At 72.9% G+C, this 55742-nt stretch carries 51 protein-coding genes, 1 tRNA gene and 3 pseudogenes (2 of these 55 cut by a window edge); 28 read left to right on the top strand and 27 right to left on the bottom strand.

Going from position 1 to position 55742, the window contains the following annotated elements:
* Positions 1–594 carry the 5' portion of an SDR family oxidoreductase gene (locus ACFWU6_RS10125; protein WP_383980140.1) on the bottom strand. 99 nt of this gene lie to the left of the window's left edge, so 594 of the gene's 693 nt are visible here — the first part of the coding sequence; it begins with the start codon at positions 592–594; the stop codon falls past the left edge of the window.
* 117 nt (positions 595–711) lie between these two features.
* Here ACFWU6_RS10125 and ACFWU6_RS10120 point away from each other — a divergent pair.
* Positions 712–1286: pseudogene (locus ACFWU6_RS10120) on the top strand (TetR/AcrR family transcriptional regulator).
* 679 nt (positions 1287–1965) lie between these two features.
* On the opposite strand, the gene ACFWU6_RS10115 reads toward ACFWU6_RS10120, so the two are convergent.
* The 3 genes from ACFWU6_RS10115 to ACFWU6_RS10105 form a co-directional block, all read right to left on the bottom strand.
* Entirely contained in the window at positions 1966–2238 is a 273-nt protein-coding gene (locus tag ACFWU6_RS10115) for a recombinase family protein (RefSeq protein ID WP_383798678.1), read from the bottom strand.
* Between the two features lie 566 nt (positions 2239–2804).
* Positions 2805–3122 (bottom strand): NAD(P)H-dependent oxidoreductase, encoded by a 318-nt coding sequence (locus ACFWU6_RS10110; protein WP_383980198.1) that lies wholly within the window; start codon positions 3120–3122, stop codon positions 2805–2807.
* 334 nt (positions 3123–3456) lie between these two features.
* Positions 3457–3999, bottom strand: a complete 543-nt coding sequence (locus ACFWU6_RS10105) for a GNAT family N-acetyltransferase (RefSeq protein ID WP_383980136.1) — start codon at positions 3997–3999, stop codon at positions 3457–3459.
* Positions 4000–4077: 78 nt separating this feature from the next.
* Here ACFWU6_RS10105 and ACFWU6_RS10100 point away from each other — a divergent pair.
* Positions 4078–5011 (top strand): annotated as a pseudogene (locus ACFWU6_RS10100) (IS5 family transposase).
* A gap of 15 nt (positions 5012–5026) precedes the next feature.
* Here ACFWU6_RS10100 and ACFWU6_RS10095 read toward each other — a convergent pair.
* The 9 genes from ACFWU6_RS10095 to ACFWU6_RS10055 form a co-directional block, all read right to left on the bottom strand.
* Positions 5027–6454 (bottom strand): DUF6177 family protein, encoded by a 1428-nt coding sequence (locus ACFWU6_RS10095; RefSeq protein WP_383980133.1) that lies wholly within the window; start codon positions 6452–6454, stop codon positions 5027–5029.
* A gap of 150 nt (positions 6455–6604) precedes the next feature.
* Positions 6605–7546, bottom strand: a complete 942-nt coding sequence (locus ACFWU6_RS10090; RefSeq protein ID WP_383980130.1) for a hypothetical protein — start codon at positions 7544–7546, stop codon at positions 6605–6607.
* A 238-nt stretch (positions 7547–7784) separates the two neighbouring features.
* On the bottom strand, positions 7785–8138 hold the full coding sequence (locus ACFWU6_RS10085) for a hypothetical protein (RefSeq protein WP_383980126.1): 354 nt from the start codon (positions 8136–8138) through the stop codon (positions 7785–7787).
* A gap of 243 nt (positions 8139–8381) precedes the next feature.
* Positions 8382–8669: a hypothetical protein gene (locus ACFWU6_RS10080; protein WP_383798665.1), complete on the bottom strand. Its 288-nt coding sequence runs from the start codon at positions 8667–8669 to the stop codon at positions 8382–8384.
* A 13-nt stretch (positions 8670–8682) separates the two neighbouring features.
* Positions 8683–11028 (bottom strand): hypothetical protein, encoded by a 2346-nt coding sequence (locus tag ACFWU6_RS10075; RefSeq protein WP_383980123.1) that lies wholly within the window; start codon positions 11026–11028, stop codon positions 8683–8685.
* Complete coding sequence (locus tag ACFWU6_RS10070; protein WP_383798659.1) at positions 11025–11567, bottom strand: DUF6507 family protein; 543 nt, start codon at positions 11565–11567, stop codon at positions 11025–11027. Before ACFWU6_RS10070 ends, ACFWU6_RS10075 begins: the two co-directional genes overlap by 4 nt.
* Positions 11568–11700: 133 nt before the next feature.
* Positions 11701–13791 (bottom strand): discoidin domain-containing protein, encoded by a 2091-nt coding sequence (locus ACFWU6_RS10065; protein ID WP_383980120.1) that lies wholly within the window; start codon positions 13789–13791, stop codon positions 11701–11703.
* 108 nt (positions 13792–13899) lie between these two features.
* Positions 13900–15558, bottom strand: a complete 1659-nt coding sequence (gene dacB, locus ACFWU6_RS10060) for a D-alanyl-D-alanine carboxypeptidase/D-alanyl-D-alanine-endopeptidase (RefSeq protein WP_383798653.1) — start codon at positions 15556–15558, stop codon at positions 13900–13902.
* 231 nt (positions 15559–15789) lie between these two features.
* Entirely contained in the window at positions 15790–16413 is a 624-nt protein-coding gene (locus ACFWU6_RS10055; protein ID WP_383798650.1) for a LysE/ArgO family amino acid transporter, read from the bottom strand.
* A gap of 69 nt (positions 16414–16482) precedes the next feature.
* Here ACFWU6_RS10055 and ACFWU6_RS10050 point away from each other — a divergent pair, with 69 nt between their 5' ends.
* Both ACFWU6_RS10050 and corA read left to right on the top strand, forming a co-directional pair.
* On the top strand, positions 16483–17400 hold the full coding sequence (locus tag ACFWU6_RS10050; RefSeq protein WP_383798647.1) for a LysR family transcriptional regulator ArgP: 918 nt from the start codon (positions 16483–16485) through the stop codon (positions 17398–17400).
* Positions 17401–17586: 186 nt separating this feature from the next.
* Positions 17587–18669: a magnesium/cobalt transporter CorA gene (gene corA / locus ACFWU6_RS10045; protein ID WP_383980116.1), complete on the top strand. Its 1083-nt coding sequence runs from the start codon at positions 17587–17589 to the stop codon at positions 18667–18669.
* An 18-nt stretch (positions 18670–18687) separates the two neighbouring features.
* On the opposite strand, the gene ACFWU6_RS10040 is transcribed toward corA, so the two are convergent.
* On the bottom strand, positions 18688–19404 hold the full coding sequence (locus tag ACFWU6_RS10040) for an anti-sigma factor domain-containing protein (protein WP_383980111.1): 717 nt from the start codon (positions 19402–19404) through the stop codon (positions 18688–18690).
* The gene (gene sigK / locus ACFWU6_RS10035; protein ID WP_383798864.1) at positions 19401–19925 is read right to left on the bottom strand and encodes an ECF RNA polymerase sigma factor SigK; all 525 of its coding nucleotides are present in this window, start codon (positions 19923–19925) and stop codon (positions 19401–19403) included. Before sigK (ACFWU6_RS10035) ends, ACFWU6_RS10040 begins: the two co-directional genes overlap by 4 nt.
* A gap of 516 nt (positions 19926–20441) precedes the next feature.
* Here sigK (ACFWU6_RS10035) and ACFWU6_RS10030 point away from each other — a divergent pair.
* Together ACFWU6_RS10030 and ACFWU6_RS10025 are read left to right on the top strand one after the other, a co-directional pair.
* Complete coding sequence (locus tag ACFWU6_RS10030; protein WP_383980104.1) at positions 20442–22661, top strand: NADP-dependent isocitrate dehydrogenase; 2220 nt, start codon at positions 20442–20444, stop codon at positions 22659–22661.
* Positions 22662–22878: 217 nt separating this feature from the next.
* Entirely contained in the window at positions 22879–23661 is a 783-nt protein-coding gene (locus tag ACFWU6_RS10025; RefSeq protein WP_383798635.1) for a hypothetical protein, read from the top strand.
* On the opposite strand, the pseudogene ACFWU6_RS10020 reads toward ACFWU6_RS10025, so the two are convergent.
* The 3 genes and pseudogenes from ACFWU6_RS10020 to ACFWU6_RS10010 form a co-directional block, all read right to left on the bottom strand.
* Positions 23642–23752: pseudogene (locus ACFWU6_RS10020) on the bottom strand (formylglycine-generating enzyme family protein); the annotation flags it as partial. The gene ACFWU6_RS10025 and the pseudogene ACFWU6_RS10020 sit on opposite strands and share 20 nt — an antisense overlap.
* 228 nt (positions 23753–23980) lie before the next feature.
* The gene (locus ACFWU6_RS10015) at positions 23981–24460 is read right to left on the bottom strand and encodes a hypothetical protein (protein WP_383980099.1); all 480 of its coding nucleotides are present in this window, start codon (positions 24458–24460) and stop codon (positions 23981–23983) included.
* Between the two features lie 135 nt (positions 24461–24595).
* Entirely contained in the window at positions 24596–24856 is a 261-nt protein-coding gene (locus ACFWU6_RS10010; protein ID WP_383980095.1) for a hypothetical protein, read from the bottom strand.
* A gap of 226 nt (positions 24857–25082) precedes the next feature.
* Between ACFWU6_RS10010 and ACFWU6_RS10005 the strand changes: the two genes are divergently transcribed.
* Both ACFWU6_RS10005 and ACFWU6_RS10000 read left to right on the top strand, forming a co-directional pair.
* Positions 25083–26828 (top strand): glycoside hydrolase family 71 protein, encoded by a 1746-nt coding sequence (locus tag ACFWU6_RS10005; RefSeq protein ID WP_383798629.1) that lies wholly within the window; start codon positions 25083–25085, stop codon positions 26826–26828.
* A gap of 103 nt (positions 26829–26931) precedes the next feature.
* Entirely contained in the window at positions 26932–28146 is a 1215-nt protein-coding gene (locus ACFWU6_RS10000) for an aminotransferase class V-fold PLP-dependent enzyme (RefSeq protein ID WP_383980089.1), read from the top strand.
* Between the two features lie 68 nt (positions 28147–28214).
* Here the strand turns inward: ACFWU6_RS10000 and cobF are convergent, their stop codons facing one another.
* On the bottom strand, positions 28215–28967 hold the full coding sequence (gene cobF, locus ACFWU6_RS09995; protein ID WP_383798623.1) for a precorrin-6A synthase (deacetylating): 753 nt from the start codon (positions 28965–28967) through the stop codon (positions 28215–28217).
* An 18-nt stretch (positions 28968–28985) separates the two neighbouring features.
* On the opposite strand from cobF, the gene ACFWU6_RS09990 reads away from it, so the two are divergent.
* The 5 genes from ACFWU6_RS09990 to ACFWU6_RS09970 all read left to right on the top strand — a co-directional run bounded on the left by ACFWU6_RS09990 (position 28986) and on the right by ACFWU6_RS09970 (position 32616).
* On the top strand, positions 28986–29741 hold the full coding sequence (locus ACFWU6_RS09990) for a (Fe-S)-binding protein (RefSeq protein ID WP_383980085.1): 756 nt from the start codon (positions 28986–28988) through the stop codon (positions 29739–29741).
* Positions 29738–31216: a lactate utilization protein B gene (locus ACFWU6_RS09985; protein WP_383980081.1), complete on the top strand. Its 1479-nt coding sequence runs from the start codon at positions 29738–29740 to the stop codon at positions 31214–31216. The genes ACFWU6_RS09990 and ACFWU6_RS09985 overlap by 4 nt, the downstream gene beginning before the upstream one ends.
* The gene (locus tag ACFWU6_RS09980; RefSeq protein WP_383980078.1) at positions 31213–31851 is read left to right on the top strand and encodes a lactate utilization protein C; all 639 of its coding nucleotides are present in this window, start codon (positions 31213–31215) and stop codon (positions 31849–31851) included. The genes ACFWU6_RS09985 and ACFWU6_RS09980 overlap by 4 nt, the downstream gene beginning before the upstream one ends.
* 4 nt (positions 31852–31855) lie before the next feature.
* Positions 31856–32245: a VOC family protein gene (locus ACFWU6_RS09975; protein ID WP_383798612.1), complete on the top strand. Its 390-nt coding sequence runs from the start codon at positions 31856–31858 to the stop codon at positions 32243–32245.
* 83 nt (positions 32246–32328) lie between these two features.
* Entirely contained in the window at positions 32329–32616 is a 288-nt protein-coding gene (locus ACFWU6_RS09970) for a hypothetical protein (protein ID WP_383798609.1), read from the top strand.
* 102 nt (positions 32617–32718) lie between these two features.
* Here ACFWU6_RS09970 and ACFWU6_RS09965 read toward each other — a convergent pair whose 3' ends face one another.
* On the bottom strand, positions 32719–33207 hold the full coding sequence (locus tag ACFWU6_RS09965) for a DUF309 domain-containing protein (protein ID WP_383980075.1): 489 nt from the start codon (positions 33205–33207) through the stop codon (positions 32719–32721).
* A 108-nt stretch (positions 33208–33315) separates the two neighbouring features.
* Between ACFWU6_RS09965 and ACFWU6_RS09960 the strand changes: the two genes are divergently transcribed.
* From ACFWU6_RS09960 to ACFWU6_RS09920, 9 genes are all read left to right on the top strand, one after another.
* A tRNA-Pro gene (locus ACFWU6_RS09960) sits at positions 33316–33389 on the top strand.
* Positions 33390–33603: 214 nt separating this feature from the next.
* The gene (locus tag ACFWU6_RS09955) at positions 33604–35418 is read left to right on the top strand and encodes an ABC transporter ATP-binding protein (protein ID WP_383798603.1); all 1815 of its coding nucleotides are present in this window, start codon (positions 33604–33606) and stop codon (positions 35416–35418) included.
* An 88-nt stretch (positions 35419–35506) separates the two neighbouring features.
* The gene (locus ACFWU6_RS09950; RefSeq protein ID WP_383798600.1) at positions 35507–36235 is read left to right on the top strand and encodes a TetR-like C-terminal domain-containing protein; all 729 of its coding nucleotides are present in this window, start codon (positions 35507–35509) and stop codon (positions 36233–36235) included.
* A gap of 39 nt (positions 36236–36274) precedes the next feature.
* On the top strand, positions 36275–37540 hold the full coding sequence (locus ACFWU6_RS09945) for an MAB_1171c family putative transporter (protein ID WP_383798596.1): 1266 nt from the start codon (positions 36275–36277) through the stop codon (positions 37538–37540).
* Positions 37541–37663: 123 nt separating this feature from the next.
* Positions 37664–38110, top strand: a complete 447-nt coding sequence (locus tag ACFWU6_RS09940) for a helix-turn-helix domain-containing protein (protein ID WP_383798593.1) — start codon at positions 37664–37666, stop codon at positions 38108–38110.
* Complete coding sequence (locus ACFWU6_RS09935; protein WP_383798590.1) at positions 38107–38697, top strand: ImmA/IrrE family metallo-endopeptidase; 591 nt, start codon at positions 38107–38109, stop codon at positions 38695–38697. Before ACFWU6_RS09940 ends, ACFWU6_RS09935 begins: the two co-directional genes overlap by 4 nt.
* Positions 38698–38913: 216 nt before the next feature.
* Entirely contained in the window at positions 38914–39288 is a 375-nt protein-coding gene (locus ACFWU6_RS09930) for an STAS domain-containing protein (RefSeq protein ID WP_383798587.1), read from the top strand.
* A gap of 104 nt (positions 39289–39392) precedes the next feature.
* A complete protein-coding gene (locus tag ACFWU6_RS09925; RefSeq protein ID WP_383798584.1) occupies positions 39393–39851 on the top strand; it encodes an ATP-binding protein in 459 nt (152 codons plus the stop codon).
* Between the two features lie 113 nt (positions 39852–39964).
* Entirely contained in the window at positions 39965–41014 is a 1050-nt protein-coding gene (locus ACFWU6_RS09920) for an enoyl-CoA hydratase/isomerase family protein (protein WP_383798861.1), read from the top strand.
* A gap of 159 nt (positions 41015–41173) precedes the next feature.
* Here the strand turns inward: ACFWU6_RS09920 and ACFWU6_RS09915 are convergent, their stop codons facing one another.
* The gene (locus tag ACFWU6_RS09915; protein ID WP_383798581.1) at positions 41174–42115 is read right to left on the bottom strand and encodes an SDR family oxidoreductase; all 942 of its coding nucleotides are present in this window, start codon (positions 42113–42115) and stop codon (positions 41174–41176) included.
* 267 nt (positions 42116–42382) lie between these two features.
* On the opposite strand from ACFWU6_RS09915, the gene ACFWU6_RS09910 reads away from it, so the two are divergent.
* The gene (locus tag ACFWU6_RS09910; RefSeq protein WP_383980196.1) at positions 42383–43636 is read left to right on the top strand and encodes a cytochrome P450; all 1254 of its coding nucleotides are present in this window, start codon (positions 42383–42385) and stop codon (positions 43634–43636) included.
* Positions 43637–43714: 78 nt separating this feature from the next.
* Here ACFWU6_RS09910 and ACFWU6_RS09905 read toward each other — a convergent pair whose 3' ends face one another.
* From ACFWU6_RS09905 to ACFWU6_RS09885, 5 genes are all read right to left on the bottom strand, one after another.
* On the bottom strand, positions 43715–44593 hold the full coding sequence (locus ACFWU6_RS09905; protein WP_383980069.1) for an anti-sigma factor domain-containing protein: 879 nt from the start codon (positions 44591–44593) through the stop codon (positions 43715–43717).
* Positions 44590–45168 (bottom strand): ECF RNA polymerase sigma factor SigK, encoded by a 579-nt coding sequence (gene sigK / locus ACFWU6_RS09900; protein WP_383980063.1) that lies wholly within the window; start codon positions 45166–45168, stop codon positions 44590–44592. Before sigK (ACFWU6_RS09900) ends, ACFWU6_RS09905 begins: the two co-directional genes overlap by 4 nt.
* A gap of 68 nt (positions 45169–45236) precedes the next feature.
* Positions 45237–45536 (bottom strand): hypothetical protein, encoded by a 300-nt coding sequence (locus tag ACFWU6_RS09895; protein WP_383980061.1) that lies wholly within the window; start codon positions 45534–45536, stop codon positions 45237–45239.
* A gap of 232 nt (positions 45537–45768) precedes the next feature.
* Positions 45769–48168: an alpha-N-acetylglucosaminidase gene (locus ACFWU6_RS09890; RefSeq protein WP_383980058.1), complete on the bottom strand. Its 2400-nt coding sequence runs from the start codon at positions 48166–48168 to the stop codon at positions 45769–45771.
* Positions 48169–48202: 34 nt separating this feature from the next.
* Positions 48203–49891, bottom strand: a complete 1689-nt coding sequence (locus ACFWU6_RS09885; RefSeq protein WP_383980056.1) for a ricin-type beta-trefoil lectin domain protein — start codon at positions 49889–49891, stop codon at positions 48203–48205.
* A gap of 191 nt (positions 49892–50082) precedes the next feature.
* Here ACFWU6_RS09885 and ACFWU6_RS09880 point away from each other — a divergent pair, with 191 nt between their 5' ends.
* Positions 50083–50724 (top strand): TetR/AcrR family transcriptional regulator, encoded by a 642-nt coding sequence (locus tag ACFWU6_RS09880; RefSeq protein WP_383804238.1) that lies wholly within the window; start codon positions 50083–50085, stop codon positions 50722–50724.
* 25 nt (positions 50725–50749) lie between these two features.
* On the top strand, positions 50750–51691 hold the full coding sequence (locus tag ACFWU6_RS09875) for a serine/threonine dehydratase (RefSeq protein ID WP_383804236.1): 942 nt from the start codon (positions 50750–50752) through the stop codon (positions 51689–51691).
* 186 nt (positions 51692–51877) lie between these two features.
* Here the strand turns inward: ACFWU6_RS09875 and ACFWU6_RS09870 are convergent, their stop codons facing one another.
* Positions 51878–52450 carry a snapalysin family zinc-dependent metalloprotease gene (locus tag ACFWU6_RS09870; protein ID WP_383980055.1) on the bottom strand — a complete coding sequence of 191 codons (573 nt, stop codon included), beginning with the start codon at positions 52448–52450 and terminating at the stop codon, positions 51878–51880.
* 537 nt (positions 52451–52987) lie between these two features.
* Between ACFWU6_RS09870 and ACFWU6_RS09865 the strand changes: the two genes are divergently transcribed.
* From ACFWU6_RS09865 to ACFWU6_RS09855, 3 genes are all read left to right on the top strand, one after another.
* Positions 52988–53353, top strand: a complete 366-nt coding sequence (locus tag ACFWU6_RS09865; protein ID WP_383804232.1) for a hypothetical protein — start codon at positions 52988–52990, stop codon at positions 53351–53353.
* A 347-nt stretch (positions 53354–53700) separates the two neighbouring features.
* A complete protein-coding gene (locus tag ACFWU6_RS09860) occupies positions 53701–55035 on the top strand; it encodes an ABC transporter substrate-binding protein (protein ID WP_383804230.1) in 1335 nt (444 codons plus the stop codon).
* 167 nt (positions 55036–55202) lie between these two features.
* Positions 55203–55742: the 5' portion of a carbohydrate ABC transporter permease gene (locus ACFWU6_RS09855; protein ID WP_383980193.1), read on the top strand. 282 nt of this gene lie beyond the right edge of the window; only the first 540 of its 822 coding nucleotides appear in the window; its start codon is at positions 55203–55205; the stop codon falls past the right edge of the window.

Here is a 55742-nt window from a genome sequence, read left to right as displayed (position 1 = left end):
CAGGGCCTGGGCCGCGACGTCGGCGGCGGCGGCCTTCTGGTCGGCGGGCACGCCGGCGGCCATGTCGGTGTCCATGTAGCCGACGTGCAGCGCCGAGACGGCGATGCCCCGGGGCGCCAGCTCCTCACGGGTCGCGTCACTCAGCGCCCAGGCGGCGGCCTTGGAGGCCGCGTAGGAGCCGAGGCCGGCCGGGTGGAACCAGGACAGGGCGGACAGGACGTTGAGTACGGCGCCGCCGCCGTTGCCCTCGATGACGGGGGCGAAGGCGCGGGTCGCGGCGAGGGGGCCGAAGAAGTTGGTCTCCATCTCCCGGCGCACCTCATCGGTGTCGCCTCCGATCAGCGTCGCGCCGGTGGAGATGCCCGCGTTGTTGATCAGCAGGGTCGCATCCGACGCGATGCGGGCGCTCTCCCGTATCGACGCCTCGTCCGTCACGTCGAGGCGCAGCGGGACGGTGCCCGGCACGTCGACCGTCTCGGGGCGGCGGGCCGCCGCGTACACCTTCGCGCCGCGCTCCACGAGCTGGGCGGCCAGGTGCCGTCCGAGGCCTCGGTTGGCGCCGGTGACGACCGCAACCGCGTTCTTCAGTTCCATGCCTGCTCCCGGTCTTCGGCGGGCGCCGTCGAGTCGCACGCCCATGTTTAGATTACGAACCCAATCTAAGCATGGGGATATGATAGATGCCAGTCGACATCCAAATGGGAGGTGGCCATGGGCCGCGTATCGCAGGCGCAGGCGCAGGAGAACCGCAGGCGGGTGGTGGACACCGCCTCCCGGCTGTTCCGGGAGCAGGGCACCCAGGTGAGCGTCGCCGACCTCATGAAGGCGCCGGCTTGACCCACGGCGGCTTCTACAAGCGGTTCGCCTCCAAGGAGGCGCTCGTCGACGAGGCGACCGCCCACGCCTTCGCTGAGCTCGCCCGGCGCCATACGGCCGGGCTTGAGCAGTACGACGGGCAGCGGGATACCGCTCAGCGGGCCCTGATCGACGCCTACCTCTCCGTCGAGCACCGTGACGATCCGGCGGGCGGCTGCCCGGTCGCGGCCCTCGCCGTCGACGTCGCACGCGGGGATGAGGACTGCGAGGCCCGTCGCACCTACACCGAGGGGGTGGCCGACTTCGCCGCGTTCCTCGCCCCGGTCGCTGCCGCCGGGGAGGGCGAGGACGGCATCGCCCGGCTGTGCACCTTGTTCGGTGCGCTGGTGCTGTCCCGGGCCACCGCGGGTTCCCCATTCTCCGAGGAGATCCTCACCGCCGCGCACGCGGCCCTGACGGAAGCCGGCTGACCGGGGCCAAAGCCCCTGGCACCGCGCACGTGTGCGTGCCGGTCGCACCCACCGTCGAACACCGCGGGCACCCGCGAGGGGCTGTGATCACCCCCGGTTCGGCGGTAGCGCTGCCGGCCGGAGCGGCACCGGCGTCAGCGCGGCAGTACGACCGCCGGCTGGTCTCGGATGTCACGCAGGATCTCGTCCTGAAGGGCGGCGAAGTAGGCGTGGCCTGGCCGACGGCTTCGGGGTATGCCTCGCGCTTGGCGTGTTCGGCGAGCGCCCGGTAGATGCTGGCGGCAGAGGGGTCGTGTCCCTTGCGCTTGCCGGTGGGGATGATCAGGTCGGGCTGGATCTGCTCGACGGACTCGCCGCCCGCGCGGCGCCTCAGTACGGTGTGGAGCATGTCGTCGGTGATGACCGGCGGCCGGACACCGTGCTTGCCCTTGTGGGCCGCGGTGTCGAGCCCCTCCAGCGTCGACTCCCGGATGTTCCCTCGCTGCGCGCCGGCCGGCAGAACAGCAGTTTCCCCGGCCCCGTCGGGTCGTACATGCCGGGCAGGGGGCCGGCGGGCATCTCCAGGACCAGGCCGTGCGCGGTGAGATGGTCGGCGAGTGCGGTGAGTTCGGCGGCGTCGCGGCCGAGCCGCTTCATCTCGTACACGGTGAAGATGACGCGGCAGTGCCGGGCGTGCGCCTTACCTCCCGAGCCGTGCGGAGCGCTCCTCGAACCGGGGGCGGACCCGGACGCGGGTGCTGATCTTTTCGCTGGAGATCTTGTCCCTCGGGATGCCGTGCTTGCTGAGCGCGTCGAGCTGGGAGTCGAGTTCCTGCCCGACGGTCGAGCAGCGGACGTAGCCGATGCGGATGTCCGCGCTCGGCAGCTCCGGGTCGATCGGGGCCGGAGGCAGGGTGCCCGGCCGCCACGGCCGCCACGGCCGGCCCGGTCCGCAGTCGGCCGGGGTCGGCACGCGCAGTGCCCTTCTTCAGCCGGTGCACCTGGGTGAAGCGGTGGGTGTGGTAAGCGGAGGCGACCGCGCCGCCGCGCGAGCGGCACGGCGAGCCGAGCTGAGCATCACACGTCGGGCAGGCGTGCTGTTCGACGTCGTCCGCGTCCGACCGGTCGGACGGGGAGGGCTGCCGAGGGGCCGCCGTTGGCCCGGATGTTCGCACAGTGCAAGTCTCAGAAGGGGGTCCGTCCCGCTTTTGAGTGAGAACGGGTTCTGAGAACGAATCCGGGAACGACAGCGATCCGGCGGCCCAGTATTGATCTTGCTCGCACAAAGGACCGTTTATGAGAGGGCTTGCTCTTCGCTAAGCAGGGCCTCGATGCTGCTTTCGCTTGAAGCACGACTTCGGGATCCTTCGCGAGCGGCCGACCAGCGGGCCGCAGGTTCCTCGTAGATCTTCGCTGCGCGGGTGGTCCTGCCAGCCTCCAGTCGCTCGGCACTGATCCGGCGAAGAGTGACCGGAGACTGGCAGGGCTGTCACCGCTGCGTTGCGATCGGCGAGGGCGGCTGTCGTTGTGAGAGTGCGGTCAGGCAGCGAAGGAGGCGAGCAGTTCGTTGTACTGCTTGGCGGCGGTGTTCAGGTCTTCGTCGGACAGCCCGAAGGAGGTGCCGTACAGCTCGACCATCGGCTGGACGCCGAACTGGCATAGCCGCAGGGTCGCGTGCCAGTTGCTGAAGAGCGTCTCCAGGGTGGCCTTGTTCGTGCCTTCGGGGGTGTAGTGCTCGGCGGGGACTCCGGCGGTGACGGCGACGACGGCCTTCTTGCCGGCCAGCTTGGAGGGCGAGCCGTCCAGGGTGAAGGCCCAGCCATACGTGAAGACCTTGTCCTGCCACTGCTTGAACAGGGGTGGTGTTGTACCAGAACACCGGGTGCTGGAAGACGATCACGTCGTGGTCGGCCAGCAGTGCCTGCTCGGCGTCGACGTCTACCCGGAAGTCGGGGTTAGGTGGCGTAGAGGTCGTGCACGGTGACATGGGCCAGCTCGCGGACGGCGCCCACCAGAGCCTTGTTGGCCTTCGACCGGGACAGGTCGGGGTGGCCTATGACAAGGAGAACCTCGGTCGTTTCGGAGCAATCCGAAACGACCCCTTCATCGTTTCCGGGGGCTGGTTCGGGGCTGGCGCGCTCGACCGGCCCAGTGCGTTACAGGCCCACGCACCTAGGACTTGTCCGGGCGATCACGAAGTTGTCGGCGGCAGGTTCTTCATGAGGACGATGCTGTCGTAGTTGGTGACGTCCCACCGCCAAGTGCCGATCGGCGCGTAGCCTCGCCGGAGATACCAGTCGACGAGGTCTGTTGCCTGCGAGGAGGTGTCGATGACGGCCAGTGTCGATCCGAGGGCAGTAATGCGTGACTCCGCCAAAACCAGCAGCTGTTGTCCGAGACCGGTGCCTCTTTGCGATGGCTCGACAGCCAGTTGCCAGAACGAGCCCCCACCCGCTGGCGCTGGATAACCGGCCGGAGTGGTGTGCGGCGCTGACACGGTGACTGTGCCGACCAGTACGTTTCCGTTCATTGCGACCCAGCACTCGCCCTTGCTCAGGCGGTGGTGTGTGTCCTGCGGAGATTGGTAGGAGGCGAAGAAGACCCGCCCGGCAGCAGCGTGGTCTGCGTAGGCGCGGTGGAGCAGAGACGTGAGCTGCTCCACCGAATCGCCGTTGCCAAAACGCCTGACCTGCACGGTCGCAGACGGGCTTGCTTCCGTCGAGTTGATGTCCATCCTGGCAGTCAAGCGCACTTCTGGGATCTGTCGAGCTCAGTCACGTGACTCGCCTTTGCTCAGGACGTTGTTCTGGGCATGGGGCGGGGTGATCTGACTGATGCCGAGTGGGAACGGCTTCGGCCGTTCCTGCCAGTCAGCAACAGGCGTTGTGGGAGGTGGCGGAATCACCGGCAGGTGATCGACGGGATCCTGCACCGGGTGCGGACCGGCGTTCAGTGGCGTGACCTGCCCGAACGGTTCGGCCCGTGGAAGACCCTCTACGAACGGCACCGGCTGTGGTCGGGCGACGGGACATGGGAACGTCTCCTTCAGCAGGTCCAGGCCGCGGAGGATGCGGTGGGTGAGATCGACTGGGACATGTCGGTCGACTCCACGATCGTCCGCGCGCATCAGCATGCGGCCGGCGCCCGCACCGAACCGCCGCCAGCACCCGCCTCAAAGGGGGCCGCAAGGATGGAACACCAGGCCGAGACGCCGTGGCAGAGCCTCGTCGCCTGCCTGGTGGAGGTGGCGCGGGAGGCGAGGGCCTGGGCCGCTCGCGCGGCGGTTTCACCACCAAGCTCCACCTGAGCGCGGAAACGCCCGCTGCCGCCCGCTGTCCCGGATCGTCGCACCAGGTCAGCGGGCAGACTGCACCCAGCTCAAGCCGGTCCTGGAGAAGATCCGAGTGCCCAGACTCGACCTGGGCAGACCGCGCACGAAGCCAGACAGCCTGGCGGCCGGCAGGGCCTACAGCAACCGCCCCATCCGCAAGTACCTGCGGCGCCGGGGCATCCGTCACACCATCCCGGAGAAGACCGACAGCCAGGCCACCCGCCTGCGCAAACACTCACGGGGCGGACGGCCGCCCGGCTTCGACGAAGAGCGATACAAGAAGCGCAACACCGTCGAGCGGGCCATCAACCGACTGAAGCAGCACCGGGCGGTGGCCACTCGCAATGACAAGCGCCGCTACGTCTACCGCGGCACCGCCACCGCCGAAGCTCTCACCATCTGGCTCCGAATATGATCGACCGGACAAGTCCTAGACGGGCGGCGCCCCGCGCAGGTGGCGCAGGAGCTGCTCGAGGGCGGTCCAGCTGTCGGTGGTATCGCCGTCGCCGAGCGGGTAGTAGAAGCCCGGCCGGGCGCTGGGGCCCAGCTGTACGGGGCGTTCCTTCAGGGGTGTCCTGCTCGCGGTGTCGCGCCCTGCCTCCTGGACCTCTGCAGAGCCCAGGACGAAGGCGTACGGCAGTGGCGGGCGTTCGAAGTGGGGCGGGGCGCTCAGGTCCCGGCGCGCCTCGCGCAGCTGGCAGATCATGGTCTTCAGTCCGTGCCGGGTGACCAGCTCGCCGGCCAGCTCCGGCAGTGCGTCGAGGGGGAGCTTGTCATCGGGGCCGTAGCCCAGGGTGAGGGTGATGTCCTCCTCCACGCCCTCCGGGGTGCGGATGACGCGCAGGGTGGCTATGGCGGGCCGGTCCGGGGTCCCGACGACCACGGTCCAGGTGGGGCGGGGGGCGCGCTCGTAGGCCAGCTCGGTCAGCTGCCGTCGCGACCAGGTCGCACCGGCGGGCTCCGATGTCCCCCAGCCGGCCGGCGGTCCGCCGGTCAGTGCCTGCCAGGCGGCTTCCAGCGCGCCGCCGAGGACGAGGTCCGCCGCGGGACGGTGCAGGGTGCGGAAGGAGACGATGAGCTGACGCTCGCCTGTGGGTGCGACCTGCGTGAAGGCGTCCGCCACCGGGGTCTGGCCGCTCTCGTCCCGGGCCGGGGAGAAGGCGTCGTCCTGCCAGGTCAGTACCGCGCCGGTCAGCCCGTCGTAGTAGCCGCACCGTTCGTCCTGCACCACCCACCGCGAGGGCAGGGACTGGAGCAGCGTGCGGGTGGGCAGGGAGAGGCGGCAGTGCGGCGGGGTGACGATCTGCAGGGACCGGTCGCTTTCCACGGTGGCGCGCAGGGCTTCGGAGAGCCAGCTGGTCATGGGGACGACCGGGCGGTCCTGGAGGACGACCGCGGCCGCGTCGGTGAGCATGTCGACGGCCGGCTGGGCGGCGGCGGGGGCCGGTACGGCAGTGATGCCCGAGACGTCGACCGGGCGGGCCGCGCCGACGGTGCCGGGGGCGTCCGGCGGCCAGACCCGGCCGCCGAGCAGCATGGTCAGACGGGCCGCGAAGGCTCCCGCGAGCTGCTCGGCCCGGGGAACCCCCGCCGCGGCGCGGGCCTCGACCCACCACGCCGGGCCGTCGCCGAACGGCTCGGCGCCGGGTCCCAGCAGCCGGGCCGCCTCGCCCGGTACCTGGATCAGCAGCGGTACCTCGATCGAGACGAGCGGCCGGCCCTCTGGGTCGCACAGCTGGACCACGGCGCCCTCGCCGGCGGTCTCGACCCGCAGGTCCGGGCCGCCCGCGAGCAGACCCGCCACCACGCTCAGCGCGTCCGGCATGCGCTCGGTGAGCGCGATCACGTCCTTGGTCATGCGGTGTTCCCTCTGGTCATGTGGGGTTGGCTGTCGTCTCGATGTCGCCGTCCGCGGCGGCGAGCGCCGTCCGGATTAGCCGCTGCGGCGGAATCACCCATGAGCTCGCCGATGATCCGGGGACGGCCGTGGGCGGCGACGGGAAAGAGGTCATGGGCATCCGTGGCCCTGGTCGTCGTCGTCCCCGAGCAGCACCTTGGCGCGGACGAGGAGGTCGTCGTCCACCAGTTCCACGGAACCTGTTTTGACATCGGTCACGATTCGCCACAGGACCTCGGACCATCCCCTGACGAACTCCTCTGCCCCCACCGTCGCGTCGCCCCGCTCGGTGAGGGACGACTCGTGGTTTCCGAGCGTGCTGTACCAACGCGCCCGGATTCTCAGGTCGCCGCCCTCGCGGGTCAACTTCCATTCGGCGGAGAAGGTGTCCGACCCCCAGAAGACCTCGGTCTCGGAGAATTCCGGGCGCCGGATCTCTTCCAGCAGCGGCACCAGATCGTCGAGCATCACTGCGATGTCGTAGCGGTACGTCAGCCGGATCGGCACCTGGTTCCACACCAGGACGGCGTCCTCGGCTTGGGAGGAGTACATCTCACCGACGGCGTCGGCCAGATCGTCAGCGACACCGACCAGACGCGGTCCGATGGCGGTGCGGCCCGCCCGGATCTCGAATGCCGTGTTCTGGATGTCGCGGATTCCGGCCAAGGGGTCGCGCCCGTGCTCGTCGGCGTACTCACGGCGGCGCGCGTCGCTCTTTTCGGGATGCGCCAGACAGCAGTAGTCCCAGAAGTCGACCAGCACGCGGAACGCATCGTCAAGGGAGTAGTCACCCTGAACGTGCTCGACGAAGTAGTTCTCCACCCTGACGCCCTGCGGGCTGATGGTGACGGTGTGCGCATTTCCGTCCAGATCCTCCGGCGCGAAGCCCAGGTTGACCTTGGCCTCGGTCACCAGGTCGATCGCCTCCAGGACGGACAGCGGCGAGAGCTGGATGTCGGCCGTCACCCACTGCCCCAGGAAGCTCAGCTCGTCCGGCCCGGAGAACGCCGGCACCCCGCACGCGCTCTGAACGTAGTACTGAGTGCGGATCACCGCTCTGTTCTCCTTCTTGTCTACTCTGGCATGAGCGGGTAAATGGTCTTCGCGTTACCGTGACCGGGTCGAAATAGCGCTGGGCCCACTGGGCTCCGTAGAGCAGGGCGTCCCACATGCCTAGACGCGCCGTTTCTAGTAGTACGCGCCAAGCTGCCGGCCCTCCGGGCTCTGAGCACGGGAGAGATGGGGACGGCACGGTTCAGCGTGCGGGAAGAGGAGCTGACGTTCAGGATGCTCATGGCCAGCTCCACGGCCAGCTCCCCGTCGACTGTGGACACCCCGCTCGCCAATCGACCAGCTGCGTAGCCAGGTCGACCAAGAAATTTTCACCTGCCGCCAGGGATCGCACGCCCCGACCGATGACGTCCCTGATGTCGTCGACGAGGCCGGGGACGCGGGTCCGGTGATGGGGACTTTCGGACGCGCCGTAGATCACGTCGTCGATGTCGTCCGTCGGCCGGCTGTCGAAGTCCGTGCCGAGCAAATCACGGTAGCCCTGCATGGACTGGCTCTTGATTTCGCTGAGTTCGCTGCCCGCCGATCCGGTCGTCGTCGAAAGGAGAACGAGCGGCCCAGCAAGCCCGGTCACGCCTGCGGAAGTCGAGGATTCCGGCCACCGGGCCGTGCCAGGCCCTACTGCGGTGGGCGGCGCGGAGGGATCGCTTGTACGGGCCCACCTCGCGCACCGATCCACACCTCAGTTCTGCGTCGGCCAGCTCTCAGGACGATTCGCTACTGGAGACTGTGATCAGACCGGCCAGCCGTTCCTGCATTTTCCGCCTGGCTTCCGGATCGGCCGGCAGCACGGTCGGATTCCAGTCCCTACACACCGTTAAACCGGCGGCATCGGCTGCTCCGACGCACCATTGAACAGATAGTCATACATGGCCTGAAGGTAGGCATGGAGAGTAGCCCTGTCGGGGAATTCGATATCGGTCAGCCGCTCATATTCGGCCGGCCCGAAGGAGTCGTCTGAGATAATTTGCTCGAATCCTACGCGGATCAATTCCACATAGGAATCGCTGAAGCTCAACAAGGTGGGCCTCAGATCACCACTCGTTTCATACCCCCGCTCAAGATCCAGGTTCACTTTGAGGAAATTCTTGAAACGCGCGTCCATTTGAGATCTTTCTTTATGGATGACGGCCGGGCGCCGGGTTGGCAAACATGGTGTGGAGACGGTACTGCCCGTCGGGGAGCAGTCGGTAAACAGGCACGATGGTTCCGCCCTCAAAGTCCACAGGCTTGAATTCGTTCAGGTTGGCCGGGTCACGATAGTAACCGGTAAACCTTTCCTGAGCTCCGGGCCCGAGTATGTCCTCGATCGACGCCTCCATCGCCTCACTTCCGGTACGCGCCATCTCGTCGCGGAAGTAGGCATCGGCTCGCACCATGTCTTCTGCGTTGTCGAAACGCGTCGCGAACGCGCCGACTCGGTGCACACCGCCGCTCACACCGTCCACCGTAGTACCGGTCAACGGGTCAATGTTGTTTTCGGACTTGACCAGCCCCGGATAGTTCGAGTTCGGCCCGTACATCCTTGGCGCCCCGTTGCTGTCGCGGAGTACCGTGCCGAGCCGGTCGGTCAGGGCTTGGTCATCAGGGTGGAGGTGGCGGCCTGGTGCATGCCCCTGGCCGCCCTGCCGGTCGTCCAAATCCCTAATGCGTTCGTCGACCACCTTAGGGTCCATCGGCTGGTCTCCCGCACCACCTGGCGAAGCATCGGGTGCGTCGCCCTGGCTGCCTGCACCGGAGCTGCCCGGGGTGTTGTGGCCGCCGCCGTCACCCTGGTGGGGAACGCCGGAGCCGCCGCCGTGGTCGTCGCCGCCTGTCGCGGTGGCGTTGCCATGGGTGGCGGTGCCGCCGCCCGTCGCGGTGGTGCCGGTGCCGCTGTGTGTCCCGGAGCCACCGCCACCTGGTGTGGCGTGGTTGTTGTGGGCCGTGTTGTCGGCCGTGCTGCCCGGGGCGTGGGTGGTACCGCCGACACCCGTCGGGTGGGATCCGCCGCCCGGGTACGCCGAGCCGGCCGGGTAGCCCGCCCCGTTCTCCACGCGGCTGGGGCCGCCCGCGCCTTCGAGGACCCTCTCCTCGACCGGAGCGGTCTCTCGCGTGTTGGGCAGGTCGTCCTTGTGCGGCTCCCTGTGGGGCGTTGTATCGGGGACAACGTTGCCGTGCTCGTCCCGGATGTGGCCGTCATGGCCGATGACGCGCTTGTTGCCTGCCGAGTCGACGTATTCGCGGCCAGGGGGCGTCCCGTCACCGGCACCGGCAGGGGGTGCGGTCGGGTCGCCCGGGTGGGGCGAGGTGCCGGCGGGCATGGTGCGGGCCATGTCGTCCACGCCCCCCTGCGCGGCCTTGAGGCCCTCCATGAGGTCGCCGACCTTGAGCTTGGTGACGACTGCGGCCTTGCCGAGGTAGCTCATCGGGTCGACGAGCACGCCTGCCTTGCCCAGCGCGGTCAGTGCCTCCGCGCCCGCGCTCAGCTTTCCGCCCTGGCCGGCCTTACCGAGCTTCAGGGCGGTACCCGCGCCGAGGGTCAGGCCGTTGAACACCACCGTCCCGAATGCCCGCGACGGCTCCTTGCCCCACTCGTCCCACGCGACCAGCGACTTGCCGAAATTGCGCAGGGCCGCCTTCTGGCGTTCACGGTCACTGTGGTCGACCGGACCGAACATCTTGTCCATTGCCCAGTCGTACGGCGTGATGATGTACCCGCTGACACCGCCGAAGACGTCGCCGACGCCCGACCACGTCTTCTTGAAGTTGTCCCAGTCGAACACGTTGAGCATGCTGCCCAGGCCCTTGAGCGTGCCCCAGACGCCGTCGACGAAGAAGCCCTTCAGTGCACCGCCGACGTTGTCCTTCGTCCACTCCCATGCAGCTCGCAGGCCCGTGTACTCGCGTTCGTCGGCCGTCCCCCAGGGGGTTTCCCCGGCGCCCTTGACGTCACTTTCCTTGAAGCCGTACATACCGGCCTGGTGTGAACCGTCGTCGACGACGAAACGGGTCCCACCCACGAGGGCGGTGATCTTGTTGGCCGCCTCACGCTCGACGCCCTGGAACGCCACCCACGTCGCACCGACCTCACGGACGAGACGCCCGTTCTCGTCGATCTTGGCCTGGTCCTGCTGCCAGTCGTCGTCGTCCTCGTTGTCCGCGGCGAACTTCTCGGCATCCGCGCGGAGTTGGTTCATCTTGTTCACGAGTGGACGGGCCGTTGTCGCGAAGCTCGTCAGCGCGCCACTGACGGACTCCAGCTTCGTCGCGAACTCATCCGCCTTGTCGCGCACCGGAATCGTGGAATTGAGCAACTCCTCCTGCTCGGGAGCGTCATAGACCGGATCCAACGCCTGAAAGGCGTTGTGAACATCCCTGCCCGTACTGCGAATGCTGGAGGCGGTCGTCTTCAGTGAAGCCGCGTGCGTCTCCAAAGTCTCCAGATTGCCGGTGAAGGTCGGTATCTTCCCCGCATCAATCACTTCTTGGGGACCTTCATCTCTTCCGGAGTGGGAGCCTTGGAGTACTCCTCCTGCTTGTTCTTCGCCATCTCCAGGTCGCCCTTGACGTACTCCTCAGTGGCCAGGCGCGCACCGGTGATGGATTTCCCCGTCCGGACGGGGAGGAACTTCACGTCGTTTTCCGTTCGCTGCTGAAACTCCAGCAGCGCCTGAGCGACGGGGCCGAACGCACCCCCCGTGGGGACCTGGGTCCCGCCCAGCACCATCGTGCCCGCCCACGTCGCAGCGCCCGCCACTCCCTCGCCGTACGATGTGAACGCTTCCTCGAACTTGCCGCCGGCCTCGGCGGTCTTGCTCAGGACTCCACGAACGCCATCCGGCTTGATGTCCCATGTGGACACGTTGCCCCCGCTCTGTTGAAGGCTTCTTTCCAGCGCCTCGGCTCCACCCGACGGCGTCGACGACAGCCGTGGCCCTGGCTGGCGTTCCCGTGCGCCGCGCCGTCGTTCTGTCGTGCGCGGCAGCACGATGCGTCGAGGATCGCCGCTGCCAACCCGCACGAATGTGTCATTCCTATCAACCGGGCGCTGGTGTCCGCAAAGTGAGTGGCACTCATGCTCGGGTGCGGCGCGTCTCGGAAGCCGTCTGGGGTGCGGGGTCCGGCCGTTGCGGCGGCCGGACCCCGCACGGGGGTCAGGAGACGGTGATGAAGCGGGCGGTGCTCGGCACGCCCTGGGCGTCGATGGCGAAGAGCATGTAGGTGCCCGGCAGGACGACACCCGGGTCGGCGGGCAGGGACACCGCGTACGTGCCGGTGCCGGTGGCCGTGGACACCAGGGGGACCCGGCGCTGGTCGTTGTCGGTGGAGTGGGTCGCGGCCGAGGCCCGCATCAGGACGAACGAGGCCACCGGCGCCTGGGTGGCGACCGTCAGGGAGGCGCCGGGAGCCGCCCTGGCGGGTACGCCGCCGGTGATGACCGGCCGCGGCTTCGGCGAGCCGTCCGCGTTGAGCAGGTACGGGGGCGTGAAGACGGCGCCGTCCGGGTGGTTCGTCGCGCAGTCACCGCACAGGCCCCCGCCGCCGGAGAAGATCCGCCCGTCCGGCAGCAGGTTCGCGACGCTGTGGTAGTTGCGCGGAACGGCCATGGTGGCGAGCGGGCTGAAGGTCCCGGTCGACGGGTCCCACAGCTCGGGGGTCAGGACGGAGGTCGCGTCGCTGAACGGGACCGGGTACGACTGCCCGCCGAAGACCGCCACCTTGCCGTCGGGCAGGACGACGCTGTTGCTGAACCCGCGGGCGTGCTCCATGTCCCCCGTACGCGCTGACCGCACCTCGCCGCCCGTGACGCCCACGGTGTACGCGCGCCGGGTGGCGGGAGTCTTCTCGTAGGCGGGTGATCCGCCCAGGGTGAGCAGCTTGCCGATGTCGTAGGCGACGGCGTTGCCCGTCATGGCGTCCGGGCTGTCGGCCCGGAGCCCGGCGGTGGCGATGCCGCCCGCACCACTGGTGGAGATCCAGTTCATCTGCCTGCTCGGACCGAGCTGGAGCACCTTGCCGCCCGAAGTGGCGTGCAGCCACATGTGGTTGTCGGAGCGGTACGGTCCGGCCGGGTCGGCCGTCTGCGCCGGTGCGGCGGGGACGCCCGGGAGGGTCCGCCAGGTGCGCGTGTCCGGCGACCAGACCTCGCCCGCCTTGTCCCCGGCGGCTCCGCTCCATGATCCGCCCAGGACGAAGGCCTCACCGGTGGAGAGGAGCGTCATGGCCTGGTAGCCGCGGGCGGTGTTCATGCTAGCGGTCGCGGACCAGCTGTCCGTGGCCGGGTCGTAGACGCTCGCCTTCTCCGCGTTGCTGCCCCCGGTGACCAGGACACGGCCGTCGGCCAGCATCGCGATGCCCGGACAGAACATGTCGTGGCCGGTGTTGTCGATCCGGCGCTGGGTGACCTTGCCCGTCTTCAGGTCCAGGATCGCGGTCTGGGTGTAGCCGCTGCTCCCGCCGAAGCGGTCGACCGCGTAGGCGGACCAGGCCAGCAGCTTGTCGCCCGGCAGGGCCGCGGTGGCGACGGGCACCAGGGGGAAGCCGGTGATCCGGTCCCAGGCCCCGTGGACGGCCGGGCTCGCCGGTCCGCTCAGGCGTATCTCGGCGGCGGAGGTCCACGGGCCGCGGCCACCCGCCTCGGACGTCACCGTCAGGCGTATGAAACGCGCGCTCGCGGCGCGGGTGAAGGTGGCGGTCTTGACCGTGTCGTCGTCCCGCCAGGTGCCCGTCGCGACCGGTGTGCCGAAGGTGGCGCCGTCGGTGCTCGCCGTGACGGCGTAGGTGCCCGCCCGGCCGTTGGGGCCGTCCTTCCGGGGTTGGTAGACGAGTGCGGAGACGACGGCGGTGCGGTGCATGTCGATGGTGATGCTGTGCGGCAGCGGGGCGGGCGTGCCGGTCCACTTGCTGTGCCAGAGGGTGTCGGCGCTGCCGTCGAGGACGTTGCCCGCGCGGCCGCTCTCGCCGGCGGCCTCCTCGTCGCTCGCCGCGGCCGTCCATCCGGTCCGGTCGAGTACGGGCGCGGCCGGTTCCATGGCGTTCGCCGGGGCGATTGCGTGGTGCGGTGACTGGACCGCCGGCTGCCGGTCGGAGGGCGCGGGCCGGGGCGCCGGGGCCCGCCCGGCCGCCTGGCTCACGACGCCGAGCCACGGGGTCAGCCCGATCAGCAGCGAGCCGAGGCCGAAGGCGACGAGCAGATGGGAACGCCGTAAGGAGCGGATGAAGGCGAGGGAGCGCCTGGACTGCAATCTGACCTCCTGGGCCGGGCCGGTGTGGCCCGTAGAACATAGGTCAGAGGGTCGGAACACGCCCGGAGCAAAGGATAGTTGGCGGGAAACACCGACGACGGAGACGTCCTACCGGTCGAGTCCGGGTCCGGGGCCGGGTCCGGGTCCGGGGCGGGTGCCAGTGCCGGCGCCGGTGCCGGGCGGTGCGGGCGTCGACTGTTGCAGGTAGGCGGAGATCATGGCCAGGTCATCGGCGATGGCCAGGATGCCCGCCGGATCGGTCGTGGGGGTCGCGGCGCCGTTGACGCCCGCGTAGAAGGGGTCGAAGCGGCCGTCGCCCCGGTCCAGATAGCCGGCGATGGTGATCGCGCCCACGCCCAGGCGGTCGTTGAGCGCGTCCAGCCCGACGACGGCGCCCGTCTTGGCGAACACCTTGCCGCGGGCGGGGCAGGAGCGGCAGTTGTCGGCCAGCAGCCCGTCCACGCCCAGGATCGGCAGCGCCTCGCGGAAGCGCTTCGCCTCCGGGGTGCGCTGCCAGTACGTCAGCATCTGGACCTCGGCCGCGGGTGTGGCCCGGTCGACCGGGTTGCTTCCGCGGCCGTCCAGGAGTTGCACCTGCGTGCGGTCGACGTCCGCGCGGTCCAGGAAGCGGGCCAGCACCGGGAATCCGTCCATGCACTGCTTGCTGCCGGCGGTGACCGCCATCAGGCACACGGCGAGGTTGGCGCCCAGGTTGTGGCTGACCTTGAGGATCAGCTCGGCGTACTCGGCGTACGGCGGGGAGGTGTACGCGGCCACGCGGTCGCGGCCCCCGTACGAAGCGGGCAGCCGGCCGGCCGGGTTCGGGCCCGCGGGGACCGCCGCCACCTCCACCCCGGCCCGGCCGAGGGCCTCGATGAGGGCGGTGCGGCCGAAGGCCGCCGGGTCGGCGATGGGCGACACGCGCAGCAGCGGATCGGCGTCCGCCGCGATCGTTCCGGTCAGCCGGATCCGGGTGCCGTCGGCGGAGGCCGCCACCGCGAGGGCGGTCGGCTCGCCCGCCGCCACGGTCCGTACCGCCGAAGTGACCTGGTACGGGGCGACCTTGGGGCGCCAGTCCAGGCGCGCCGGCGCACCGGGGCGGTCGCCCGGGGTGGTCGTCAGGTCGATGAGGTTGTCGTTGACGATCATCGGGAGCGGTGTGGGGTCCAGGACCGGCTCGGGGAGGAAGAGCCGGTCGTCGACGATCACGTCCCCCTCGACGCGGGTGATGCCGGAGCGCCGCACCTGTCGGGCGATCTCGTCGATCCCGGCCAGCGGATTCTCCGGGGTGAGGGTGGCCCCCGGGAAGTCGTTCGCGTAGGTGTGGTCGAGGTCGGTGAAGGCGACCGTGCCGTCCGGGCGGGTCCTGCCGCCCATCGTGAGGTCGCCCTGCGCGACCAGGTCGAGATCGCCGTCCAGGGTGCTCCCGCGCCGCTCACCGACCGCGTACACCGGGGTCACGGACCGGTGGTCACCGCCGAGGGCGTCCCACGCCCCCGAGACGCTGAACAGCTTCGCCGTCGAACCGGGGACGAAGAACTGCTCGGCGAGCAGACTGTGCACGGGCTGGCCGCCGTCCGGACCGGTCTGGAGCAGCCCCCAGCGGGCGTTGCGGTACTCCGGCTTGCGCATGATGTCCGTGATCCGCGGGTCGAGCCCGGCGGAGCCGGTGTCGCCGGGGGGCGGGGGAGTGGGAGCGGCCGCCGCGGCCGGTGCCAGGACCACGAGCAGCAGGGCGCACAGTCCGCCCGCCACGCGGCGTCGCAACGATCCGGAACTCTTCGCTCGCACCACGGCGCGCCCCGTTCGTCTCGGGCCGTGCGGCCGGCAGCCCGACCGCCGGGCGGCCCGGCCGCCCGCACCGCCGCCGAGGGGGCCGGGCGCTGGGTCCGGGACCGGTCCGCCTCCTGCCGACGCGCCGCGCCGAGCCGTGCCGCCCCGACCAGCGTGGCACGGGCGGACGGGCCGCGCACCCCGCCCGGGGGTGGCGGCCGGTGCTCAGGCGCGGGCCAGCAGCAGGCCGCCCATGGTCACCATGGTCGCCGCGACGAAGCCGTCCAGCACCCGCCAGGCGGAGGGACGGGCGAGCAGCCCGCTGAGGAGGCGGGCGCCGTATCCCAGGCTCGCGAACCAGGTCAGGCTGGCCAGGCAGGCCCCGATGCCGAAGGCCCAGCGCAGGTCCCCGCGGTCGGCGGCCAGGGAACCCACGAGCAGGACGGTGTCCAGGTAGACGTGCGGGTTGAGCCAGGTCATGGCCAGACAGGTCAGCACGGCGCGGCGGCCGGAGCCCGGGACCGCCCCCTCGGTGGTGAGCGCCGCGCCCGGGTCGGGTCGCAGCACGCGGCGGGCGGCGAGGACTCCGTAGCAGACCAGGAAGGCGCCGCCGGCGAGACCGACGACGGTCAGGGCGGCGGGCCAGGCGGTCACGAACGCGCCGACCCCGGCGACGCCGAGGGCGATCAGCAGGGCGTCGGACAGGGCGCAGATGGCGACCACCGCGAGGACCGCGTGGCGGCGGGCCCCCTGGCGGAGGACGAAGGCGTTCTGCGCGCCGATGGCGACGATGAGGGAGAGGCCGGTGCCGAAGCCGGCGAGGGCCGCCGTGGTGATGCCGTGTGTCATGACACCGACCGTAGGCAGCGCCGCCCTTTCAGTACAGCTAAAGATTTTTACGTACCATTAGCGCCTGTGATGGATGAACTTCCCCTGGACCAGGTCCGGACCCTGCTGGCCGTGGTCGACGAGGGCACCTTCGACGCGGCCGCCGCCGCCCTGCACGTGACGCCTTCCGCCGTGAGCCAGCGCGTCAAGGCGCTGGAGCAGCGGACCGGGAGGGTGCTGCTGTTGCGGACGAAGCCGGTGCGGGCGACCGAATCCGGGGAGGTGGTGGTCCGCTTCGCGCGCCAGCTGTACCGGCTGGAGCGGGACGCGCGGGCCGAGCTGGGGCTGGCCGACGGGGCGGGCCCGGTGCGGCTGCCGATCGCGGTGAACGCCGACTCGCTCGCCACCTGGTTCCTGCCCGCGCTGACCCGTGTCCCGCAGGAGCCGGTGGTCTGCTTCGAACTGCACCGGGAGGACGAGTCGCACACCACGGCGCTGCTGCGGGAGGGCCAGGTGATGGCGGCGGTGACCTCCTCGCCGGACCCGGTGGCGGGGTGCACGGTGCGGATGCTGGGGCTGGCCCGGTACCTGCCGGTGGCGAGCCCCGGATTCAAGGCCCGGTACCTGACGGGGGAGCCGGCACGCGACCTGAGGGAGGCGCCGACGATCGTGTTCGACCGGAAGGACGTGCTCCAGGACGCGTTCGTACGGGCGCTCACCGGGGACGCGGAGGCCGCGTCCGGACCGCTGCGGCACTACGTGCCGACGTCGGAGGGGTTCCGCGACGCGGTGGCCGCGGGGCTGGGGTGGGGGCTGGTGCCGGAGTCGCAGGCGCGGCCCCTGGTACGGGCGGGGCAGCTGGTGTTGCTGGCGCCGCGGCGGCCGTTGGACGTGCCGCTGTACTGGCAGCAGTGGAAGCTGGACTCCCCGGTGCTGTCGACGGTGGCCGCGGTGATCGCACAGGAGGCCTCGAAGGCGCTGCGCCGGCCCGCCCGGGACACGCCCTGAGCGGCCGCGAGCCGTCCGGCCCGGGCCGGGCGGAGCAGGGCGGCGCGGGACGGGCGGAGCAGGACGGCGCGGGCCCGGGCGAAGCAGGCGGTGGGGGTCGGGGCGGGCAGGCCCGGTCGGGGGGCGCCGCCCGGCGGCAATGGCACACTTGCCGGTGATCCGCCGAAGGGGAGAAGCCCGTTGTCCATGTTCAGCACCCTGCGCCGGGCCGTGCGCCGCGGCTACCGGCGGGCCGTCGACCTCAGCCACCCCGCCCGCTCCCCGCTCGGCAGTGCGGTCGTCAACTGCGTGGTCTACCAGGACGGCGTGCGCCAGGACGGCTGCGCCGAGGTCGAGGAGGCGCTCCGCCGGGTCCGCAAGACGGGCCGCGGCTTCGTCTGGATCGGCCTGCACGAACCGGCGCAGGAGGAGCTCACCGGGCTGGCCGGGCTGTTCGGCCTGCACCCCCTGGCCGTGGAGGACGCCGTCCACGCCCACCAGCGCCCCAAGGTGGAGCGGTACGACGACACGCTGTTCTCCGTCTTCAAGACCGTGCGCTACGTGGAGCACGAGGAGCTGACCGCGACCAGCGAGGTGGTGGAGACCGGGGAGCTGATGGCCTTCACCGGCGACGACTTCGTCATCACCATCCGGCACGGCGGACGCGGCACCTTCGGCCCCATCCGCGAGGAACTCGAAGCGGCCCCGGAGCAGCTCGCCCAGGGCCCGGCGGTGGTGCTGCACGCCATCGCCGACCACGTGGTCGACGACTACCTGGCCGCCACCGACGCGGTGCAGAACGACATCGACGCCGTCGAGACCGCCGTGTTCAGCGACTACGGGGGCCGGGGCGACGCCGGGCGGATCTACCAGCTCAAGCGCGAACTGCTGGAACTGCGCCGGGCGGTCGCGCCGCTCGGCCGCCCGCTCCAGCAGCTGGCCACGCAGCCGATACCGGTCATCCCGCCCGAGGTGCGCACGTACTTCCGGGACGTGGCCGACCACCTGACCCGGGCCACGGAGCAGATCGGCGCCTACGACAACCTGCTCGACTCCATCCTCCAGGCCCACCTCGCCCAGGTGACCGTCGCCCAGAACGAGGACATGCGCAAGATCACGGCCTGGGCGGCCATCGTGGCCGTGCCGACCATGGTGTGCGGGGTGTACGGCATGAACTTCGACCACATGCCCGAGCTGCACTGGACCTATGGGTACCCCCTCGTCCTCGCCGTCATGGCGGCCGCCTGCTTCGTCATCCACCGCGGCTTCCGGCGCAACGGCTGGCTCTGACCGCGTGAGCGCGTGCGGTCACAGGGTGAGCAGCATCATCGGGGCCGTGGTCGGCCGGTCCGAGCCGCCCGCGGGCTCCAGGGTCACACCGACCGCCGTGGCCCCGCCGGGCGAGCCGGTCATCAGGACGCCTCCGTCCCCGGACAGCAGCCCGGCGGGCCGCATCGCCGACCCGTCGGCGAACCACAGCTGGTACGTCTTCCCCGCGGGCGCGGCCGGCAGCCCCGAACCGAGGAAGACCGCCCTGCCCTGCCGTGCGGACACCACCACCGACCCCGCGGCGCCGTCCGCCGACCGGCCGCTCACCGTCCGGGCGTCGGGGGCCGTGATCACCGCCGCCAGGTCCTGGAGGGCCTGCGCGGAGCGCCCCGACTCCGCGCGCGGCCACAGCTCGGCGCCGCCCAGGGCCACGCCGCCCGCCAGCCCCGCGGCCAGGCACGCGGCGAGGGCCAGCGGGAGCGCCCGCCGCCGCAGGGTGACCATGCCGCGCCGGGCCGGCGGGAGCTGGCGTACGGTCTCGATGCGGGACAGCACCGCCGTCCGCATGTCCGGCGGCGGGGCCAGCGCGACCGCCGAGCCCAGGCGGGCCGCCGTCGCCGTGAACTCCCGTACGTCCTGCGCGCACCCCGCGCACCGGGTCAGGTGGTGGGCGAACGCGTCGCGTTCGCCGGGCTCCAGCGCGTCGACGGCGTAGGCACCGGACAGTGCGTGCAGGTGGTCGGAAGCGTTGGTCATGCGGTCACCCCCATGCAGTCGCGCAGACGGATGAGTCCGTCGCGCAGGCGTGTCTTGATCGTGGGCAGCGGGGTGTCCAGCGTCTCGGCGACCTCGCGGTAGGTGAGGCCGCCGTAGTAGGCGAGGGTGACGGCCTGGCGCTGGAGCTCGGTCAGACCGCGCACACAGCGGCGCACCTGCTCGCTCTCCAGCCGGACCTCCACCTGCTCGCTCACCTCGTCGTACGGGCGCCGGTGCTCGCGGGCGGCGGAGTCCTGGTCGCGGGCCGCGGCGGCCTGCGCCGAGCGGACCCGGTCCACCGCCCGGCGGTGGGCGATGGTCATCACCCAGGTCATGACGGACCCCTTGTCCGGGCGGTAGCGCGGTGCCTGCCGCCACACCTCGATCATGACCTCCTGCGCCACCTCCTCGGACTGGGCCCGGTCCCGCAGGACCTTCACCGCGATGCCGAAGACGGGCCCGGCGACCACGTCGTAGAGGGCGCCGAAGGAGTCCTCGTCGCCGCGTGCGACGCGCTCCATCAGCCCGGGGAGGTCGGGGGCCCCGGAGCGGTCCGGTGCGCCGAAGGCGGCCTGCTGCCTCACGCCGCCGCCCCCGGGCCGACCGGGCGGATACGCGTACACGTCATGGCTGTTCCTTCACTACGGGCGGGCGCCTCGGGCCGGCGCGCCGCGGGCGGGCACCACGGTCCGGCGCGGCGGTCCGGCGCGGCCGAGGGCGCGGGCGGCGGACACCTTGGCTTCGGAGCGGGCGGGCGTGCGGATTGGTCGCCCGCGGAAAGGATCGGAAGGCGTACGGGGACCCCTTCCCCATCGGCTGGGCGAATCGCGTACGCCCGGTGCCCGCGCCTGAGCGGCATACCCCGCAGTGCACCGAGCGCCGTCCCCGGCGCGATCACGCCGGGGACGGCGCTCCGCCGTGACGCGCGTCTCCCCGCGCTTGCGGCAGGGGGCTGTCCAGACCGGCCCGATCACGAGATATCTTGATGTCGAGCAATGTTGCAGACGAGAGACGCAGACTGTGGAGCGGAGCATCCGGTGACTGACTCGACCATCATCTATACGCACACTGACGAGGCCCCGGCCCTCGCGACGTATTCCTTCCTGCCTGTGATCCAGGCGTACGCGTCGACGGCCGGTGTGAATGTCGAGACCCGTGACATCTCCCTGGCAGGTCGGATCATCGCCAGCTTCCCCGAGTACCTCGAGGAGGGCCAGCGGATCGCCGACGCCCTCGCCGAGCTCGGCGAGCTGGCGAAGACCCCCGAAGCGAACATCATCAAGCTTCCCAACATCTCGGCTTCGATCCCGCAGCTCAAGGCCGCGGTCGCCGAGCTGCAGGGCCAGGGCTACGCGCTGCCGGACTACCCGGACGACCCGAAGACCGACGAGGAGCGCGAGGTCCGCGCCCGCTACGACAAGGTCAAGGGCAGCGCCGTCAACCCGGTCCTGCGCGAGGGCAACTCCGACCGCCGCGCCCCCGCCTCGGTCAAGAACTACGCCAAGGCCCACCCGCACCGCATGGGCGCCTGGACCTCCGAGTCGAAGACGAACGTCGCCACCATGGGCGCGAACGACTTCCGCTCCACCGAGAAGTCCACCGTGATCGCCGAGGCCGGCACGCTGCGCATCGAGCACGTCGCCGCCGACGGCGCCACCACCGTCCTGCGCGAGTCCGTACCGGTCCTCGCCGGCGAGGTCGTGGACGCCTCCGTCCTGCACGTGGACGCGCTCCGCACCTTCCTGAACGACCAGATCGAGCGCGCCAAGGCCGAGGACGTGCTGTTCTCCGTGCACCTCAAGGCCACGATGATGAAGGTCTCCGACCCGATCGTCTTCGGCCACGTGGTCCGCGCCTTCTTCCCGAAGACCTTCGCCCGCTACGGCGAGACCCTGGCCGCGGCCGGCCTGTCGCCGAACGACGGTCTCGGCACCATCCTGAACGGCCTGGGCGCGCTGCCCGACGCCGCCGCGATCAAGGCGTCCTTCGACGCCGAGATCGCCGAGGGCCCGGCGCTCGCGATGGTCGACTCGGACAAGGGCATCACCAACCTGCACGTCCCGTCCGACGTCATCGTCGACGCCTCCATGCCGGCGATGATCCGCACCTCCGGCCACATGTGGGGCCCGGACGGCGCCGAGGCCGACACCCTGGCCGTGCTGCCGGACAGCAGCTACGCCGGTGTCTACCAGGTCGTCATCGACGACTGCCGCGCGCACGGCGCGTTCGACCCGTCCACGATGGGCTCGGTGCCGAACGTCGGCCTCATGGCCCAGAAGGCCGAGGAGTACGGCAGCCACGACAAGACCTTCGAGGTCGCCTCCGCGGGCACCGTCCGCCTCGTCGACGCCGCGGGCAACACCGTCCTGGAGCAGGAGGTCGCCGCCGGCGACATCTTCCGCGCCTGCCAGACCAAGGACGCCCCGATCCAGGACTGGGTCAAGCTCGCCGTCACCCGCGCCCGCGCCACCGGCGACCCGGCCGTCTTCTGGCTGGACGAGGAGCGCGCGCACGACGCGCAGCTGATCACCAAGGTGAAGACGTACCTCGCCGACCACGACACCGACGGTCTCACCATCAAGATCCTCTCCCCGGTCGAGGCCACCGCCTTCTCCCTGGAGCGCATCCGCCGCGGCGAGGACACCATCTCGGTGACCGGCAACGTCCTGCGCGACTACCTCACCGACCTCTTCCCGATCCTGGAGCTGGGCACCAGCGCCAAGATGCTGTCGGTGGTCCCGCTGATGAACGGCGGCGGCCTCTTCGAGACCGGCGCCGGCGGCTCCGCCCCCAAGCACGTCCAGCAGCTGGTCAAGGAGGACTACCTGCGCTGGGACTCGCTCGGCGAGTTCCTCGCGCTGGCCGTCTCCTTCGAGCACCTCGCGACCACCACCGGCAACGCCCGCGCCCAGGTGCTGGCCGACACCCTGGACCGCGCGACCGGCACCTTCCTCAACGAGGACAAGTCGCCGAGCCGCAAGCTGGGCGGCATCGACAACCGCGGCAGCCACTTCTACCTCGCCCTGTACTGGGCGCAGGAGCTGTCCCGCCAGATCGACGACCCGAAGCTGGCCGCCGCCTTCGACCCGCTGGCCAAGACGCTGGCCGAGTCGGAGCAGGCCATCGTCGCCGAGCTCGCCGCGGTGCAGGGCTCCCCGGCCGACATCGGCGGCTACTACCAGCCCGACGCCACCAAGGCCGCGGCGATCATGCGCCCGTCCGCGACCTTCAACCAGGCCATCGCCACCCTCGGCTGAGCCGACGGCCGCGCCCGCGCGCGGTGAGACGAGGTGTTCCGCCCCGGCCGGCCCCGTGCCCGGCCGGGGCGGACCCGTGTCCGGGTCCGGCCGGTGCGGTGGACGTCCGTGCGGTGGACGGCACGGCGCGCGGGTCGGCCCGGGTGTGGTGCCGGACCCGCGGGCGAGTGGCCGGATCGTGCGCTAGCCTTCACCGACGCTGATCCAGGGGGGTTTGGTGGCACGTCGCTCCGACACGTCCCGCGCGGGAACCGGTTGTGCGGGATTCCTGCTGCTGTTGCTGTTCGTGCTGCCCACGGTCGGCTACCTGCTGTCGCTGCCGGTGGGCCTGCCCGACCTGTTGGCCGAGCAGGACCCGCCGCGGCAGCCGCGCGGCTTCGGCCAGCACCTGGTCCTCTACGCCCTCCCCGTGGTCACGGCCCTGGCCGTGGCCCTGTTCGCGAGTCGGCGCCGCCGCTTCCTGTGGTGGCTTGTCCTGGCCAGGGCCGCGGCCCTGCTGGCCCTCGTCTCCGCCGCGCTGTGGTGGACGGAGAGCCAGATCGGCGACCACCCGGTGTGGAACGTGCGGGCGGTGGCCGAGAGCATGGCCGCGGGGCTGGTGGCCCTGGTCTTCGTGGGGGCGGTCCGCCGGTGGGACGGCTCCCGGGGCGGCCCGCCCGCCACCGCGACGCGGACCCGCAGGCCCGCCGCGGGGGAGATCTGGCTGGCCATGGTCCCGCTGCGCGAGGACCCCGGCCGGCAGCTGCGCCACTACTGCGTGGTGCTGGCCGCGCACTCCGACCACGCGGAGGTCGCCCAGATCACCAGCCAGGACAAGGACGGGCGCTCCGACCACATCCGGCTGTCGAACGACGGCTGGGACAAGGTCTCCGGCCGCGACCACTGGGTCGAGATCGGCCGGGCCCCGCGCCGGGTGGAGTACGGGCTGTTCCTCAAGTCCCGGCCCCAGGGACGCTGTCCGGCGCCCGCCTGGCGGCAGCTCAGCCGTCAGTCGCGGTGACGTCGGCGGCCACCCGGAAGCCGATGTTCCCGGCCGAGCTGTCCGGGGTGTTGCTGGTGCGGGCCGAGACCCGGTAGCGGGTGCAGTACGTCCCGACGGGTCGCCGAAGCCGCAGGTCAGACCCTACGGGCGGGCTGTGGCAGCCCTGTGGTGGCGCCGTGGCGACACCATGGCGGCGGTGTGCCGCGCACGTAACGCGGAGCGGCGGAGCCTGCGCGGCCGGCCTCCGGGACCGTCCGCTCCGGCATCGGGACCCGTGTCGGCCAGTCCGTCGGCCACCCCGTCGGCTCCGGTGCCCGACAGGGCGTCGGAGGCGGCGTCAGATGCGGTGGACCCGCTCCTGCCCGAAGCCGAGCGCCGCCCGCCCGGTGGCGAGGATCCGCAGCCCCGGGGCCACGGCGAGCAGGTCCCGCAGCCAGGCCCGTGCCGCCGGTCCGAGCAGTTCGGCGCCGTCCAGGACGAGCAGCATGTCCCGCTCGGCCAGCCAGGAGGCGGCATCGGCCGTACCGCAGGGCAGGAAGGGCATGCCCGGTACGCAGCCCAGTGCGGCCGTCAGCTCGCGGACGCCGTGCATCCCCAGCAGAGGGTCGGTGGCGACGACGGCCACCCCGTCGTAGAAGTTGGACGTCAGGCGCCGCGCGACCTCGCGCACCAGCAGGCTCCGCGGCTCGCGTGACCCCCCGGTGACGGTCACCACCTGCCCGCGCCGGACGGCCGTCAGCAGTCGGGACAGCTCCGCGGACGTGGCCGGGAGCAGCCCCGTGGACGCGCCGGCCGGTCGCATTTCCCCCATCGGCACGATGCCCCCCATTGCATGCGTGACCAGGCGCGGCAGAAGGGATGATTCGAGCCGCTTGTCGCTGATTATCCGCCAGTTGAGCCGGAAGGCCAGGGGAATGTCGCATTCCGGAGAAACGCCCGCGACGCCCGGCGATCACGGGACGTGTACGGACGGCGCGCCCTTGTCCACCGGGGCGCCGGGGAGCGCGACGCGGTACCCGCCCGCCGGGTCCACGGCCTGCGCGGCCCCGTTCGACCGGATGGCGGACGGCGCGTAGACGGCGGTCGGTGGACGGCGCCCGGCGTCGGGAACGCGCGATCCGCCGCCGGGCAAGTGCCCAGGTGGTGCGAGGCGCCGGGGCGGCCCGGCGGCGGCGCGGTGGCCGGTGCCCCCGCGCTGCGGTGCGGAAGGCATTGCGGATGCGTCGCCGCGGCGTCGGAGGGCGGCCCGCGCCCGCACCGCACCCCGGCCGCCGCCGTGCCGTTCGCATGAGCCCCGGCAAAGCGGCCGGCGTAGTTCCCGTGGGCCCCGTGACGTACGTGTCCGCCCCCGCGCCCCTGGGAACGGTTGTCCGCACGCCGGTAATGGGCTCTACTGCTGTGCAGCCCCGACGCGGGGCACATTCCGGGGAGGGACCAGCATGACAGCGGACCGGCGAGCGGACCGGAGAGCCGGCGGCCGACGCTCCCGGCGCGCCGCCAAGGCTGCCGCGCAGCCCGTGCGGCACCGGCGCAGACCGGGCTTCAGGGGCCGCAGAACCGCGCTGGCCGTGCTCGCGGGCTTCCTCCTCGTCGGAGTCTGCGCCGCCACCGGCGTCGCCTGGGACCCCTTCACCGCCGCCCCCGCGCGCGGCGGTTCGGCCCCCGTCATCGGCGTCCCGTGGTCCTCCGTGCCGACCGCCGGCTCGGAGCCCCCGCCCTCCGCGAGCGCCACGGGACCGGCCCCCGCCCCCGCCGTCCCGCCGACCGGCAGCGGCGCCCCCACCGAGGACCCGGGCACCGGCGGCGGGGCCCCGCCCCCCACCGGCGCCCTGCCCTTCGACCTGCCCGAGCCGGCCGTCCTGCGCTCCGGCGAAGCGGGCAGGAAGCTGGTGTTCGCCCACTACTTCACCCCGTACCCGCTCTCCCTCGACAACGCGAGTGCGGACGCCGACTACTACACCCGCAACTACCTGAACCCGGAAGGCGAGAGCGGAAAGCACGAGCGGTACGGCGGCCTGCTGCGCGACCGGCCCCTGCCCGTCGCCCCCAAGGGCGGCGACTGGGAGGACGCCAACCTCCGGCAGGAGGTGCGCACGGCCCGCGCTGCGGGCATCGACGGATTCACCCTCGATCTGCTCTCCCTCTCCGGAAAGAACTGGGACCGCTCCAACCGGCTGATGGCGGCGGCCCGTTCGGTGGATCCGGCCTTCAAGATCATGCTGATGCCGGACATGACCTCGCTGAAGACGGACGACCCGGGCGTCCTCGCCGACGCGATCGCCTCGCTCGGCGCCGCCCCCGCGGCCCACCGCCTCCCCGACGGCAGGCTCGTCGTCTCCCCGTTCAAGGCCGAGGCGAAGAGCGCGGCCTGGTGGACGGAGGTCATCGGAATCCTCAAGGCCAGGCACGGCGTGCGCACCGCCCTCGTGCCGCTCTTCCTCGACTTCGGCGCGCACAGCGCTGCGTTCGCACCCATCAGCCACGGCTTCTCCGAGTGGGGCAGCCGCAGTTACGTCGGCCAGGAGAGCAGCACCCGCGACGTCCGGCGGGCGCACGACATGGGCAAGATCTGGATGCAGCCGGTGTCCGTCCAGGACGCCCGCCCCAACCAGGGCATCTACGACGAGGCCGGCAACACCGCGACCCTGCGCTCCACCTGGACGCACGCCATCGAGGACGGCGCCGACTGGGTGCAGCTCACCACCTGGAACGACTACTCCGAGGGCAGCCAGTTCGCGCCCTCCCTGCACAACGGGCACGCCTACCTGGACCTGAGCTCCTACTACCTGACCCGCTTCAAGACGGGCAGCTGGCCCAGGATCGTCCGGGACACGCTCTACCTCACAGCCCGCACCCAGTTCGCCCAAGCCGATCCGACGGGCGACCAGTCGCTGCTGATGTCCCTGCGCAAGGGCAGCGCCGCTCCCCGGGACACGGTGGAGGTGCTCAGCTTCCTCTCCGCCCCCGGCACCGTCCGTACGGCCGTCGGATCGGCGAAGGGCTCCCACGACGCCCCCGCGGGCGTCCACGCGGAGCTGCTGCCGCTGAAGACGGGCACGAGCTCCGCCGCGGTGGTCCGGGACGGCGCGACCCGGGCCGAGGTCGAGCTGGCCCACCCCGTGGACCGCACGGTGGAGGTCCAGGACCTCCAGTACCAGGCGGCGACCAGCGGCCGCAAGCCCTGAACGGTCTCCGGCCGGGGCGCCCCACGCCCCGCGGGCGGGGTACCGGCGGGGACGTCGGCGGGAGAGGATCCAAGGACAGATCCGATCCGTCGCAGGAGGCCCCGTGCCCGAGCCCGTCCGTCCCGAGGGGGGCCCGGCCGGGCCCCCGCCCGCCACCGTGCCCGCCCCCGAGCCCGGCGGGGGGCCGGGGGCGACGCCCGGGGTCTTTCCCGGCGGCGCGGAGCTGTTCCGGCTCGACCCCGCGGTCGCACACCTGAACCACGGCTCCTTCGGGGCGGTGCCGGTCCCCGTCCAGGAGGCGCAGGCCGCGATCCGGGCCCGGTTCCACGCCGACCCCGACGCCTTCTTCGCCACCGTCTCCGACCGGCTCGCCGAGGCCCGCACCAGGATCGCCGCACACCTCGGCGCCGATCCCGAGGGCCTCGCCCTCATCGGCAACGCCACGGAAGGCGCCAACCTCGCCCTCGACGCGATCCCCCTCGCCGACGGCGACGAGATCCTGGTCACCGACCACGGCTACGGCACCGTCGTCGAGGCGGCCGCCCGCCGCGCCACGGTCACTACCGTCGCCCTCGACCCCCACCTGCCCGACGAGGACGCCGTGCGCGAGGCCGTGCTGGCCGGGCTGACGCCCCGGACCAAGGTCGCCGTGCTCGACCACATCAGCTCGCCCACCGCCCGGCTCATCGCCTCGCCGCGGCTCATCGCCGACCTCCGCGAGCGCGGCGTCACCACCGTCGTGGACGGCGCCCACGCGCCCGGCATGCTCGCCGACCCGCTCGCCGGCGGCGCCGACTTCTGGTTCGGGAACCTCCACAAATGGGGGTACGCCCCGCCCGGCAGCGCCGTCCTCGCCGTCGCGCCGCCCCACCGCCACCGGGTCCGCGCCCCCGTCCCCTCCTGGGAGGACCAGGAGGGCTTCCCGCGCTCGGTCGAGTACCGCGCCACCGCCGACTACACCGGCTGGCTCGCCGCCCCCGAGGGACTGGACCTCCTGCACCGCCTGGACGCACGCCGCGTACGGGCCCACAACAGCGCCCTCGCCGCCCACGGTGCGGCCCTGCTCGCCGAACTCCCCGGGCTCACCCCGCTGCCGCACACCGACGGCCTCGCCATGCGCACCCTGCGCCTGCCGCCCGGCACCGCGCGGACGCCGGACGCCGCCCGGGCCCTGCGCGAGGAGCTCGCCGCGCGCCTGGGCATCCGGGTGCTGGTCTGGCCCTGGCCCGGCGGCGGCGGCATCCGGGTCTGCGGGCAGGTGTACAACCGGCCCGAGGAGTACGAGCGGCTGGCCGCCGGGCTGCCCGCCTTCCTGTGACGGGGCCCGGACGGCAGGGGGCCCGGCCGCGCGGGAGCGCTCGGCCGTGCGTCCCGGCGCCGGAGCGCTCAGCCCCGCCGGAGCAGGTACGTGTCCATGATCCAGCCCTTGCGGGCGCGGGCCTCGGTGCGCAGCTCCTCGATCCGCCCGGCCACCTCCGCCAGCCGCCCCGAGACCAGGATCTCGTCCGGAGTGCCCACGTAGGCCCCCCAGTAGATGAAGAGGTCCTGGTCGAGGTGGGCGGTGAAGGCGTGCCGGGCGTCCAGCATCACCACCACGTCGTCCACGTCCTCGGGCCAGCCCTCCGCGAGCCGGCGACCCGTGGTGATCTGCACCGGACGGCCCACCCGGTTCAAGGTGGTGCGGTGCCGGGCGAGCAGGGACGAGATGCTGCTGATGCCCGGCACCACCTCGTACGCGAAGGCCACCCGGCCCTTCTCCAGCACCTCGTCGAGGATCGCCAGGGTGGAGTCGTACAGCGAGGGGTCGCCCCAGACCAGGAAGGCCCCCGTCTCGCCCTCCGCGAGGTCCTCCGCGATGAACCGCTCGAAGAGCTCGGCCCGCGCGCTGCGCCAGCCGTCCACCGTCGGCGCGTAGTGGGCCGGGGTACGGTCCCGGTCCGGGTCCCGTCCCTCCACCAGGCGGTGGCCCGGGCGGGCGTGCGCGTCGAGCATCGCCCGCCGCAGCCCGGTCAGATCCGCCTTCTCCTCGCCCTTCTCCAGAATGAGGAACGCGTCCGCCGCGCCGATCGCCCGCACCGCCTGGAGGGTCAGGTGGTCCGGGTCGCCCGCGCCTATGCCGATCACTGAGAACTTCTTCACCCCGCTATTCTGCCCGTCATGCGTGTCGCCCTGTTCGTCACCTGCGTCAACGACGTGCTGTACCCGCGCACCGGCATCGCCGTCGTCCGCCTCCTGGAGCGGCTCGGCGTCACCGTGGACTTCCCCGCCGGCCAGAGCTGCTGCGGGCAGCCGCAGTACAACACCGGCTACCGCCGCGAGACCGAGCCGCTGCTGCGCCGCACGGCGCGGGCCTTCGCCGGCCACGCCCACGTGGTCACCCCCTCCGGTTCGTGCGCCGCGATGCTCCGCGAGCACTACCCGCGGATCGGCCGCCGGGCGCTCGCCGAGGGCCGCGGCGCCGAGCTGGCCGATCTGGCCGCGGACCTGGCGCCGCGGGTGTACGAGCTGACCGAATTCCTCGTCGACGTGCTGGGGGTGAGCGACGTCGGCGCGTACTTCCCGCACACCGTCACCTACCACCCCTCCTGCCACGGCCTGCGGGGCCTCGGACTCGGGGACCGGCCGCGGCGGCTGCTGGCCGCCGTCGAGGGCCTGGACCTGGTCGAGCTGCCGGGGGCCGAGGAGTGCTGCGGCTTCGGCGGCACCTTCGCCGTCAAGAACCCGGACGTCTCGGCCGCCATGGGCACCGACAAGATCCGCAACGCGGCCGCCACCGGCGCCGAGGTGGTGTGCGGAGCCGACAACTCCTGCCTCGCCCACCTCGACGGCCTCCTGCGCCGCACCGGATCGCCACAGCGCGCCGTGCACCTGGCGGAGATCCTGGCCGCCACCGCGCAAGAGCCCGTGCGATGACCGGCACCCACCTCGGGATGCCCGCGTTCCCGGCCTTCCCCGCCGCCGCCAGGGAGGCCGTGCACGACCGGACGCTGCGCGCGAACCTGCGGCACGCCACGCACACCATCCGCGACAAGCGGGCCCGCGCGGTCGCCGAGCTGGCCGACTGGGACCGGCTGCGGACGGCCGGCAAGGCGGTCAAGGACCACACCCTGCGCCATCTCGACCGCTACCTGGTCCAGCTGGAGGAGGCGGTCACGACCGCCGGCGGCACCGTCCACTGGGCGGCCGACGCCGACGAGGCCAACCGCATCGTGACCGGCCTGGTCCTGGCCACCGGAGAGCGGGAGGTCGTGAAGGTCAAGTCCATGGCCACCCAGGAGATCGGCCTCAACGAGGCCCTCGAAGCCGCGGGGATCGCCGCGTACGAGACCGACCTCGCCGAGCTCATCGTGCAGCTCGGCCACGACCGGCCCTCACACATCCTGGTCCCGGCCATCCACCGCAACCGGGCGGAGATCCGCGACGTCTTCCGCGCGCAGATGGGCGCGTGGGGGCTCCCGGCGCCCGACGGCCTCGGCGACGACCCGCGCGAACTCGCCGAAGCCGCCCGCCTGCACCTGCGGGAGAAGTTCCTCCGCGCCAAGGTCGCCGTCTCCGGGGCCAACTTCATGGTCGCCGAGACCGGGACCATGGTCGTCTTCGAGTCCGAGGGCAACGGCCGCATGTGCCTGACCCTGCCCGAGACCCTCATCTCCGTCGTCGGCATCGAGAAGGTCGTCCCCACCTTCCGCGACCTGGAGGTCTTCCTCCAGACACTGCCCCGCTCCTCGACCGCCGAGCGGATGAACCCGTACACCACCATGTGGACCGGCACCACCGACGGCGACGGCCCCACCGCCTTCCACCTCGTCCTCCTCGACAACGGCCGCACCGACACCCTCGCCGACGAGGTCGGCCGGCAAGCCCTGCGCTGCATCCGCTGCTCCGCCTGCCTGAACGTCTGCCCGGTCTACGAGCGCGCCGGCGGCCACGCCTACGGCTCCGTCTACCCGGGCCCCATCGGGGCGATCCTCAGCCCCCAACTGCGCGGCACCGCCTCCGGGATCGACGCCTCCCTGCCGTACGCCTCCACCCTGTGCGGAGCCTGCTACGAGGTCTGCCCCGTCGCCATCGACATCCCCGAAGTCCTCGTCCACCTCCGCGAACGGGTGGCCCAGGGCGGGCCGGTGACCCGCGACGGCATCCGCGTACGCATCCGCCCCGCGCACGGGCACGCCGCCGAACGGGCCGCCATGCGTGCCGCCCGGCTGCTCCTGGACCACCCCGGGGCGCTGCGCGCGGGCGAACGGCTCCTGGCCCGCGCCCGCCGGCTGCGCCCGCGCCGCCTGCCGGGACCGGGGCGCGCCTGGACCGACACCCGGGAGCTGCCCGACCTCCCCGCGGAATCCTTCCGCGACTGGTGGGCCCGCGAACGGGGGACCCCGCGATGACCTCCAGGGACCGGGTCCTGGCCCGCATCCGCCGGGCCGTGGGGGAGCACGGCCCGGACTCCGGGCCGCAGGTCCCGCGCGACTACCTCCGGGTGCACGGCGTGCGCACCCCGGCCGAGCGGGTGGACCTCCTCGCCGCCCACCTGACGGAGTACCGGGCGACGGTCCACCGCACGGCCGAGGAGGGCCTCCCGGCACTGCTGGCGGAGCTGCTCGCGCGGCGCGGTGCGCGGACGGTGCTCGCGCCGCCCGGCCTGCCCCCGCACTGGCTCTCCGCCGCGGACCAGGTCCGGATACACGACGCCGCCGCGTCCACTCCGTACGAACTGGACCGGGTCGACAGCGTCGTCACCGGCTGCGCCCTGGCCATCGCGGAGACCGGCACCCTCGTCCTGGACGGCGGCCCCGACCAGGGGCGGCGCCGCATCACCCTGATCCCCGACCACCACATCGCCGTGGTCCGCGTCCCGGACCAGCTGGTGGACTCGGTACCGCAGGCCGTGACCCGGCTGGACCCGAGACGTCCGCTGACGTGGATCTCCGGACCGTCCGCCACCAGCGACATCGAGCTCGACCGGGTGGAGGGCGTCCACGGGCCCCGCACCCTGGAGGTCGTCCTGCTCGGCGCACAATAGGCCCATGCCTTCCCACATCGCCCTCACCGCCCTCCTGGTCCGCGACTACGACGAGGCCCTGGACTTCTACACCCGCGCCCTCGGCTTCGACCTCGTCGAGGACACCGCGCGCCCGGACGGCTCCCGCTGGATCGTCGTCCGCCCGCCCGGCGCCACGGAGGCCGCACTGCTGCTGGCCCGCGCCAAGGACGACGCCCAGCGCTCCCGGGTCGGCGACCAGACCGGAGGCCGGGTGGGCTTCTTCCTGCACACCGACGACTTCGCGCGCGACCACGCCCGGATGACCGCGCGGGGGGTCAGCTTCCTGGAGGAGCCCCGGCACGAGGCGTACGGCTCCGTCGCCGTCTTCGAAGACCTGTACGGCAACCGCTGGGACCTCCTCCAGCCCGCCTAGCCAGCGTGGCCCGCCTGGTAGTGCCGTGACCCGAAACGCCCACCGGGTCGCGAAGTGCGGGCCGGCGTGTGAGCCTTTTGTGCATGGACTGGGCGTCGTGGACCACGGTCAGTGTCTTCGCCGGCAGGGGCGGTGTGCGCACCGAGGAAGCCGGTGCGATCACGGGCGACCTGACCGTTCACACCACCTGGACGGGTGCCGAGGCCAGGGTGTCCGTGCAGTACAGCGGCTCGTCCGAGTGGTTCACCCTCGCGGGGAGCCCCCTGCCGTGCGCCTCGGAGCGGGAGAGCCGCGACCTCCACGACGTGGTGGTCGAGGTGGTGCGCGCGGGCAAGGCCGCCGACGGCCTGCCGCCCCTCCACGCGGCGTGAGACGGCGCGGGCCTCCGCCCCCGCCCCTGCCTCCACGCCCGCCCCGTCTCCGCGCCCGCCGGCGTCTCCGGCCAGGCCCCGGCTCCCGCCGGCTCCCTCCGGTCAGGCGGACGACCCGCCGGAAGGCCCCAGCCGCGGCGCCTCGGCGGCGGCGTCCACGGACGCGCCGCCGTCCACCCGCCCGGCCAGCCCCTCCGCCCAGCGGACCAGGCCCGCCGCGTCGATCCCGTACGCGGACCCGTCCACCCCCGTGAGGCCCGCGGCCCCGCGCCGCAGCAGCCGCGCCCCGCCGGCGGCGTTCCCGCGCGCGGCGTGCGTCAGCCCGACGGCGAGCTGGGCCAGGCCCCGCCAGAGCGCGGCCGCGGCAGCGGGCCCGGACTTCCAGGCGTCCTCGAACACCTCGTGCGCGTGGAAGGGCATCCCGGCGTCGAGCAGCCGCTGGGCCTCCCGGACGGTCTCCGCCGGGGTCCGCACCACCCCCTCGGGCTGCCGCTCCACGCCGCCGGCGCCGTACTCCAGCGGCCGCCCCAGACCGTCCCTGGGCCGCGCACTGCGCGCCCGCCCCTCGTCGTCCCGATCCCGTGTGTTCACCCCCTCATCCTCGCCCCCGCCGATTACCCGTGCATGCACACCCCTCGGCGTGGGGTAATGTTCTGCATGTGCCGCCGGGACGGGGGAAACCCCAGGTCGCGAGCACATCGGGACGTGGCGCAGCTTGGTAGCGCACTTGACTGGGGGTCAAGGGGTCGCAGGTTCAAATCCTGTCGTCCCGACTCGAAAGAGTCGCAGATCAGGGGCCGATTCAGAGCAATCTGAACCGGCCCTTCGGTCGTTTCCGGGGCCGTGCGCCACCCCGCCGGGGCCGTCCCGCCGCTCGGGGGCGGGGCCGCCGCGCACCGCGGGGCGGGGGCCGGGAAAACCCGTGGACCGTGCGGGTGCCGTCGCGGGACACTGCGTTCCCCGTCCGCACGACACCACGGGGTTGCCATGGGATCGCCCGAACCGCACGAAGGTTTACCCGGCAGGAGCCCGGTGCTCCTCGCACTGCGTTACTACGGCCGGGAGTTGGCCCGGCTCCGGTGGCTGACGGCGCCGGCGATGCTGCTCCCGGCACTCGGCAACGTCGGCCTCCACTACATAGCCCCGCTGGTCGTCGCCAAGCTCGTCGGCCGGATCGCGGGGGGCGCGGCCCCCGGCGTCGGCGCGGTGCTCCCGTACGTCCTCGTCTTCGCCGGAGTCCTGCTGCTTGCGGAGACGCTGTGGCGCATCGGACTGCACTGCCTGAACCGTCTCGACGCCCGCGGGATCGAGCACCTGTACGTGATCGGCATGGACGAGCTGTTCGCCAAGGACACCGCGTTCTTCCACGACAACTTCGCCGGGTCGCTGACCAAGCGGGTCCTCAGCTTCGCCTCCCGCTTCGAGGACTTCGTCGACACGCTCACCTTCTCGGTCATCGGCAGTCTCGTGCCGCTGCTGTTCGCGTCGGTGGTGCTGTGGCAGTACGACCCGCTGCTCGTCGTCGGCCTGTTGACGATGATCGCGGTGACGGGGCTGTGCGCGGCGCCCCTGATCCGTCGCCGCCAGGCGCTGGTCGCCGAGCGCGAGGAGGCCATCGCCCAGGTCTCGGGCCACGTCGCCGACAGCCTGATGAACATGGACACGGTCCGGGCCTTCGCCGCCGAGGAGGGCGAGGCCGCCGAGCACCGGTCCCGCGTCGCGAAGTCGAGGCGGCTCACGCTGCGCTCGTGGGACTACGGCAACCTGCGCATCGACACGCTGGTCGCGCCGATGTCCGTACTGACCAACGTGCTGGGCCTGCTGCTCGCCGTCACGCTCGGCGGGGGAGGGCACGGAGTCGAGGCGGTCGTCGTCGCCTTCACCTACTACGCCAACGCGACACGGATCATGTTCGAGTTCAACCAGGTCTACCGCCGCCTCGAGAGCTCCATGACGGAGGCCGCCCAGTTCACCGAACTGCTGCTGCAGCCGCCGACCGTGCTCGATCCGGCGACGCCGGAGCCGCTGCGGTCCCGCGCCGCCGACGTGCGCTTCGAGCGCGTGACCTTCGCCCACGCGGGAGCGGAGCCGCTCTTCGAGGGGCTCGACCTGGCCGTGCCCGGCGGGGCGAAGATCGGGCTCGTCGGCCGGTCCGGCGGCGGCAAGACCACGCTCACCCGGCTCCTGTTGCGGATGACGGACATCGACGCCGGCCGGATCCTGATCGGCGGCCAGGACATCAGCCGGCTGCGCCAGGCCGACCTGCGCGGCCTGCTCGCCTACGTGCCGCAGGAACCGGCGATGTTCCACCGCACCCTGCGGGACAACATCGCCTTCGCCCGGCCGGAGGCCACCGACGCCGAGGTCCGCCGCGCCGCCGAGGCGGCGCACGTCACGGAGTTCGCCGACGCCCTTCCGGAGGGCTTCGACACCATGGTCGGGGAGCGCGGCGTGAAGCTGTCCGGCGGACAGCGCCAACGGGTCGCCCTCGCCCGGGCCATCCTGCGCGACGCGCCGATCCTGCTGCTCGACGAGGCGACCAGCGCCCTGGACTCCGAGAGCGAGATCCTCGTCCAGCAGGCGCTGTGGCGGCTCATGGAGGGGCGTACGGCCCTCGTGGTGGCGCACCGGCTGAGCACGGTCGCGAGCATGGACCGGCTCGTCGTCCTCGACCGCGGGCGGATCGTCGAGCAGGGGAGCCACCAGGAACTGCTGGCCTCCGACGGGGTGTACGCCAAGCTGTGGCAGCACCAGTCGGGCGGTTTCCTGGACGACACCTCCGCCCGCTCCGACGTGCACTGACCGCAGGTCCGCGGGCAGCGGACGGCCCGCCCGGGCCCCCGCGAGGCCGGCAGCACGGCGGTTCTTCCCGGCCGGTACGGTTCCCCCCATGGATCTTTCCGCAACGAGTCACACGGGTGACGGGGCGGCGCCGTCCGCGCTGGTCAAGGAGGCGGCGCTGCGGCACCTGGCCGAGTCGGGCGCCGCGGGGCTGTCCCCGGCCGCCGTGGCCCGCGCCGCCGGCCTCGCCCCCGCCGTGGTGGAAGCGCTCTTCCCGGACCGCGCCGCCCTGCTGACCGCGCTGCTCGTCGACGCCTACGACGCGTCCGGCGCCGCGATGGAGCGGGCCGACACGGACGCGGCGTCGGCCGGGGCGCCGGCCGGCGCGCGACTCCTCGCCGCCGCCCGTGCGCTGCGGCAGTGGTCCTTCGCCCACCCCGCTCAGTTCGCCCTGCTCTACGGCTCGCCCGTGCCGGGCTACCACGCCCCCCAGGACACGGTCGCGCCCGCCTCGCGCACCCCCGCGGTACTCGCCGGCATCGTACGGTCGGCGCTGGAGCACGGCGAACTCACCCCGCCCCGCCGGGAGGTGCCCGGCCCCCCGCTGCTTCTGCCCGCGGCCGCGCACCTGTTCGGCGGCGCGCCCGGAGCCCCTTTCGCGGACGTCGTCGAGCGCGGCATCGTGTTGTGGAGCGGCCTCATCGGGCTGCTGGCCTTCCAGGTCTTCAGCCGTACCCACGACAGCGTCCGGGACGAGGCCGCATTCTTCGACTACGCCGTCGCCGTGACGGCCGAGACCATCGGACTCGTGGTCCCCCCGGGCGAGAACGCCGGCTGAACCGCCCGCCCCCGGGCGGCACCCGCAGGAAATCAGGACGTGAACACCACCAGAACCCTCTGCTTCGTCATCGCGGCGCTGTCGTCGTACGCCGCGTTCGCCTTCCGGCTCTGCCAGGGACGGCGCAACTGGAAGGACAGCGCCTACCGCACGCTGATGACGACGCTGCTGCTCCAGTGCCTCACCTTCACCATGGGCGCCGTCGCCATGCAGAGCGCGAGCTTCCTGGGCGTCGGCAACCTCGCCATCCTCACCATGCACCTGGCGGCGGTCGGCTTCTGCATCAGCGCGCAGGTCATCCTGCTGCGCTGGGCTGCCGCCGGCGCGGAGGCGGCGCGCCAGACGCGCCTGTGGGTGGCCACCGGCATCGCCCTGAGCGTGCTCCTGACCGTCCTCTTCTTCCTCGCTGACGGCACCGAGCGGGCACCGCTGGACTTCGACGGGAGCGGCGATCCGCTGCTCCTCACGTACCTGCTGGTCTTCATCGCGTCCCAGGCCGTCCCGTGCGTGACCATCGTCCTGCAGTGCGGCCCCTACGTGCGGATGACCGACAACGCTTCGCTGCGGCGGGCGCTGCGCATGCTGTCCGTCGCGGCGTGGCTGCTGCTCCTCTACTCCCTGGTGCGGGTGGCGAACGTCCTCAGTATCGCGGCCGGTCTCGGCATCGGCGAGTGGAAGGAGGCCGTCGCCTCCGTGGTCAACGCGCTGGGCATCGTCGCCGTCTCGCTCAGCCTGGCCATGCCGTTCTGGGGCCCCTCGGCCGCCCGGCTGCTGGAGTGGACCCGGACCTACCGGTCCTACCGGGCCCTCCATCCGCTCTGGCGGGACCTGTACGAGTCCTTCCCGGACATCGCCCTGGAGCCGCCCGGGACGTCGGTCCGCGACCTCGACTACCGGCTCCACCGCAGGGTCGTCGAGATTCGGGACGGCTGGCGGGACCTGCGGCCCTACATGGAACGCAGTGCCGGCCGTACCGCGGGGGCCGCCGGCGCGGGGAGCGAGGAGTTCCGGCAGGCCCGCACGGAGGCGGCGCAGATCAGGCAGGCCCTGCACGCCAGGCGGACCGGCACCGTCCCCCGGGACAACAAGGACGCCTGCGACTTCGACGACCGCGACTCGGACAGCTTCGCCGCGGAGGTCGCCTGGCTCACGAAGGTCGCGGCCGCCTACCGCCACCTCGGCGCCGCCGAGGCGGCGACAGGCGGAGCGCGCGGCTCCGGCCCCGGTCTTCCGGCCCGGCCCCACAGGGCCGGGCCGGTCTGCGACGACACCGGCGAACTTGACGACCCCCGTGCATCAAGTTAGCTGCCAGCTATCGGCGCGACCCCACCGTGACGGAGTCCCGACCAATTGTCAACTGACCGCTAATCTGTGAGACTCCTCTATAGCCAAGGGCTATTTCGGGGAGGTACGGGAGGGAGACCCACCATGACCGAGGCCGAGACCGACGACCGGCACCTGCTCGCCGTGCGCCTCGACGACCTGTTCAAGACGGTCCGCCCCAAAGGCAGGCACTGGACCAATGCCGAGGTGGCGGAGGAACTGAAGCGGGCCAACCCCGAGCTCAAGGTCGGGGGCGTGTACCTGTCGCAGTTGCGGACGGGCAAGCGGTCGAACCCCTCGCCCGACCTCCTGGCCGCCCTCGCCCGCTTCTTCGGCGTGTCCGTCGCGTACTTCTTCGACGAGAAGGTCGCCGAATCGGTGCTCGGCCAGATCGCCGCCATCGAGGCGCTGCGGCAGTCCGGGGTCCGTGCCGTGGCGATGCGCGCGGCGGGTATGAAGAAGGAGAACCTCCAGGCGATCACGGCCATCATGGACCAGTACCGGCAGATGCAGGGCCTGCCGCCCGTCACCGACTCCTCCGACCCCGAGTGAGGGGCGCCTGGAGGGGGAAGTCCGCCGGCCAGGACCGCGACCGACGCAGCCAGCTCAAGGAGCTCCGGAAGGCCGGCGCCCGGCGGATCGCCGACCTCGGCCTGCCGAAGGTGAACGACGTCGCCGAGCTCTGCCGCCACCTCGGTGAGGTGCGCGGCCGTCCGATCACCCTGGTGCCGATGAAGATGCCCTCGTCGCATCCGTGCGGCATGTGGGTGGCCGCGCGCGACGACGACCTCATCTTCTACGACGCCAACACGACCGGTGCGCACCAGGAGCACATCATCTTGCACGAGCTCGGCCACATCATCTGCTGCCACCGCGGTGCGGGCGGGCTCGACGAGGCCGCCGCCCGCCTCCTCTTCCCCGACCTGGACCCCGAGCTCGTACGCGACATGCTCCTGCGCGCGACGTACGACGACGTGCAGGAGCAGGAGGCGGAGATCATCGCCTATCTGCTCTCCCAGCTCCTGGGCGGCGCCGAGCCGCCGCCCTGCGTGACCGAGGCCGCGCGAGCGGGAGCGGCCGAACGCGGCGACGCCGGCCGGAGCGCCGCGCTCAGCCGGGTCGAGCGCACCCTGATCTGACGCCACGCGGACCCTGATCCGACGCCACGCGGACCCCGAGGAGCGGCGGGAGCGGAGCCGGCGCCCGGGCCCGCGGGACGCACCGGTGTCCCGAAGACGGCCCCGACCGGCTACCGTCACCGCATCCGCCCCCTCCGTCGCACATCGCGTACGGCCGCAGGCGTAGCGCCGCGGCTTTCGGGAAGGGGCAAGGACAGGATGGAAGGGTGATGCCGGATGGTGGTTCCCGAAGCGGGCCGTGAGCGCTTCACCGTCGCGGTGCAGGCCGTCGACGGTGCCGTCGTCCTGGAACTGGCGGGTGAGCTGGACCATGACACGGCGCCACCCCTGCGCCATGCCCTGGACACGGCGGTCACCCCCGGCGGCCGGCTGCTGGTGGACCTGGCGGGGCTCGGCTTCTGCGACTCGACCGGGCTGAACGTGCTGCTGCACAGCCGTCTCACGGCCCATGAGGCCGGAGCCACCCTGGAACTGGCCGGACTGCGCGGGCCGGTCGCCAGGATGTTCCGCATCACGGGTGCCGACGGGGTGTTCCCCGTGCACGCGAGCGTCGCCGAGGCACTGGGCGGGGCGGCCGGGCCGCCCGGATGACGCGTACCGGTCCGGCCGGGGCGAAGGGCCCCGGCGGCCCGGGCGGGCCGCCGGTCCCCACCCCGGGCGGACCGCCACTGTCGACACGGAGGAGCCTGAGCGCCATGGAGCAGCGGGGCTCGCCCGACAGGACCTGGTACCTGGGACTGGAGGGGACCACGGACGTGGTGACGCGCAGCCGCGACTTCGCCCGCCGGGCCCTGACCGCCTGGCACTGGATACCCACCGCCGCGCAGGAGCAGTGGGAGGCCGCCGAGGACGTCCTCCTGCTGGTGTCGGAGGTGGTGGCCAACGCCTGCCTCCACGGCGGCGGTCCGGGGTCCCTCATGCTCGACTGCACCGAGGAGCGGCTGCGGATCGAGGTGACCGACGGCAACCCGGCGCCGCCGGTGCCCGTACGGCCCCGGCCCGCGACCCAGCCGGGCCGCCCGGGCGGCCACGGGCTGCTCATCGTGGACCGGCTGGCCCGCGGCTGGGGCTCCCGGCCCTGGACGGGGGGGAAGTGCGTCTGGGTGGAGGTCGCCGTGCCCCGGCCCGTCATCCGGGCCTGGTCCGGCGGCTGACGCGGCGCACCGCCTCCCGGGGAGACCTCCCGGGGGCGGCCGCGTGCACCCCGGGTCTCTAGGGCACTCGGGGACGCCTTTCGGGGCGGCTTGGGGATACTGGCGGGGTGAAGATCGAAGACGAGGACGCGGTCCTGTTCGACATCGAGGGCCGGACCGGAGTGGTCACCCTCAACAGGCCCAAGGCCCTCAACGCCCTCACCCATCCGATGGTGGTGCGGATCGACCGGGCGCTGGCCGCCTGGGAGCACGACCCTGCCGTGCTCCAGGTCCTGATCCGCGGAGCCGGAGAGCGCGGGCTGTGCGCGGGCGGGGACATCCGCGCGATCCACGACGACGCCAAGGCGGGCACCGCGGCCTCGGCGGGGTTCTGGCGCGACGAGTACCGGCTGAACGCGCGGATCGCCCGCTACCCGAAGCCGTACGCGGCGCTGATGGACGGGATCGTCATGGGCGGCGGGGTCGGCGTGTCGGCGCACGGCGACGTCCGCGTCGTGACCGAACGCTCCCGTGTGGCCATGCCCGAGACGGGCATCGGCTTCGTGCCCGACGTGGGCGGCACCCACCTCCTGGCCCGCGCCCCCGGCGGACTCGGCACCCATCTCGCCCTCACCGGAGCCGCCGTGGGCGCGGCGGACGCCGTCCTGTGCGGCCTGGCCGACCACTTCGTCCCCTCGGCGGAGCTGCCCGCGCTGACCGCCGCCCTCGCGGACGCCCCCGTACGCGAGGTCGTGGAGCGGTACGCGCGGAAGCCGCCCGGCGGTGAACTCGCCGCACGGCGGGACTGGATCGACCACTGCTACGCCGCGGACACGGTCGAGGAGATCGTGGACCGGCTGCGCGGCCACGGCGACCCGGCCGCGAAGGAGGCCGCCGAGACCGTCCTGGCCAAGTCCCCGACCGCCCTGAAGGTGACCCTCTCCGCCCTGCGCCGGGCGCCGGCGCTGGGCCCGCTGGAGCGGGTGCTGGAGCAGGAGTACCGGACCTCCTGCCACGCACTGGCCGCACCCGACCTGGTGGAGGGCATCCGCGCCCAGGTGATCGACAAGGACCGGACCCCGCACTGGTCGCCGGCCTCCCTCGCCGAGATCGCGGACGCCGACGTGGAACGGTTCTTCGCCCCTCTCGGCGAGGACCGGGAGCTGCGCCTGCCGGATGCCTGACGGGCGGCCCGGTACCGGGCGGGGACGAGCCGGTGGGAGGGCCCGCCGGTGAGGGGACGAGCCGTGGGAGGACCCGCCGGTGAGGGGGCGGCCCCGTGAGCGGGCGCGCCGGTGCCGCCCGCGCGGGGACGCGCCGCCGGTACCGGCCGCCGCGCAGGCTCAGCGGTAGCCGGTGGCGTCCGCCGGACGGCCCGGGTCCTGGACCTCGACCATGTACCGCCAGGCGTCCGGACGGCTCCCGTCGAGGTCCGTGAAGCCGTAGACCCCCGCCAGCTGCCCGCTGGAGAGCGACTGCCCGTTCCAGCGTGCGACCCGCGGGTCGGCGGCGAGCGCCGCGACCGCCCGGCCCACGTACGACGGGGTCTCGGAGATGCAGAAGTGCGGCACCGCGGCGAGCGCGTCGCGCCAGTTCGCCTCCGTCACGCCGAAGGCGTCGAGCATCATCTCCGAACGCAGCCAGCCAGGGGTCAGCGCCACGGCCGTCGCCCCGCGCGGCCCCAGCTCGTGCCCCAGCGCGAACGCCATCCGCAGCACCGACGCCTTGGCGATGTCGTAGAAGAACGACACCCGGTAGCGGCTCGCGTTGTACTCGGCGGTGCCGTCGGTCATCTCCACCACCAGTCCGCCCGGCTCGCGCAACAGCAGCGGCGCCGCGAAATGGCTGGTGATCGCGTGGGTCTCGACCGCCAGCCGGAGCAGCCGCAGACCCTTCTCCAGGTCGTGCTCCCAGACCGTGCTGTCCCACTCGAAGAGCAGCTCTCCGCCCCAGACGTCGTTGACCAGGACGTCCAGCCGCCCCTGCTCGGCGTCGATCCGGCCCACCAGCGCCGCCACCTCGTCCGGCACCAGGTGGTCCGCGACCACGGGAACGCCCCGCCCGCCCGCGGCGGTCACCAGCTCGGCGGTCTCCTCGATCGTCTCCGGCCGGTCGTACTCCGAGCGCCTGCCCCGGGTGCTGCGGCCGGACACGTACACGGTCGCGCCCCGGGTGCCCAGCTGAACGGCGATGCCCCGGCCCGCGCCCCGCGTCGCCCCGGCCACCAGGGCGACCCTGCCGTCGAGGCTCCGCGGCCCCTGTGAGGTGCGCTGTGCGTCAGACATGCCCCGACCCTACGACCACCCGCCCCCGCGGGCCCGGCCGGACGCGGCGGGCGCCGCGCCCCCGGCACGGCCTCCGCCCGAACGGCCGGCTTCCCCGCCCCGGCCGGATTCCGGGGCGTGCGGCGGCCGGGTCTGTACAACCCGCCCCCCAAGCCGCACTGTTGAGCCGGTCCGGTCCTTCAGGTCAGGAGAGTCGGCTTGTCCCGCCACATCTCGGATGCCCCACACGACCCCGACGTCCCGCACGACCCCCACGCCCCGCACGCGATCGACGCCCCGCACGTCATCGATCCGGCGGGCGGCTGCCCGCACGCCCTGAACGCCCGGCTGCGCGCCCGCGGAGCCGTGGCGGAGGTCGTCCTCCCCGGCGGGGTGCCCGGTGCGGTCGTCCTGGGGCACGAGGACCTCAGGGAGTTCCTCGCCCACCCCGATGTGGCCAAGGACGCGCGTCACTGCCCCGCCCTGCACGACGGCACGATCGCCCGGGACTGGCCGCTGCGGGTCTTCGCCAACGCCCGGGGGATGCACACCGCCGACGACGCCGACCACCGCCGGCTCCGCTCGCTGGTCGGAAAGGCCTTCACCGCCCGTCAGGTGGAGCGGCTGCGGCCACGGGTGGAAGAGCTGGCCGACACCCTCCTCGACGACCTGGCACGGGCCGCCGCCGGGTCCGCGGACGGGACCGCCGACCTGCGCACCCACTTCGCCCTCCCGCTCCCGATGAGCGTGATCTGCGAACTGCTCGGCGTGGACCCCGAACACCGCGGCCGGCTCCACCACCTGTCCAACACGGTGATCGTGGCGACCGACACCACCCCCGCCGAGGCGCTGGCCGCCGTACACGAACTCGTCGAGCTCATGGGCACGATCGCCGCCGCCCGCCGGGCGGCCGTGGCACGGGGGGAGGCCGGCGACGATCTCACCAGCGCACTGATCGCCGCCCGCGAGAGCGACGGCGACCGCCTCAGCGAGGCCGAACTCACCGGCACCATGCGGCTGATGCTCGTCGCGGGCCACGAGACCACCCTCAACCTCATCAGCAATGCGGTCCGCGCCCTGTGCACCCACCGCGACCAGCTCGCGCTGGTCCTGGAGGGCGGGGCCACCTGGTCCGACGTGGTGGACGAAACCCTGCGCTGGGACGGCCCGGTCAGCTGGTTCCCCTTCCGCTACCCCACCCGCGACCTCACCGTCGGCGGTGCGGTGATCCCGCGGGGCACCCCCGTGCTCGCCGGGTACACGGCGGCCGGCCGCGACCGGGCCTTCCACGGCCCGGACGCCGACCGCTTCGACGTCACCCGGCCCACCGCCGCCCGCCACCTCTCCTTCGGCCACGGCGCGCACTACTGCGTCGGCGCCCCGCTCGCCCGGCTGGAGGCCACCACCGCCCTGGAGCGGCTCTTCACCCGCTTCCCCGACCTCGACCTGGCGGTCCCCGAGACCGGGCTGCCGCACCAGCGCAGCTTCATCGGCAACAGCGTCGAGACCCTGCCGGTCCGCCGGTACGGGCGTGAGCGGTAGGGGCGTGAGCGGTAGGCGGTCCTGTCGTGCCGTCGAGGCCCCGGCCGGCCGGGGCCTCCCCCCGGCGGCCCGCCCGGGCTATGCCGCGGGGAGGGCCAGCACCACCAGGGGCTCGGTGGTCGGGGCGGCGGAACCGCCCGACGGTTCCAGGGTGACCCCGACCGCGGTGGCTCCGCGCACCGAGCCCGCCATCAGCTCCGGAGCGCCGGGGCGGGCCGGGTCCATCAGCCCGGCCGGGTGCATGGCGCCCGCCGGGTCGGCGAACCACAGCTGGTAGACGCGGCCCGCCGGCGGGGCCGCCATGCCGTCGGCCACGAACACGGCCTTGTCCTGTTCGCGGGAGACCACGACCGTGGCGGTGCCGCCGTCCGGGAGCCGGCCGGTGGTCGGCCGGGCGTCCGGGGCGGTCAGCACCTCGGCCGTGGCCGCCGCCCGAGCCTGCGCGGCACGCGCTTCCTGCCGGGCGGTACCGGCCTGCTCGGCCTGCCACACCGCGACCCCGCCGAGCCCCGCCACCGCCACGAGGCAGGCCGCCAGCGCCCAGCGGAGCCGGCTCCGCCCCGGCCGCGCCTGCCGGACGGCAGCTGTGCCGGTATCACCGCCGGGGGCACCGCCGTGGGTACCGCTGGGATCGCCGCCGGGGGCGCCGCCCGTGTCCGGGTCGGGGGTCCGCACGGAGTGCTCGTACGGCTCACCGGCCGCGGCCCCCGGTCCGCCGGCCGCCGCCGGCTCAGCCCCGAGCTCCCGGATGCGGTGCATCACCGCGTCGCGCATCTCCGGCGGCGGCCGCACCGCCACGGCCCGGCCCAGCAGCGCCGCCGTCGCGGCCAGCTCCCGTACCTCCTCGGCGCAGGGACGGCAGGTCGCCAGGTGGGCCTCGAACGCCGCGCGCTCCCGCGCGGTCAGCGCGTCCGCCACGTACGCGCCCGTCGCCTCGTGCATGCTCTCCGTACTCATCCGCCGCTCACCCCGAGACAGTCACGCAACCGCAGCAAGCCGTCCCGCAGTCGTGTCTTCACGGTACCCAGGGGAACCGACAGCGTCTCGGACACCTCACGGCAGGTCAGCCCCCGGTAGTAGGCCATGGTCACCGACTGGCGCTGGATCTCCGTCAGCGAGCCGAGGCAGCGCCGTACCCGGTCCCGCTCCTCGCGGTCCTCGACCTCTTCGCTCACCTCGTCGAACTCCGGGAGCGCCGCCTCCAGCATGGCCGCCCGCCGCTCCCGGTCGGACGCCGCCTGCGCCGACCGGACCCGGTCCACCGCCCGACGGTGCGCGATCGTGAGCACCCACGTCCGCACGCTGCCCAGGTCCGCGCGGTAGCGGCCCGCGGAGCGCCACACCTCGACGAGCACCTCCTGAGCCACCTCCTCGGCCTGGGCCCGGTCGCGCAGCACCCCGAGCGCCACACCGAGCACCGAGCCGCTCACGGCGCCGTACACCTCGCCGAAGGCGCCCTCGTCGCCCTCGGCAACCCGGCCCATCAGCGTGTCGAGCTGTTTAACGTCGTCCACGGCCCGATCCTCCCGCATCCTTGCGCTCCCGGTGTCATGGGGACCCGGCGCCTCGCCGGACCGTCCGCGGCGTTCCACCGGGTGCGTCATGCACGGGGCCGTCCGGCCCGGTCCGCCGCCCGGCGGGCCATGGCCTCCAGGCAGGGGTCGGACGCGGTGGGGCCCGCAGTGTGGCCGTCCCCGTCCCCGGCGGCGGCTTCCACGGGTGCGCCGTCCTGGGCGCGGGCCGCCCGGCCCGCCCGGCGCGCGCCGGGCCCGCCGCGTTTGCGCAGCTCCACCACCCCGTCGGCGAGGAGGGGCAGCAGCGGAGGCGCGGAGGGGGTGCCGGGCGCCGCCGCGGCTGCGGACCCGGCTTGTTCGGGCCGGTCCTGCACGGACTCGGACATGGGCGGATCCCCTCCTGGCGGTCGGCCGCGGCGCGGACCCGTGGCGGCGGAAGGGGCGGCCGTCCGGAGTACCCTCCGGACGGCCGCCCCTGATCGTTGCGGGTCAGTGAACCCAGCGCCCGCCCCGTCCGACGCGCCCTCGGCCGTCCTCTCCCTCGGACGGGTACCGATGTTCCCCCTGCGGGGTGGTGCTCGCGCGATGAGCGGTCGCGACCGACCCCGGTGGTGTAAGTCAGCCCGCCGCCGGGAGGTAGGCGGCGATCCCGGCCGCCAGGGCGTACGGGTCCCCGCTCGGCCGGCTCGGATGCCGCGTGGTCCGCCGGGCCCACTCCTCCTCCACCGCGTACCAGTCGATCTCCCGGGGCGCGGCCCGTTGGACCAGCGCCTCCTCCAGCGAGGCGAAGTACCTCTCCCAGCGGGGCGCGTACAGCTCCGAGACCAGGCCGCTCCACTCGCGGTTCGCGTAGTCGTGCAGGAAGCCGCCCTCGCTCGTGCCGCGTCGGCCCCACACGCTCAGGACCGAGCGGGCGTCGTACTCGTACCGGTCCTGCTCGGCCTTGTCCGCTCCCCAGGAGCGGGCCGCCCCCAGCCAGCCGCCGAGCAGGAAGTTCGGATCGGATCCGGTGATCGCGTCCAACCGCCGCTCCCCGTCACGCCATTGCGCGGTCAGTTCGCGGAACAGGTCCAGGTCCTTCGCCTCGTACGCCGCCTTGATCTTCGGCAGCAGCACCCGCGAGTGGTTGGCCAGCGCCTGGCGCGCGGTGTCCACCAGGTCGAAGCGGTACGCGGTGGAGGCGCGCAGCCGCGGGTCCACCCGCAGCAGGTGGTCCAGGGCGCGGCGGACCGAACCGGCCGGGTAGCGCATGGACTTGGGGCTCCAGTGCGCGGACCCCGCCGCGGTCAGGCCCGGGCGGGCGGTGAACAGGCTGTCCTGGGACTCCGACCACAGTCCCGACGAGGTGCTGTACGGACCCTTGCGCAACTCCTCCCAGGCCGCTGCTGCGGCGGCGTCCGGGCGGCCGTACCGCCGGGACGCGAAGTCCGCGAACCACGTGCGCTGGTCGATCGGCCCCGGCTCCCAGGCCAGGTCGGTGAAGAGGTCGAAGGCGGCCGGGTTGGTCCCCGTGGCCTCGGGCAGGTAGGCGATGCCGCGGAGCGCGCTGCCGGACTTCCCGCGCCAGGCGGGGAAGCGCTCCAGCCACACCGAGGTGTTCGCGCCGATCGTGGTGTGCCCGCCGAAGTTGTAGATCGTACCCATCGCGTACGGGGCGCCGCCCCAACGGGTTTCGCGGTCGAGGCGGTTGTACCGGTCGGACAGCCCGTCCAGGATCAACAGCTTCGAGGTGTCCACCCCGGCGAGCAGCTCCGCGGTCGGGTCGTCCTGCCAGCCCAGGACCGCCCAGAGCGCCCCCGGTCGGGCCGCGTGCAGGGCCTTCTGGATCGCGCCGGCCGCGGCCCGCACGTCCACCGAGCCCGTCTGCCCGCCCTCGTGCAGCGGACTCATCCGGTACATCGTGCTGTCGCCGAACACCGCGCGCTGCTCGGCGTAGTAGGCGGCGGCCAGCTTCCCGAAGACCGGCGAGGCCGGGTCGAGCCAGTCCGGCCGGTCGAAGCCGGCCCAGTCCCCCTGGGGCACGGTGGCCGACCCCGGGTTGCGTGCCGCGAAACCCGGTGGGACGGTGCCGAAGTAGCCCGGCAGGACCGGTGTCATGCCCAGAGCGCGCAGCTGCTCGGCGATCCGCCCGCCCAGAGCGGCGCGCTCGCGCATCAGCCGCTCCGAGACGGGGCCGCCGAAGGAGCTCAGGTTCTGCAGGAGCCACCAGCTCTGGTGGCCGGGGCCGGGGATCCACTCGCGCAGTTCGGCGGCGGAGTAGCCGAAGCCCTGGAGCGCGCGGTAGTACGGGTACTCGGCGCCGGCCTGCACGAACACCTCGTTGACCCCGTGCAGGGCGAGCAGGTCGATCTGCCGCTGGTGCTCCTCGAAGGAGCGGTACGGGCCCGCGTACCCGTCGTCGGTGTCGTTGAGGGCGTACCGGTGCGGGACCAGCGCACTGCGGGTGACCGGGGCCGGTACGGCCGGCAGGGTGGCCGGGAGCATGCCGATGCTGTCGCCGGGCCAGCCGATGTCCGCGCCGGCCACGTGCTGGAGGTACCATCCGACACCGGTGAGCAGGGTGGCGCCGGTGGAGCCGCGCACGGTGAGCGCCCCGGCCGTCCCGGACACGGTGAAGGTGTCGGCCTCGGCGGCCGCGTCCGGCACGAGGGTGAACTGCCCGGCGTGGCGCGGCAGGAGCCGTGCCAGGGCCGCGCGGGCGGGAGCGGCGTCGAAGGCCCGGCCCCGGGGCGGGCCGACCTGCGGCCCGCTCCGCGCGGCCCCGGGCACGAAGCCGTGCGCGGCCGGGCCGGCGTACGCGCCCGTACCCGGGGCTGCGTACGCGCCCGTACCTGGGGCTGCGTACGGGGACGCGGCCGGGGCTGCGTACGGGGACGCGCCCGGGGTGGTCGCCCCGGGCGCGGCTCCCGCGCAGAGCAGGGTCAGGAGCGCCGCCGGGAGGGCGGTGAGGGCGACCGGCCGGGCGGCCCGTGTCCACGGCCCCCCGCGTCGCGCCGAATCCGTCGTCCGCGGCTTCATGTGCGAGGACCTCCGCTTCGTCATCCGTGTGCCGTCAGACCGGCAGGGACCAGGCCTGGTCGACCCGGTGGTCGCCGCAGGGCTCCAGCCTCAGCCGCTCGACCGGGGCGTCCGGGGTCCCCGCGGCGGCGGGGGCCGTCAGGCAGAGGCCGCTCGCCTCGTCGACCAGGGCCCCGTCTCGGCGGTGCGTCCAGTCCTGGCCGGTCCGACCGGTCCGCGGCGGCGCGCATCCGGACAGCTCGACGAGGCCGTCCCCGCCGGCCGTCAGGCACTTTCCGGCCAGCCGCAGGCTCCCGTCCCGGGCCACCAGCCACCGCTGGTCGGGGGCGCCGGTGCAGGCTCCCGGGACGACGGCGCCGAGCCCCGTGGTGTTGGCGCCGTCGGCGCACCTGGAGCCGACGCCGACGATCTGCCCGGTGGGCACGGGCTGCGCGCAGCCGCGCGGGGTGAGCCGCCACACCGCGGTGTCGTGCGCGGCCAGGGTTCCGTTCAGCGCGTCGGAGACCCGGCGGCGCTCCCCGCTCCACAGGTCCTTCGCGTCGGCCGTGCAGTCGGGCAGGCCGATCTCCTCCAGCGGTACGTGGATGTCGCGGGTGGCGCCCGACCGGTTGAGGACGGCGACCGCGCGGTCACCGCCCGCGAGCGGCCGGGTGAGGATCTCGAAGGTGGCGTTGGAGGAGACCACCGAGCCCTGACGGCCCATCGGGTCCTGGTCCAGCGTGATCAGATCGGTGTTCCCCAGGGCCGCCAGCCCCTCCCGAGTCAACCCGGAGACGTCCGAGGACAGGATGAAGGGGGCCGCCATCATGGCCCAGAGGGCGACCTGGCTGCGGCTCTCGGCCGCGGTGAGCCCCGGGGCGCCCGCGATCAGGAAGTCGGGGTCGTTCCAGTTGCCGGGGCCCGCGTAGCGGCCGAGCCAGCGGTTGTAGCCGTAGTTGCCCATCACGGAGTTCCAGCGTGAGGCGGCGGGCGTGGCCGGCTTGTAGACCTGGACGTCACGGCCCTCGCGCCACAGCTGGCCGGTCTCGCCGACCCAGTCCAGCACCCGGTGCCAGTCGGAGCCGCCCCACTCGCCCTGCTGGAAGTAGGCGGGGGCGGACGCCGACAGCACCATGTCCCGGCCGCTCTCGCGCAGCCCCTTGGCGACGGCGTTGTAGGCGTCCCGGTACGCCTGCTCCTTCGTGGTGCCGGGCGGCACCCACAGGTTGCAGCCGTCCATCTTGACGTAGTCCACCTTCCAGGACGCGAACTGCCGTGCGTCCTGGGCGTAGTGGTCCGGGCCGCCGCCCTGGGGGGCGCCGCTGCCGGGGTACTTCTCACAGGTGAGGGAGCCGGCGTCCTGGTAGATGCCGAACTTGAGGCCCTTGGCGTGCAGGTACGAGCCGAGCCAGGCCATGCCGTGCGGGAACTTCTCCGTGTCGACGACCAGCGCGCCCTGTGCGTCGCGGCTCCTGGTCATCCAGCAGTCGTCCACGGTGACCGTGTCGTAGCCCTTGGCGGCGAGCCCCGTGGACACGAGCGCCTCGGCGTTCGCGACCACCTTGGCCTCGTCGATGTCGCACATGTAGTGCGCCCAGTTGTTCCAGCCCATGGGCGGGGTGAGGGCGAGCGGGGTGTCGGAGGTCGCGGTCGGCTCGGCCGCCGCCGGGGCGGGGGAGAGCGCGAGGGCGAGCAGGGCGGCCGCGGTCAGGCAGGGGAGCGTCGCACGCAGGCGAGGCGGCACGGAGACTCCTTGACGTGGGACTGTCGTGGACGTGACTGTCGTGACCCAGTGCATCGGGGCGGATGCGCACTGTCAACAGAAGTCGACGGTTATCGCACAAGGACCAGCAATATGGCCGCAGTCGGGATCACGCCAAGGAGTGACGCGGCGGGCCGGGTCGTCTCGATACGACGTATGTTACGGTGTATCCCATGCCGAGACGATCAATGGCCCTGGACCGTGCCACACCCGAGGTCATCGCCGTCGCGGCGCTGCGCATCCTCGACGAGCACGGGCCGGAGAGCCTCAGCTTCCGCGCCCTCGCCGAACGGCTCGGCGTCTCGCACGCCACCGTCCAGCGCCGCTGTTCGGATCTCGCCGGGCTGCTGGACCTGTGCACCGAGCACCTGGCCGGCCAACTGCCCGACATCCCCGCAGGGACCGCCTGGGCGCAGGCCACGGAGCAGCGCTTCTGCGCCCTGTACCGGCTGCTGGTCGCGCACCCGGGCCTGCTGGTGCTGCGCGGCGGCCGCCCCTGGCTCGGGCGCCAGCTGCTGGCGCGGCTCGTCGAGCCCGCCCTCGCCGACAGCGTGGCCGCCGGGATGACCGCGGCCGAGGCGATGACGGTGTACCGCCGGATGTACCTGCTCACCCTGGGCAGCGCCGCCTTCGTGGACCACCGCGACCCGGCGGGTGCCACCGCCGCCTCCAGGGCGGCCCTGGCGGCCCTGGACCCCCAGGAGTTCCCGGTGCTCTCCGGCGGACTGGCGGACGTACTGCCTCCGCTGACGGACCACGAGGTCTACCACGGCGCCCTGCGCCAGCTCATCGAAGCCGCCCGGCCCACCGCCTGACCATCGCCTGCCTGGGAGACCCGCCGTGCAACCGGAACAGCAGCTCGACTACGCCGCCGTACGCGCCGCCGCCGACCGGATCGCGGGAGGGGTGCGGCCGGTCGCCGTGGCCCCCGCGTCCGACGGGGTCTGGTACGCGCTGGAGCACCTCCAGCACACCGGTTCCTTCAAGGCCCGCGGCGCCCGCAACTTCCTGGCCGCACACCACCGCGCCGGGACCCTCCCGGCCGCGGGCGTCACCATCGCCTCCGGCGGCAACGCGGGCCTCGCCTGCGCCTGGGCGGCCCGCGCCCAGTCCGTGCCGGCGACCGTCTTCCTGCCCGTCAACGCCCCGCGCGTGAAGGTGGAACGGCTGCGCGGGTACGGCGCCCGGGTGCGGCTCGTCGGCGACCGCTACGCCGAAGCGCTCGCCGCCTGCCGGGAGTTCGCCGCCGACAGCGGAGCCCTGAGCAGCCATGCCTACGACCACCCGCTCATCGCGGCCGGCGCCGGGACCCTGCTCGACGAGATCCGGGCCGCGCTGCCCGGTCTGGACACCGTGGTCGTCGCGGTCGGCGGCGGCGGGCTGTTCGCCGGCGTGGCCACCGCCGCCCGCGAGCACGGCGTACGGGTCGTCGCCGCCGAGCCGGAGAACTGCCGGGCGCTGAACGCGGCCCTGGCCGCCGGCCGCCCCGTGGACGTCGAGGTCGACTCCGTCGCCGCCGACTCCCTCGGCGCCACCCGGGTCTCGGCGGACGCGCTCGCCGCCGCCCGGGAGGGCGACGTGACGTCCGTGCTCGTCCCCGACACGGAGATCACGGCTGCCCGGCGCGCCCTGTGGGAGGACCACCGGATCGTGGTCGAGGCGGCGGCGGCCACCGCCCTGGCGGCGCTGCGCGGGGCGTCGGAACCGCTGGGCAAGCGGGTCGCCGTCGTCCTGTGCGGGGCCAACACCGATCCCGGAGACCTGGCGGGGCCCGGGGTGTGAGCCGCCGTCAGGCTCCAGCGGCGTCCGGCTCGCGCACCACGACCACGGAGCCGGCGGCGTACCGGACCAGATCGTCCCGGATCGTGACAGGGCTGTCAGCGCTGGGGTGGGGCGGGTGGCCTGCGGCCGGCGAGGGCGATCTCCCGGTGTCGGCCATGGCCCCGCGCCGGCCCACCGACCCGCCGGTCAGGGGGCGTCGATGAGGACCCGGCCGTCGGTGGGCACGGTTGCCGCGAGTCCGTTCGCGTATGCGTTCTGCACACGGGACCGCTCGGCCGCGTTGGGCACGGCGTTGGTGCAGGCCGTACCGGCGCTGGACCCGGACATCAGCTGGGAGCACGGCCCCGGCTTGGTGTCCGGGAGGCCCAGGCTGTGGCCCAGCTCGTGCGCGGCGATGCGCGTCTTGTCGTACCCCTGGCTCACGGCCTGCGCGCCGAGTTCGACTCGCACCTGTCGCCCGGGACGGACCGGACCGAGGGTGGCCTGCGGCCAGCCGGTGGTGGCCACGATGACGATCTCGGCCCGGACCCCGGGCCCGGCCTCCACCAGCCGAACGTTACTGACGTTCGCGTTCCAGGAGGCGACCCCGGCCGTGATGGCCGCTTCCCAGCCGGCGGCCCGGCTGTCGTCGTAACGGAGCGTCACCACCGCGGCGGTGGCGTCCGGTATGGGCGCGGGTGCCGCGGTCGCGGCGGTTGCCGTCGCGAGAACCATTGCGGCGGCGGAAGTGCCTACTTTCAGCCAGGTACCTAGAGACATGGTCGTCTTCCTTCATGCGGGGGGACCCGGCCCCTCGACGGAAACCGGGGCACTGGAGACGCCGCCACCGCCCGCCTGTGGCCCGCACGTTCGGACAGCCGCCCCTCCGGAGCCTTAAGAAGGTAGCCCCGCCCCCTGCCAACCCGTCATGCACCTGCCAGCCAATTCCGGCAGGCTCTCCAGCCGATGCCCGGTCAGCGGGCGGCGCCATCCAGGGGGCTCGCGCGGCCGCGCTCGGCGAGCGGGCTGCGGACGGCCGCGTCGGCGCAGCCATGCGGCTTCGGGACGGCCGGGCAGCGCCAGAGAGCGCGTTTCCAGCGGGGCCCCGCGAGGCGGTGGACGTCGTCGACGGGACCGGCTGCGGCGAGCCGGCCTCCCGAGGACGACGAGGCCGAAACGGCCGGGTGGCCGGCCTCACTCGCGACGATCGTTGCGGTAGGCGGCGACTTTCGAGGACAGCCCCGGGTTCCCGCACCCTGCGAGGGTCGGGACGACACGGTGAACGGCACCGGGCACGGCACGGCATGGAGGAACGGCGTGGCTCAGCGCAAGGGTTGCCTGATCGGTATCGGCGTGGCGCTGGTGGTGGGCATCGGCCTCATCGCCGCACTGGTCTTCGGGGCGGGCAAGGTCCTCGACATGGCGGACAAGACCCTGGTCGACCCCGAGGTCTACGAGGGGGCCCGGGCCGGCCAGGCGGAACAGGAGGTGCGCGACAGGCTCCCGTCGGGCGAGACGTTCATCAAGGACGGCCTCAAGGAGGGCGGCCCGGCCGAGCCTGCGGGCAGCCAGTGCTCCTGGTACCTGTCCAGCGGCGCGAGCAAGGGCGGCAAGGAGACCGTGCTCCGCTTCTGCTTCAAGGACGGCAAACTCGCGGAGAAGGCCCAGTACCCCATGAAGTAGCCCCACCGGCCCGCCCGCGGACGGCCCGCCCGGCTACCGGGGCCACGGGTACGGCGCGTGCGTGCGGGCCTTCGCTAAGCGTCGACATGCGGTCAACTCCGACGGTCCGGCTGGGGCGGCGTGTTATCGGCATCACGGGTGATCGCCTTCGCGCGTTGAAGCGCATCAGTCCAGTTCGGGCCGGTCGCGGTGAGGACGTCGCAGCGCAGGCGGTGCCCTGTCGTGGCCTTCGGGGCCCGCGTGCCACCGGCCACCGGGAGCCGCGCCGCATTGACGCGCTCCGGATTGCGGACGACCGTGGGCACCGCCTCCGGCAGGGAAGCCGGACCTCTGCGAAGGCGGCGACGATGGCGCGACACCGCTTTGCCCGTACGGCCGTTGCCACCCTGGTGGCGGGCGCGCTCCTCTCGGCCTCCGCCTGCGGCATGAGCGGCGGCGCCGGGGACGTGGAGGAGGCGGAGCGGACGGGCAAGGTGGCCGGAAAGATCACCTTCCGCACACTGCAGTTGAAGCCGAAGTTCACCTCCTACGTGCAGGGCGTGATCGACGCCTTCGAGGAGAGGTACCCGGACGTCGAGGTGAAGTGGGAGGACGTCCCCGGCGACGGCTACAACGAGAAGCTCGTCGCGGACGCCCAGGCCGGAGCCCTCCCGGACGTGGTCAACCTCTCCACCGACTCCTTCCAGCTCCTCGGCGACCGGGGGATGCTCGCCGACGTGGCCAGGCTCGACGCGGCGGTCGCCAAGGAGTACGTGCCCGGAGCCTGGGAGCAGTTCAAGCTCCCCGGGAAGGGCGACGGCGTGTACGCGTACCCCTGGTACGTCACCCCGGAGATCCTCACCTACAACAGGGAGCTCTTCGCGCGGTCCGGCCTGGACCCGGACCGGCCCCCCACCAGCGTGGAGCAGTTCTTCGACTACGCCGAGCAGATCGCGGCCAGGTCCGCAGGCCGGTACTCCGCCTTCATGGCCGACCCCAAGGGCCGGCTGCCCGGGGACTGGCAGAAGATGGGCGTCCCGATCCTGAACGAGCAGCGGGACCGCTTCGCCTTCGACACCGACAAGGCCGTCGAGTGGGTCGAGCGGATGAAGGACCTGTACGCCAAGGGCGCCATGCCCAAGGAGTCCCTGCTCAAGTCCGACGACGTCAACCAGCTCTACGGCAGCGGGAAGATCGTCTTCGGTCCCGGCTCCCCGGGCTTCGTCAAGGACGTCAAGCTGAACGCCCCGCAGGTCTACGCGAACACCCAGGTCGCCGGAGCCGTCACCGGCAGGCTCGGCCACATCGGCATCTACGCCCAGTCGCTCGGCATCAGGAAGAACACCGCCCACCCGGACGCGGCGGCCGAATTCGCCAAGTGGGTCACCAACGGGCCCAACCAGGTGGCGTTCTCCGAGAACGCCACCATCTACCCGTCCAACGCCCAGGGCCTCGCCGATCCGCGCTTCACGGACAGGGGCGACGGCAGGGACGCGGAGACCCTCGCCCGCGCGATCGGCGCCGAACAGCTGAAGGACGCCGCGCTCGACGCCAACACCCCGGTCCAGTGGACCAACCAGGTCGGCGACGCCGTCGTACGCGAGATGCAGAAGGCCATCAAGGGCGAACAGGACCCCAGAGCGGCGGTGAGGAGGGCCCGGGAGGCGGCCGACGAGCTGCTCGCCGACGCGGTCGGCAGGTGAGCGGGCTGGTGGAGGCGAGGAAGGCGGCAACCGCCGGGAAGGCGGGCAGGACGAGTACGGCCGGGGCCGGCCGGAGGAAGAGCGCGCGGGCGGCGGTGGAGGCCTACACGGGACTGCGCCACCGCAGGTGGTGGACCCCTTACCTGTTCCTCGCGCCCGGCCTGGCCATGGTGGCCCTGTTCAGCCTCTGGCCGTTCGTCAACACGGTCGTCCTCTCCTTCACCGACTCCCAGATCCTGCGCGGCGGGTCCTTCGTCGGCTTCGACAACTACACCCGGGCCTTCGCCGACGACGACTTCTGGGTGGCGACGGGGAACAGCGTCCTCTACCTCGTGGTCGTCGTGCCCTGCCTGGTCCTGCTGCCGCTGGCCCTCGCGGTCCTCGTCCGGACCCACATCCCCGGAATCGGCTTCTTCCGGTCCGCCTTCTACACCCCGGTGATCGCCTCGGCGGTGGTCGTCGGCCTGATTTGGCAGTGGGTGCTGCGCAGCGACGGCCTGGTCAACACCGTCCTGCGGAAGCTCAGCGTCATCTCCGAGCCGGTCCCCTTCCTGACCGACAGCACGATGCTGCTGGTCTCCGCGATGATCGTGACCGTGTGGAAGGGCCTCGGTTACTACATGGTCTTCTACCTGGCGGCGCTCGGGAACGTCTCCGCCTCCCTCTACGAGGCGGCCGCCATCGACGGGGCCGGCCCGCTGCGCCGC

Origin of the sequence: Streptomyces sp. NPDC058674 (assembly GCF_042716505.1) — a bacterium.
GTDB lineage: Bacteria > Actinomycetota > Actinomycetes > Streptomycetales > Streptomycetaceae > Streptomyces.
The sequence above is the reverse complement of the archived record's forward strand: the minus strand, read 5'-3'. Positions and strand labels throughout refer to the sequence as shown.

Excerpts from the sequence above, each read along its gene's own strand:
- ACFWU6_RS10105 (WP_383980136.1), bottom strand. The coding sequence starts at position 3,999 with ATGGACATCAACTCGACGGAAGCAAGCCCGTCTGCGACCGTGCAGGTC.
- ACFWU6_RS10095 (WP_383980133.1), bottom strand. The coding sequence starts at position 6,454 with ATGACCAAGGACGTGATCGCGCTCACCGAGCGCATGCCGGACGCGCTG.
- ACFWU6_RS10080 (WP_383798665.1), bottom strand. The coding sequence starts at position 8,669 with ATGGACGCGCGTTTCAAGAATTTCCTCAAAGTGAACCTGGATCTTGAG.
- ACFWU6_RS10055 (WP_383798650.1), bottom strand. The coding sequence starts at position 16,413 with ATGACACACGGCATCACCACGGCGGCCCTCGCCGGCTTCGGCACCGGC.
- ACFWU6_RS10050 (WP_383798647.1), top strand. The coding sequence starts at position 16,483 with ATGGATGAACTTCCCCTGGACCAGGTCCGGACCCTGCTGGCCGTGGTC.
- corA (WP_383980116.1), top strand. The coding sequence starts at position 17,587 with ATGTTCAGCACCCTGCGCCGGGCCGTGCGCCGCGGCTACCGGCGGGCC.
- ACFWU6_RS10040 (WP_383980111.1), bottom strand. The coding sequence starts at position 19,404 with ATGACCAACGCTTCCGACCACCTGCACGCACTGTCCGGTGCCTACGCC.
- sigK (WP_383798864.1), bottom strand. The coding sequence starts at position 19,925 with ATGGAGCGCGTCGCACGCGGCGACGAGGACTCCTTCGGCGCCCTCTAC.
- ACFWU6_RS10010 (WP_383980095.1), bottom strand. The coding sequence starts at position 24,856 with ATGCCTTCCGCACCGCAGCGCGGGGGCACCGGCCACCGCGCCGCCGCC.
- ACFWU6_RS10005 (WP_383798629.1), top strand. The coding sequence starts at position 25,083 with ATGACAGCGGACCGGCGAGCGGACCGGAGAGCCGGCGGCCGACGCTCC.
- ACFWU6_RS09990 (WP_383980085.1), top strand. The coding sequence starts at position 28,986 with ATGCGTGTCGCCCTGTTCGTCACCTGCGTCAACGACGTGCTGTACCCG.
- ACFWU6_RS09985 (WP_383980081.1), top strand. The coding sequence starts at position 29,738 with ATGACCGGCACCCACCTCGGGATGCCCGCGTTCCCGGCCTTCCCCGCC.
- ACFWU6_RS09980 (WP_383980078.1), top strand. The coding sequence starts at position 31,213 with ATGACCTCCAGGGACCGGGTCCTGGCCCGCATCCGCCGGGCCGTGGGG.
- ACFWU6_RS09975 (WP_383798612.1), top strand. The coding sequence starts at position 31,856 with ATGCCTTCCCACATCGCCCTCACCGCCCTCCTGGTCCGCGACTACGAC.
- ACFWU6_RS09970 (WP_383798609.1), top strand. The coding sequence starts at position 32,329 with ATGGACTGGGCGTCGTGGACCACGGTCAGTGTCTTCGCCGGCAGGGGC.
- ACFWU6_RS09955 (WP_383798603.1), top strand. The coding sequence starts at position 33,604 with ATGGGATCGCCCGAACCGCACGAAGGTTTACCCGGCAGGAGCCCGGTG.
- ACFWU6_RS09950 (WP_383798600.1), top strand. The coding sequence starts at position 35,507 with ATGGATCTTTCCGCAACGAGTCACACGGGTGACGGGGCGGCGCCGTCC.
- ACFWU6_RS09940 (WP_383798593.1), top strand. The coding sequence starts at position 37,664 with ATGACCGAGGCCGAGACCGACGACCGGCACCTGCTCGCCGTGCGCCTC.
- ACFWU6_RS09930 (WP_383798587.1), top strand. The coding sequence starts at position 38,914 with ATGGTGGTTCCCGAAGCGGGCCGTGAGCGCTTCACCGTCGCGGTGCAG.
- ACFWU6_RS09925 (WP_383798584.1), top strand. The coding sequence starts at position 39,393 with ATGGAGCAGCGGGGCTCGCCCGACAGGACCTGGTACCTGGGACTGGAG.
- ACFWU6_RS09915 (WP_383798581.1), bottom strand. The coding sequence starts at position 42,115 with ATGTCTGACGCACAGCGCACCTCACAGGGGCCGCGGAGCCTCGACGGC.
- ACFWU6_RS09905 (WP_383980069.1), bottom strand. The coding sequence starts at position 44,593 with ATGAGTACGGAGAGCATGCACGAGGCGACGGGCGCGTACGTGGCGGAC.
- sigK (WP_383980063.1), bottom strand. The coding sequence starts at position 45,168 with ATGCGGGAGGATCGGGCCGTGGACGACGTTAAACAGCTCGACACGCTG.
- ACFWU6_RS09895 (WP_383980061.1), bottom strand. The coding sequence starts at position 45,536 with ATGTCCGAGTCCGTGCAGGACCGGCCCGAACAAGCCGGGTCCGCAGCC.
- ACFWU6_RS09890 (WP_383980058.1), bottom strand. The coding sequence starts at position 48,168 with ATGAAGCCGCGGACGACGGATTCGGCGCGACGCGGGGGGCCGTGGACA.
- ACFWU6_RS09880 (WP_383804238.1), top strand. The coding sequence starts at position 50,083 with ATGCCGAGACGATCAATGGCCCTGGACCGTGCCACACCCGAGGTCATC.
- ACFWU6_RS09870 (WP_383980055.1), bottom strand. The coding sequence starts at position 52,450 with ATGTCTCTAGGTACCTGGCTGAAAGTAGGCACTTCCGCCGCCGCAATG.
- ACFWU6_RS09860 (WP_383804230.1), top strand. The coding sequence starts at position 53,701 with ATGGCGCGACACCGCTTTGCCCGTACGGCCGTTGCCACCCTGGTGGCG.